The organism is Nonomuraea sp. NPDC023979 (assembly GCF_040639085.1).
GTDB lineage: Bacteria > Actinomycetota > Actinomycetes > Streptosporangiales > Streptosporangiaceae > Nonomuraea > Nonomuraea ceibae.
Map to the genome: position 1 here is coordinate 1 of NZ_JBEZZG010000033.1, position 56248 is coordinate 56248.

The following is a 56248-nucleotide window of genomic DNA, read 5'->3' on the forward strand; positions in this document are numbered from 1 at the left end:
GCGCTCGCCGCGCGCCCCGGCGGCCAGGAAGCCCGCCAGCATCGCGTCGCCCGCGCCGACCGCGCTGCGCGGCCCGGCGACCGCGGCCTCGCCGTACCAGATCCCGCCGTCCTCGACGAGGACCGCGCCGTCGGCGCCCAGGCTGGCCAGGACGGTACGGGCCCCGGCGGCGCGCAGCTCGCCCGCCGCCTCCACCACGTCGCCCAGGCAGCGCAGCGCCCGGCCGGTGGCGGCGGCCAGCTCCTCCAGGTTCGGCTTGACCAGCGCCGGGGCGGCGCCGAGCGCGCGGGCCAGCGCGGCGCCGCTGGTGTCGACCGCCACGTGGATCCCGGCCCCGGCGAAGCGGCGGCACAGCCGCGCGTAGACGTCGTCGGGCACCCGCGGCGGCAGGCTGCCGGAGGCGACCACCCAGTCCGCCTCGTGCGCGGCGGCCAGCACGGCGTCGGCGACGGTGTCGAGCTCGGCCGGCGACAGCGCGGTGCCCGGCTCGTTCACCTTGGTGACGGTGCCGTCGGGCTCGGCGAGCGTGACGTTGGACCGGGTCCGCCCGGCCACCGGCACCGTCACCATGTCCAGCCCCTCCTGGCCGAGCAGGCGCACGAGCTGCCGCCCCTCGTCGCCCCCGAACGGCACCACCGCCCGCGACGCCACGGCGTTGGCCAGCAGCGCCCGCGACACGTTCACCCCCTTGCCGCCGGGGTCGAGCCGCGCCGCCGCCGCCCGGATGACCGCGCCCCTGGCCAGGGCCCCGATCTCGATCGTGCGGTCCAGGCTCGGGTTCAGCGTCAGGGTGAGGATCACCGCCGCCCCCTCAGGCCCGGACGACCTCGGGCCCGGCGGCCGACAGCTCGGCGGCCAGCGCCGGGTCGAGGCCCGTGTCGGTGATCACCACGTCGATCTCGGCCAGCGTGGCGAACGACGCCAGGTACGTGTTGGTGAACTTGGTGTGGTCGGCCAGCAGCACGCTGCGCTGCGCTGCGCCGACCATCGCCCGCTTGATCGCCGCCTCCGCCGGGTCCGGCGTGGTCAGCCCGCGCGCCGCCGAGCAGCCGTTCGTGGCCATGAACGCGACGTCCACGTGGAGCTGCGACAGCGGCCGCAGCGCCCAGTCGTCCACCGTCGCCAGCGTGCGCCCGCGCACCCGGCCGCCGAGCATGATGACGTTCAGGTTGGCGCGGGCGGCCAGCGCCGTGGCCAGCGGCGGCGAGTTGACCACCACGGTGAGCTCGCGGTCGGCGGGCAGCACCCCCACCAGGCGGCCCGTGGTGGTGCCCGCGTCGATGATCACTGACCCGTCCTCGGGCAGCTCGGCGAGCGCGGCCTTGGCGATGCGCTCCTTCTCGGCCGTCATCACCTCGTCGCGGGCCGCCAGCGCGGGCTCGAACCCGAGCCGCTCCACCGGGATCGCGCCGCCGTGCACCCGGCGCAGCACGCCCGCCCGCTCCAGCGCGGTCAGGTCGCGGCGGATGGTCTCGGTCGTCACGTCGAGCTCGCCGGCCAGGGACACCACGTCGACGCGGCCCGCCGCGCGCGCCCTGCGGAGGATCTCCTGCTGCCGCTCCTCGGCGTACATGATGTGGGTTCACCGCCGTTTCGAGTTGGATTCCCCTTTGTTTAACTCCGTTTCTGTGGAGTCGTCAAGACTCTGATAGGTATGTCGGATGCGTATGAAGCCGTGGGCCGCCGTGGCGGCAGCCGTACCACTCGCAGCGGGATGCGTCGCCGGGCCTTCGGCCGGCCCCGCGTCGGCCACCGCCGCCCCCGAGACGCTGAGCGCCCCCGCGGCCACCCCGTCCGCATCCGCGAGCACGGCCCGTACGGCCCGGCCGCCCAAGGTCCCGGCGGGCACCACGGCCTCCTGGCTCGTCTTCGACCGGACGAAGGGCAAGCCGGTCGCCACCCGTCACGCGCACCGCAAGTTCCGCTCCGCCTCGGTGATCAAGATCCTGATGGCGATCGACTTTTTGGAACGGAACCGGCAGGTCTCCGCCGCCGACGCCCGGCTGCTCAAGATCATGCTGCGGGAGAGCGACGACGACGCCGCCTCCACGCTGTGGGACCGGGGCGGCAAGGGCGCCATCGTCACCCGGATGGCCCGCAAGCTGCGGCTGTCCGACACCACGCCGCCGCCCGCCACCCACCCCGGCTTCTGGGGGTACGTGTCGCTGAGCGTCCACGACATCGTGCGCACCTACCGCTACCTGCTCGACACCGCCGAGCCGCGCGTCCGTGACACCGTGCTCGGCCACCTGCGCGAGGCCACCCCGTGCGGCAGCGACGGCTTCGACCAGACCTTCGGCATCCCCAGCGCGGTGCCCCGGCCGTTCGCGGTCAAGCAGGGCTGGTCCGGGTTCGGCACCGTGCCGCCGGTCCGCTGCGACGCGCGGGCCCAGGGGGCGTCCATCTCCACGGTCGCGCTGCGCTCGCGCGGCTCGGGCATACCCGACCTCGGCCGTCCCGTGCTCCACACCACCGGCCTGGTGGGCAAGGGCGAGCGTTACGTCATGGCCGTGCTCACGGCGCACCCGGCGGGCGCGACCTGGAGCAGCTCGGTCCGCCGCATCACCGGCCTGACCAAGGACCTCTACCGAGAGCTCTCCTGAGCACGCGAGCCGCCCGGGAGGAAGGTGAACATCCGCTCGCCCCGCCGCAGCGGCGTGGGCGGACCGGCGTAGCGGTGCACGCCGACGCCGAACTCCGCCGTCTCCAGTGAGACCCGGTCGAACCCCGTCTCCTCGAACCCCGTCTCCTCGAACCACGCGCAGATCGACGGAACCAGGTCGGGCTCGCGGGTGTGCCGGGTCCACACCACCGTCGCCCCCGGCGCGCACAGCTGGGGCAGCGCGGAGACCGTACGGCGGACGTCGGCGTCGCTGAGGTTGCCGAACAGGCCGCAGACCAGCACCAGGTCGGCCGGTACGGCGCCCGCGTAGGCGTCGGTCAGGGCCGCGTCGCCGCGCACCACCTCCACCCCGGCCGGCGCCCGCTCTTCGGCCAGCCGCGCGTTGCGCTCGTCGAGCTCGACCAGCCGGGCGCGCACCCGGCCGCGCCGGGGGTGCGCGGCCAGCACCGGCAGGAGGTCGCGGCCCTGGCCCGCGCAGAGGCTCACCACCCGCTCCGCGCCCGCGTCGAGGGCGGCGCGGACGGCGCCCTGGACCACGGCCAGGCGCCGGCCCAGGCTCGATCCCGGCCGGTCGTAGTCGTCGTGCCAGCTCACCCAGTCGCGTGTCATGATCCCGATACTGATCAATACGCGCCCGGCAGGCAACGACATTCTTGAATTTGGGGCCGGCTGCAATCAACGCCGGGCTACGGACCTATTTCTGGCGTATCTCGGTTGGATAACTGAAATATGCGGAAAAGTGCCCGGAGTGGCGCGTGATGCTGGCAGCATGGGGCCGGTTCGCTGATCGGGGATTCATTCTGGAGGCCTCCTCGTGAACGGTTCACCGCACCGCACCCTGACGGCGGCCGCCGCCGCGCTCGTCGCGCTCGCGGCGCTCGCCGGCCCGGCCCCCGCGCTCCCCGCGGAGCGGCAGGCGGCCGTGTTCCCCGTGACGCCCCGGGCGGCGGCGCAGGAGGAGAGCTTCTGGTCGCCGACCAGCGTCGTCCCGGCCAAGCTGGGGCGTGACCGCAGGCCCGTCGAGCTGGGCATGCGCTTCACCGCGTCCCGCACCGGGTCCGTGGTCGCGGTCCGCTTCTACAAGCACCGCCGTGCCGCCGCAGGTCACTCCGCCAGCCTGTGGGACGGCGCCGGCAACCGGCTGGCACGGGTCGCGTTCGGCACGGAGACGGCCTCCGGCTGGCAGGAGGCGCGCCTGCCGGAGCCCGTCACGCTGCGGGCCGGCCGCTCATACGTGGTCTCCTACCACGCGCCCGACGGCCGTTACGCGGTCGCCCGGCACTACTTCCGCCGCTACCTGCCGGGGACCGACTCGCTCAGCGCCTCCCGCTGGAACGGCGCGTTCGCGTACGGCGCGAGCGCGTTCCCCCGCAGGACCAGCGCCGGCCACAACTACCTCGTCGACGTGGTCTTCCGCCCAGGGACCGGCACCCCGTCCCCGAGCCCGTCCCCCACCAGGACCCGCACCCAGACCCCCACCCCGACCCCAACGGTCACCACCACGGTCACCCCCACGGCCACGGTGAGCCCCACCCGCACCCCGACCAGCACCCCGGAGCCCACCAAGCCCGAGCCCACCAAGCCCCAGCCCACGAGCCCCCAACCGACGAGCCCGCAGCCCACCGGCCCCGAGCCGTCGACGCCCGGCAGGCCCGGCTGTGAGCTGCCCGCGCACCCGACTCCCGCCTGCACCGGCGTGCCCGACTCCCTGCGGCTGTCCACGATCAAGGGCGACTTCACCGCCGCCAAGCCCGGCCAGGTCCTCGACGGCGTGCACATCACCGGCGACCTGACCGTGGAGGCGTCCGGCGTCGTCATCAGGAACAGCCGGATCGACGGAATGATCACCAACTGGAAGACGGGCGGCTCGTTCACCATCACCGACTCCACGGTCGGCCCGGAGAAGGGCTGCCGCATCTACCCGGCGGTCGGCGAGAAGAACTTCACCGCCACCCGCATCGAGGTGCGCGGCTTCGACGACGGCTTCCGCATGTCGGGCAGGAACGTCACGATCAGGGACTCGTACGTGAACCTGTGCGGCCCGCCGACGAGCCACTCCGACGGCATCCAGGCGTACTGCCCCGGCGGCATCGTCTGCAGCGGCCTGGTCTTCGACCACAACACGATCGACCAGCGCGAGGCGCCCCAGCACTCCGACCCGGTCAACCTGGTCGACAAGAACCTGAGCGCGGTGACGGTGACCGACAACCTGCTGGCCGGCGGCAACTACACGCTGTTCCTGCAGTGGCGCTCCGGGCCGAAGTGGAAGGTGTCGGGCAACAAGCTCGTCCATGACGCCTGGGACTTCGGCCCGGTCAGCTCGGCCGACACGTGCGAGAACATCGACTGGGGCCCGGGCAACGCGGTCGTCACCATCGACAAGCACTACCGCATCACCCGGACGGTCCGGCACCTGCACGACTGCGTCGAATAGGGCGTCGAACAGGACGTCGAGCAGGGCGTCGAGCTGGGCTCAGAACTCCAGGCGCGGCGACGACGGGCCGAGCACCGCGGCGGCGGGCGTGACGCCCCACGCGGCGCTCAGCTCGCCGCTCAGCACCTCGGTGAGCTTGCGCACGTCCTCGGCGGCCGTGGGGTGCAGGGCCTCGGCGACGATCAGCACGGAGGCGGTCGTGTCGCGGACGGCCGACAGTCCGCTCTGCCGGTTGGTCCAGCGGCGGGCGTGCGCGTGGCCGCCGCCGTCGGCGAAGATCACCTCGCCGGGCTCGGGGTGCTCACGCTCGCCGGCGAGCGTGACGTACTCCTCCTGGCCCGTCGCGCGCCGCACCTCCAGGAAGCCGTCCACGCGGGACAGGTCGAACACCGCGACCGGGATCGCGAACGCCACCGACACCGCGTTGCACAGGTCGATCAGCGGATGGATGCGCGGCAGCGCCCCCTCCTTCTTGAACCGGCGCAGCAGGGACTCCGAGGCGCATCGGTACTGCGTCGGCTTGAGCCCCATGCGGGAGAAGGCCCGCCGCCATGCCTGGATCTCCGGCAGCCCGGACTCCGGCCCGGCCGCCAGCCGCTCGGCCGCGGCCGCGTGGTGGGCGCGCAGCGCCTCGTCGACGGAGGCGCCGGGCGTGATGCCCTCGGCCAGGATGGTGCCCGGGACCAGCTCCGGGAAGTCGCGCCAGACGGCGTCGTCGTGCTGGAAGTGCATGGGCCCATCGTCTCAGACTGTCTGGGACCGTCTCAGGCGATGTAGGCGGCGTAGACCTTCTTCGGCACGACCATCCGCCACGCCTCCACGACCAGCTCGCGCATCTCGGCCTCGTCGAGCGTGGCCATGCGCGCGCAGACCCAGTTGAAGCGCAGGTCGGACTCGGGCGGCAGGAGGAACTTGGCGGGCTCGGCGGCGACCAGCGCGGCCCGCTCCTCCTTCGGGAAGGCGAAGCCCATCACGGTCTCGTCGCGCGAGAACGCCAGGTAGACGATGGCGCCCACGCGGAACTTGACCCGGTCTCTGATCAGGTGCTCCGACGACCTCGGCAGGGTCGCCGCGAGCCGCCGCACGTCCTCGACTGTGACCACGGGGCCACGTTAGCGGTTGCCCTCCGCGGCCGAGATGTCGGCCAGCGCCGAGTTCGGGTCGCGTTCGACGGCCAGGTCGCCGATGCTGAGGATGCCGACGGCGCGGCCGTCCTCGACGACGGGCAGGCGGCGCACCGCGTGGGAGCGCATGAGCTGGACGGCCTGCTCGATGCTGGTGTCGGGGCCGATCGCCTCGACGTCCGACGAGCACGCCTCCTTGACGGGCGTCTGCGGGCCCTTGTCGTCGGCGACGAGCCTGACGGTGATGTCACGGTCGGTCACGATGCCGCGCATCCGGCCGTTGTCGTTGACGATGATCGCCCCGGTGTCGTTGTCGCGCATGAGGGCGGCGGCGGCGCTGGCCGGCTGGTCGCCCTCGATGGTGGCGGGGTGGGCGGTCATCACGTCTGCCACGGTCTTGGCCATGGTGAGCTCCTTGTTCATCGGTGGAGCCTCCCAGCTACCCGCTGTCGGGCCGCTAATCCTGACCGGATAGTGAGATGATTTCTCTTGAATGGCGAGACAGATGTTAGCCTGCCGGGGACGATCACGAGATGAGGAGTCCCGATGGACGCCGTCTACACCCACGGTCACCACGAGTCGGTGCTGCGCTCCCACCGCTGGCGCACGGCCGCCAACTCGGCCGCCTACCTGCTGCCCCACCTGGAGCCGGACATGACGCTGCTCGACGTGGGCTCCGGGCCCGGCACCATCGCCGCCGACCTGGCCGCGCGGGTGTCGCGGGTGACGGTGTCGGAGGTGACGCCCGAGGCGCTGGCACTGGCCGAGGCCGAGCTGGAGGCCAGGGGCGTGACCAACGCCGACTTCCGCGTGGCCGACGCCCACGCGCTCGGCTTCCCCGACGGCGCCTTCTCCGTCGTCCACGCCCACCAGGTGCTCCAGCACGTCGGCGACCCCGTCCTGGCCCTGCGCGAGATGGGCCGGGTGACCAGGCCGGGCGGGCTGGTGGCGGCGCGCGACAGCGACTACACCGCCTTCGCCTGGTATCCGCTGCTGCCCGCGCTGGCGGAGTGGATGGCCCTCTACCAGAAGCTGGCCCGCGCCAACGGCGGCGAGCCCGACGCCGGGCGGCGCCTGCTGTCGTGGGCCCGCGCCGCGGGCTTCACCGACGTCACCGCCACCGCCTCCGTCTGGTGCTTCGCCACGCCCGCCGACCGGGCCTGGTGGGGCGGCATGTGGGCCGAGCGGATCCTGCGCTCCGCCATGGCCGAGCAGGCCCTGGCCAGCGGCGCGGCCACCGAGGACGATCTGCGCCGGATGTCCGGCGGCTGGCTGGAGTGGGCCGCGGCCGACGACGCCTGGCTGTCGATCACCCACGGCGAGATCCTCTGCCGCGTGTGACGGGCGGCGCCCGCGACCGGTCGTTCAGAGGCCGAGCGTGCCCGCCCGCTGCCACTGCGGGTCGCGGTAGAGCACCACGTCGGTGCCCTCGATCAGCTCGTCCGGCGCCGACAGCATGGTGATCTCGCCGGCCGCCTGCAGCTCCAGCAGCAGGTCACGCACCCGCGGCCCCACCGGCAGCCGCCCGGCGGGCAGCCGCAGCCCGTCGCGGATCGTGTCGGCGATCTGCGACAGGCTGAACGGCCCGTCGAACCCCGACACCACGCCCCGCACCATCGTCATCGTGATGCGCTCCTCGGCCTCGGCGTGGGCGAGCTGCCAGGTCATCTGCTCGCGCCGGCCGCCCGTGCCGGCGCACGACGGGCAGCGGTGCGTCAGGCCCGGCGCCAGCACCTCCTCGGCCGAGCCGAGGCAGGCCGTGCACAGGTGGTTCTCGGCGGCGTGCAGCTCGGCCGCCATCCGCCCGGCGAACTGCGCGCCGCAGTCGCACGAGTAGGCGTCGCCGAGGATCGTGCCGGACGGTGCGGAGATCGTGTGTTTCGTCATCGCGGGTCACCCTACCCGCGCGCGGCCAGCCCGCGCAGACGGCGCAGCGCCTTGCGGGCCGAGGCCGACACGCGGGCGTCCGGGTGGTGGTCGATGAACACCCGCAGCACCGCCTCCGCGCCCGGATGGTCGGCCAGCGCCAGCAGCGCGACGGTGCCCGCCTGCTCCTCCGGGTCCAGCCCGAGCGCCACCGACTCGACCACCTCGTCCGCCTCGCCGCCGAACTCCAGCAGCGCCGCCGCCATGTCCACCAGCGCCCAGGCGAGCTCGCCCGACCCCGGCCGCCCGTCCCCGCCGCCGCCGGTGCCGTCGCCGCGGTGGTCGCGGCCCAGCCTGGCGGCGACCACCGCGCCCGTCCGGGGCTCCGCCAGCAGCCCGTCGAGCGCCCGGCGGCCGTCCTCGCCGAACCGGGTGGCCAGCAGCTCGATCCCGACCGCCCGGCCCAGCGGGCTCGCCCCGCCGACCGCGGCGGCGATCTCCGCCGCCGCGGCCGCCCGGTCGCGGCCCGCGAGCCAGCCGGCCAGCTCCTCGTCGCGTTCCGGCTCCGGGTACGAGCGCAACCCGTGCAGCAGCGCGGCGGCGTCCCCGCCGGCCAGCGACCCCATGACCGGCACCCGCTGCCCGGTCACCTCGGCGATCAGCTCCCTGCCGGTCCACAGGCCGAGCGGCGTCAGCTCGTACGGCGCGGAGTCCCGTACCAGGCCGAGCCGGGCGAGCGCGGCGGGCGGCTCGCCGGCGGCGGGGTCGCGCGCCAGGAACCGGCGGACCAGCTCCAGCAGCAGCCCCTCCTCGCCGCCGAGCACGTCCCGGCAGGTCAGCGCCCACGCGCGCAGCACCTGCGCGGGATCGCCATCTGAGGGGGCGCCGGGCACGGCGGCGGCCAGCTCGCCGTCAGGCGGTAAATGGATGGGCGGCTGGAGTGGCAGAGTGTCATCGTAGGGGGCCATTGCCCCATCCTGTCGGATATTTGTGGAGATCATCTATGCTGTTCCGTCCCGCGGCCGAGTCCGAACTCGACCGCCTGCTCGGCTGCGTCGTCGACGAGCCCGTGAGCTGGGCCGACCCCGACCGGCTGCGCGCCTTCCTCGCGGACGGGCACTACCGCTATGACCGCATCTGGGTGGCCGAGCGCGACGGCGAGATCCTGGCACGGGCCGTGTGGTGGGGGTTCCCCGACTCCGGGCCCCTGGCCCTCGACTGCCTCTACGTCGACCCGTCCGTCCCCGACCGGGTGGAGCTCGCCGCCGACCTGCTGCGGCACGCCCACGAGGCGTTCGGCGACAGGCCCGCCTACCACCTGTTCGTCCCCGCCGGCTGGCGCGACCAGCCCGCCGTCACCGCCGCCGTCGCCTGGCGGTGGGAGGCCGGCGGCCGGGCCGGGCTGACCGACGAGCTCGAACGCCTCCGCTACGCCTGGCAGCCCGGCGCGCCGGTGCCCGAGCCGACCGGCCGGCTGGAGTTCCGCGCCGAGCCCGACGACGAGGCGTTCGCCGAGGCGTTCCGGCAGGCCGCCGAGGGCAGCCTCGACCACCACACCCGCCAGGCCCTGCTCGTCAAGGACGCCGCCGCCGTCGCCCGCGAGGACCTCGACGACTACCTGCGCATGCCGGGGGAGCGGTCCTGGTGGCGGCTCGCCTACACGCCCGGCGGCGAGCTGGCCGGGTTCGCGCTGCCGTCCGCCAACCAGGCCGGGCCCGTCGTCGGCTACCTCGGCGTCCTGCCCGCCCACCGGGGCCGCGGCTACGCCGCCGAACTGCTCGCCGAGATCACCCGCTCGCACGCCGGGCGCGGCGCCACCCGGATCGCCGCCGACACCGACGCCGGCAACGTCCCCATGGCCAGGACCTTCGAACGGGCCGGCTACGAGCTGTTCGCCGTCCGGCTCGTCCTGTCCCCGGATCCCGCGAACCCGTGATGCGGCACCCCGTCCCGCTCCGTCACCCTTGAACGCATGAACTGGGACATCGACCACCTCGACCTCGAGGCGTACCTCACCAGGATCGGTCACGACGGGCCCCGCGACGCCACCCCCGGGACGCTGCGGGCCGTGCACCGCGCGCACGTGACCGCCATCCCGTTCGAGAACCTGGACGCCGTCCTGGGCCGCGGCGTCCCCATCGACCTCAAGTCCGTGCAGGACAAGCTGGTCGGGGGACGGCGCGGCGGCTACTGCCACGAGCACAACCTGCTGCTCGCCGCCGCGCTCGAACGGCTCGGCTTCCCCGTGACGCGCCACCTCGCCCGCATCCGGCTCGGCCGCCCGCACCTGCCCCGCTCCCACGCCGTCCTCACCGTCGAGGCCGGCGGCTCCCGCTGGCTCGCCGACGCCGGCTTCGGCGGCGACGGGCTCGTGGAGCCACTGCCGCTCGCCGACGGCGCCCACGCGGCGCTGGGGGAGTGGCGCTGGCGGCTCGGCCGCGACGGCGGCTTCTGGGTGCTGCACGCCGGGTCCGCCGAGCTGTACGCCTTCCGCGAGGACGAGCCGCAGTACCCGAGCGACTTCGAGATGGCCAACCACTACGTCGCCACCCACCCGCGATCGCCGTTCGTCCGGCACGTGCTCGCCCAGCGCACCGTGCTCTCCCCGGACGGTCACGCCGCCCGGGTGCGCGTCGGGGACCTCGGCGCCACCACCGCCCGCGAGCTCGCCGACGCGCTCCGGGACCGGATCGGCATCACGATCACCGAACAGGACGCGGCCCCGCTCCTGTCCCGCCTCACGGGGTGACCGCTCCTCTCCGCTCCAGGACGCCGGTGCGCATGAGGTGAAGCCCGGTGGCCAGCACGCGGAACGTGTAGAGCAGCGGCTTCAGCTCGCCGTTCTTCCCGTACAGCCGCCACTGGGTGCGGGCGAAGCCGAGGTAGTGGTGCGCGTCCGCCAGCCAGCCGGGCAGTTTCACAGGTGGTCCCTCCGTACGTCGATCAGGAACGCCTCCACGGCGGCCCGGTCGGGCCGGTCCGGCAGCACGGACCGCGCGCCGGCGAGGTCGGCGGCCAGTTCGGCGCGCCAGGCGTCCACCCGCTCCCAGGGCACCTCGCCGCGCCGGACGGCGAGCAGCCGGTCGCGGTGCGCGCCCACGTCGACCAGCGGCTCGCCGTGCCGCACCAGGTGCAGGCCGCTGATCAGCAGCCGGATCATGTGCATCGCCTGCTTCCACTTGGGCGCGGCCGGGTCCAGGCGGCGGAACTGGGCGTCGGCGTAGCCGGTGAACGTCTCGTGGGCGCGCCGCGACAGGAACGCGCCGCGCAGCTCGCGCAGCCGCCGCCCCTCGGCCGTCTCGATCTCGACGATCGGCGACCACAGGCACTCCAGCACGGTCGGGTTCGCGTCCAGCGCCAGCCGGCAGAACCGCTCGACCTCCCACGAGAACTGCTCGGGCAGCGGCCCGTCGCGATGCGTGACCGGCTTGTCCAGCCGCCAGAAGTCCGCCGTCGGCGCCACGAACACGCCCCGCCGGTCGGTGTCGGACGCGCCGGTCCGCAGCCCGTACGCCCGCGAGCCCGTCACGACGGAGAGGATCAGGTCATCGTCCACCCGGCCACCTTGCCAGGCCGCCCCCGCCGCATCGTGAGCAGGGTGGAAAGGATCTCCCCGACACCCGGGCCCGAAGGGCTTGCACAGCCCGGAGGGGCCTGGTCTGATCAGGAAGTGCGAGGTTATGAGGCTGCCTATCGGCAGAGCATCGAGGACCCCGAGACGTTCTGGGGCGAGGCTGCGCGCGGGATCGACTGGGACGTGCCGCCGGAGCGGGCGGCCACCGAGGGCGGCTGGTTCGCCGGGGGCAGGCTCAACACCTGTCACAACGCCGTCGACCGTCATGTGGCCGCGGGCCGGGGCGGGCAGGACGCGCTGATCCACGACAGCCCGGTCACCGGCACGGTGCGCCGCTACACCTACGCCGAGCTGCTGGAGCAGGTGTCCAGGACGGCGGGGATGCTGCGCGGGCTCGGTGTCGGCCGGGGCGACACCGTGGTGATCTACATGCCGATGGTGCCGGAGGCGGTGTTCGCGATGCTGGCCTGCGCCAGGATCGGGGCGGTGCACTCGGTGGTGTTCGGCGGGTTCGCGGCCGGTGAGCTCGCGGTGCGGATCGACCACGCCCGGCCCAAGGTCGTGCTGTCGGCGTCGTGCGGCATCGAGCCGTCCCGGACCGTCGCGTACAAGCCGCTGCTCGACGCGGCGCTGCGGCAGGCCGCGCACCGGCCGGAGCGTTGCGTGGTCCTGCAGCGGCCGCAGGGCCCGGCCGAGCTGAGCGAGGGCCGCGACCTCGACTGGGCGCGGGCGGTGCGGGAGGCCGAGCCCGCGGAGTGCGTGAGCGTGGCGGCGACCGACCCGCTGTACGTGCTCTACACCTCCGGCACGACCGGGGTGCCCAAGGGGGTGGTGCGCGACAACGGCGGGCACGCGGTCGCGCTGCACTGGAGCATGTCCCACGTGTACGGGGCCGCGCCGGGGGAGGTCTTCTGGGCCGCCTCCGACGTGGGCTGGGTGGTCGGGCACTCCTACATCGTGTACGGGCCGCTGCTGGCGGGGTGCACGACCGTGCTGTACGAGGGCAAACCGGTGGGGACGCCGGACCCGGGGGCGTTCTGGCGGGTGGCCTCGACGTACGGGGTGCGGACGCTGTTCACGGCCCCGACGGCGATCCGCGCCATCAGGAAAGAGGACCCATCGGGAAATTGCGCCAAAAAGTGGGACTTGTCGGCACTGCGCTACCTCTTCCTGGCCGGTGAGCGCCTCGACCCCGACACCTACCACTGGGCCGCCGGCCTGCTCGGCGTCCCGGTGATCGACCACTGGTGGCAGACCGAGACCGGCTGGCCGATGGCCGCCAACTGCGTCGGCATCGAGGAGCTGCCCGTCAAGCCGGGCTCGCCGACCAAGCCCGTCCCCGGCTACGACGTGCGCGTCCTCGACCAGGAGGGCCGCGAGTGCCCGCCCGGCGCCGAGGGCGCGGTCACCGTGCGCCTTCCGCTGCCGCCCGGCTGCCTGCCCACGCTCTACCGCGACGACGCCCGCTTCGCCGAGTCCTACCTGTCCCGCTACCCCGGCCACTACCTGACGGGCGACGGCGGCTACGTGGACGACGACGGCTACCTGTACGTGATGGGCCGCGTCGACGACGTGATCAACGTGGCCGGGCACCGGCTGTCCACCGGCGCGATGGAGGAGGTGGTCGCGGCGCACCCGGACGTCGCCGAGTGCGCGGTGATCGGCGTGGCCGACGAGCTGAAGGGCCAGCTCCCGATGGGGTTCGTGGTGCTCAAGGCGGGCGCCGGGCGCGATCCGGCCGAGGTGGAGCGCGAGCTGGCGGCGATGGTGCGCGAGAGGATCGGCCCGGTGGCGGCGTTCCGCACGGCCGTGGTGGTGCCGCGGCTGCCCAAGACCCGCTCGGGCAAGATCCTGCGCGGGACGATGCGCGACATCGTGGCGGGGCGCGCGTACCGGGCGCCGTCCACGATCGAGGACCCGGCCGCGCTGGCGGAGATCGCCGAGGCCGTCACGGACCGGTGAACTCCACGGTGAATCACCCAAAGAATCACCATAAAAAGCGTCATGATGGGATTTCTCACGCTCTTCGGAGACGCGCATGACGGACATCCTCAGCTACGCCGACGCCCTGAAGATTCTCGGCTGCGACCAGAGCCGCCTCGTCAAACTCGTCGACCTCGCCTCGACCGTGTCGCTGACCGGCTGGGCGCTGGCCGGCGGCGCGCGTCTGCCGATGGGCCTGCTCGACCTGCGCGCCGACGTGGTCCGTTACACCGAGGACGTGGTCCGCCGGATGACCGGCCGAGGCGGCCACCGCTTCGAGCGCACCCGGCGGCTGGCCGCGGCCCACGCGGTGATCGTCGTGTCGGCGTACTTCGAGGCGCTGGGCGAGGCGCGGCTGCCGGTCGGGCTGGAGTCGCTCGACCACACCGCCCACCCGGGCACCGGTCCCGCCGAACGGTTCGCCGCCCTGGTGGAGAGCCTGCTGCTGACCCCGCTGCCGATGCCCGAGCCGCACCGCCCGTACGAGGAGACCCGGCAGGCCGTCCAGCGCGTCCACCAGCGGATGTCCGAGGCGGTCACCGCCTACGCGCGCGGGCTGCCCCTGTGGGAGAAGCTGCGCGCGGGCGACCGCACCCGGCTGCCGATCCTGCTCGCCGACGGCACCGCCGCGCAGGCGCTGCGCGTCTACGACGAGGACTACCGGCTGCTCAGCCGCGACAACCCCGAGTTCGGCATGTGGAGCCTGGTCACCGAGACGCCGCCGCTCGGCGCCGGCCTGTCGCGGGTGGCGCGGTTGCTGGCGGAGCTGGCCCCGCCCCGCCTGGGCGACCGGCCGATGATCCACCTGGTGCGGCTCGCCGCCACCGCCCTGGACCAGCCGCTCATGTCGGGCGGCACCGCGCCCGAGGACGTCACGCTGCCGCTGCTCGGCGAGGGCTACATCAGCCCCCGCTGCCGGGTCGCGGAGATGACCCGCGAGGCCACGCCCGCTGCCCGGAGCTGGTGGAACGACCGCCGCCGGCTGCCCGACGCGGAGGCGTTCCTGGTCGGCCACCTCACCTCGCTCGGCGCCACGCAGGCGCCGCTCGTCGTGCTCGGCGAGCCCGGCGCGGGCAAGTCCAAGCTGGCCGAGGTGCTCGCCGCCCGGCTGGCCGGCTCGGAGTTCCTGCCGATCAGGGTCGAGCTGCGCCACGTCGTCGCCGAGTCCACCGTCATCTCCCAGATCGACCAGGGCCTGCGCAACGTGCTCGGCGAGGAGGTGCGCTTCGAGGAGCTGGTCGACGCGGGCGGCGGCGCGCTGCCGGTCGTCATGCTCGACGGCTTCGACGAGCTGATCTCCAGCCGCCACGACTACCTGGAGCAGATCCAGGAGTTCCAGGCCGGGCAGTACCGGGTGGGCAGGCCCGTCGCGGTGATCGTGACCGGCCGCACCGTGCTCGCCGACCAGGTCAGGTTCCCCGAGGGCGTGCTGGCGCTGCAGCTCCAGCCGTTCGAGGAGGACCAGGTGCGGCGCTGGCTGGACATCTGGGACCAGACCAACCGGGCGCTGCTGGCCCGCCACGACCGGGTGCCGCTGAGCGCCGACGCGGCGCTCGCCCACGGCGAGCTCGCCACCCAGCCGCTGCTTCTGCTGCTGCTCGCGCTGCACGACGCCACCGGCGACCCGGTGCGGCCCGACGGCACCGGCATCGGCCGCGCCGCCCTGTACGAGTCGCTGATCCGCGACTTCGCCCAGCGCGAGGTGGCCAAGGACGCCGCGGCGGGCGGGCTGCCCCCGGCCCGCCAGCGCGCCCTGGTCGACCGGGAGCTGGTGCAGCTCGGCGTGGTGGCGCTGTCGATGTTCGCCCGCGGCCGGCCGGTCGCGGCGGAGGCGGCGCTGGACGCCGACCTGGCCGCCGTGTGCGGGCAGGCCCGCCGCGACGCCGGCGGCACCGTCAACTGGGCCCGCCGCGCCACCCGCCGCTTCTTCTTCGTGCACCGCACCGAGCCCGGCGACCGGGTGCCGCGCTACGAGTTCCTGCACGCCACGTTCGGCGAGTTCCTCGTCGGCTGGCTGGCCGTCCACGCGGTGCGCGAGCTCGTGCGGCGGCACGACCTGCTCGACAGCGAGCTGGCCGCCGCCCCCGCCCAGGACCTCGACGACGACCTGCTCTACGCCGTCACCTCGTTCTCCTGCCTGGCCGAACGCGGCCCGGCGATCGGCTTCGCCGTCGAGCTGCTGTCGGCGCTGCCCGCCGACGTGCGCGCCCGCGCGGTCAGCCTGCTCGGCGCGCTGCTGCGCGAGTCGCTGCACGAGCGCCGCCGCCGCTCCTTCACCGCCTTCGAGCCCGTACGCCATCCCGTCACGCGGCGGCTGGCCGCCTACTCCGCCAACCTCACCCTGCTGTACGCGGCCGCCGCGGGGGAGCCGGTCCGCGTCTCGGAGCTGCTCGGCGACGGCGACCACCTGGCCCGCTGGGCGTCGTACGCGCATCTGTGGCGCAGCCAGCTCGGCGAGGACGGCTGGAACGGGCTGCTCGCGGCGCTGCCCGCGCAGCGCGTGTCGGAGGGCGGCGAGCGGGACGTGCTGCTGGGCGGCGCCCCCGAGCCGCCCGCGGCCGAGGGGCTGAGCTGGTGGTTCGACCACCGGATGCGGCAGCGGGCCACCGTGCTGCGCCACCGCACCCGGGCCTTCGCCGAGCGCCCCTACCTGCTCAGCCTCGACACCGACCTGCTGGCCGACCTGCTCGCCGACGACGCCGACCTGCCGCTCGTGCTGCGCCCGTCGGGGAACGTGGCCAGCGCCACCCACCTGGTGCAGGAGCTGCTGACCGGCGGCCCGGCGGGGCCCGAGGAACGCGTCGCCCTCTACCTGGACGCGATCGGCGCCGTCACCGCCGCGAACATCTCCGGCGGCGGCCGGCTGCTCGGCCTGATCGCGCACGCGGTCACGCTGGACGGCGGCGCGCTGCCGTTCGCCGAGCGCGGCCGCATCCTCAGCGAGCTGCTGCACGGCGGCGCCGAGCACGCGCTGCTGCGCCCGCTCGTCGAGTCGATGATCGCCGAGCGGTTCGAGAGCTGGGAGAGCCTCGTGCAGGCGGGCATCCCGGAGGACGTGCTCCGCAAGATCCACAGCCCCTAGGCGGCCGGGAGCTCGACCGTGATCGTCAGCCCGCCCTCCTCGCGGGGCCGGGCGACGACCGTGCCGCCGTGCGCCTCGGCGATCACCCGGACGATCGACAGCCCGAGCCCGCTGCCGCGCTCGGAGCGCAACCGGTCGCCGTGCAGCCGCCGGAACGGCTGGAAGATCGTCTCGATCTCGTACGGGGGCACCTGCAGCCCGGTGTTGGCCACGACGAGCTCGACCTGCTCGGCCCGCTGCCGCGTCGTCACCCACACCTCGCCCTTGGGGTGGTTGTGGCGGATCGCGTTCTCCACCAGGTTCTGCACCAGCCGCTCCACCAGCACCGCCTCGCCGGCGGTCGGCGCGGCGTCGAGCAGCCGGTGGATCGTCACCTCCCGGTCCTGCGCCTCGGCGGCGGCCAGGTCGAGCACGTGCTCGGCCACGTCCGTCAGGTCGAACGGCCGCCGGTCCAGCACCGCCTGCTCGCCCTCGGTCAGCGCCAGCAGGCCGTCGATGAGCCGCTCGTGCCGGGCGTTGACCAGCAGCAGCGACTCGCCGAGCCGTTTGACGTCCTCGGTCGCGTCCGGCCGCCGCACCGCCACGTCCACCAGCGTCCGGTTGATCGTCAGCGGCGTGCGCAGCTCGTGCGAGGCGTTGGCGACGAAGCGCCGCTGCCCGTCGAACGAGCGGGCCAGCCGGTCGAGCATGGTGTCGAAGATGTCGGTCAGTTCCTTGACCTCGTCGCGCGGCCCCCGCCAGCCGATCCGCTCGGTCAGGTCGTGGCTCTGCGCCACCCGCCGGGCGGTCTCGGTGGCGTGCCGGACCGGGCGCAGCGCCCAGCCGGCGGCCCGCCAGCCCAGCGCGAACGCCACGGCCGCGCCGCCCAGCACGACGAGCGCGCCGACGGTGCGCACGTTGGCGAGCGTGTCGCGCTCGTACACGGCGCGCACGTGCATGACGCGGTCGCGGGTGAACTCGTAGACGGTGCTGTAGCGGTGGGTGATCCAGCCGGCGTCGCGGACGTAGTCGGGGGTGATGAGCCCGGAGCGGTAACTGAGGCTCTGCTGCACCACGACGTGCACGCCCGCCAGCACCAGCACGCCCGCCACGAGGAACACCCCGGCGCAGGCCAGGCCGAAACGCAGTCGGACGCTCATGGGATGCGATACCCCGACCCCGGCACCGTCTCGATGACCTGCGGCTGGCCGAGCTTCTTGCGCAGCTTCATCATCGTGGTCCGCACGGTGTTGGTGAACGGGTCGATGTGCTCGTCCCACACCTTCTCCAGCAGCTCCTCCGCCGACACCACCGCGCCCCGCGCCCGCAGCAGCTCGGCCAGCACGCCGAACTCCTTGCGCGCCAGCGGCACGTACCGGCCCTCGCGGAACACCTGCCGGTGCGCCCAGTCCAGCCGCACCCCGGCTCGCTCCAGCATCGGCGGGTCGGCCCGCCTGGCCCGCCGCCCGAGGGCGTGCACCCGCGCCAGCAGCTCCTCGAACGCGAACGGCTTCGGCAGGTAGTCGTCGGCCCCCAGCGACAGCCCCGCCACCCTGGAGCGCAGGTCAGACGCGGCGGTCAGCATGAGCACCCGCACCAGCCAGCCGCGCTCCACCACGTGCGCGCACACCTCGTCCCCGTGCCTGCCCGGCAGGTCGCGGTCCAGGATCAGCACGTCGTAGTCGTGGACGCCCAGGCGTTCCAGCGCGGCCTCCCCGTCGTAGGCCACGTCCACGGCGAGCGCCTCGTTCCGCAGTCCCTCCGCGATCGAGTCGGCGAGCATCCGCTCGTCCTCGGCGATCAAGACACGCACCTTGGCCCCCAAAGATCCATAAATGAAGAACAGTGTGACCTTAAAGGCATAACGCCGACGTAACCACTTCAGGTGACGCCCGGGTTATGCGCCCGGCGCTGGACTTTCTCCCCTCCGGCCGGGATCCGCCCGGCCCGCCCGGGGGGAGTGCCGCATGGCCGCGCACCGCCTGTTCGCCGTCGTCCTCGCGCTCGCCGCCGCCCTGCGGGTGCTCGTCATGCTCGGCTACGACACCGCGATGGTGTACTGGTACGACTCGTTCACGTACCTGGACACGGCGGTCCACCTGCAGCCGCGCGGGGCCTTCCACCCCGCCGGCTACTCCGCGTTCCTGTGGCTGATGCGGCCGTTCGGCAGCGTCGAGCTGATCGCCGGGGTGCAGCACGCGATCGGCCTCGGCATCGCCGTCATGATCTACGCCCTGCTGCGGCGGCGCGGGCTGCCCGGCTGGGGGGCCACGCTCGCCGCCGTGCCCGTGCTGTTCGACCCCGCGTTCGTCAGGCTGGAGCACGCCATCCTGTCCGACCTCCAGGTCATCGCGCTCGTCGTGGCCGCACTGTGCGCGCTGATGTGGCGCGAGGAGGTCACCTGGCGGGCCGCCGCGCTCGCCGGGCTGCTGCTCGCGCTCGCCGGGGTCACTCGCACCGCCGCCGCGCCGCTGATCGGCCTGGCCGTCCTGTGGCTGCTGCTGCGCCGCGTCCCCTGGCGGGGCGTCGTCGCGCTCGCCCTGGCGGGCGCGCTGCCGCTGATCGGCTACGCCGGCTGGTACGCCCAGCACAACGGCCGCTTCGCGCTCAGCGGCTCCGACGGCGTCGCGCTCTGGGCGCGCACCATGACGTTCGCCGACTGCTCGATCATCAAGCCGCCGCCCGAGGAGGCCCCGCTCTGCCCCAACGGCACCGTCCTGGACGCCGCCTCCGAGTACGTGTGGGCGCCCGGCGCGTCGCTCAACCGGCTGCCCGGCGGCCGGTTCGCGCACAACGACCTGGCCCGCTCCTTCGCCGTGCGCGCCATCGCCGCCCAGCCGCTCGACTACCTGCGCGAGGTGGCCGCCAACACCGCGCTCGCCTTCACCTGGGAGCCCGTGCCGCACCCCGACCGCATGACGCCCACCTCCCGCTTCCCGTACGGCACCTGGACCCTGCCGGGCAACCCGCTGGTGGACAAGGTGCGCGCCGAGTACGACCCGGACATCCGCGGCATGCGCTCGGTGGAGCCGTTCGGGTCGATCCTGGCCGCCTACCCGTACCCGTGGTTCCTGCACGGGACGCTGTTCGGGGTGATGCTGCTGGCCGGGGCGGCGGGCTCGATCGGCCGCCGCCGGGCCGCGCTGCTGCCCTGGACGTTCGCGATGTTCCTGCTCGTCGCGCCGGTCGCCGCGCTGGACTTCGACCACCGGTACGTGCTGCCCGCCATCCCCCTGGCCGCCGTGGCTGCCGCGCTGGCCGTAGCCGCGATACCGCGTCCGCGGCATCGCGCGCCCGTACGGGAACGCGTTACCGTGCCCGTATGAAGACCTTCGCCCTGGTCTGCGGCATGGGCGTGGTCGTGGTGTACTCGACCCTCCTGGCCACCGGCAACCAGCCGGACGCCCGGCCGCTCGACCTGGCCGGCTACGTGCTGCTGGCCGTCGCCGCGCTCGGGCTGGCCTGGCTGCCGCGCGACCCCGTGGCGGCGCTCGTCGCCTGCGCCGGGGCGGCCGCGCTCTGCTTCGTCCAGGGCTACGCCTACGCGTTCTGGTGCGCGCCCGCGCTGATCGCCGTGTTCGCCGCCATCGACGCCGGGCGCCGCGCCGCCGGGTGGGCCGGGGCGGCGTTCCTGGTCGCCGTGCCGCTGACCGGCGCGATCGCCCACCCCTCGGCGGACCGGCTCGTCGGCGTCGTCATCTGGGCGCTGCTCGTCCTCGTCGTCGCCCAGCCCGCCGAGGTGTCGCGGGCCCGCCGCGACCACACCGCCGAGGCCGAACGGCGCGCCGCCGACGCCGAGCGCACCCGCGAGGAGGAGGCGCTGCGGCGCGCCCAGGAGGAACGGCTGCGGGTCGCCAGGGAGCTGCACGACGTCACCTCCCACACGATCTCGGTCATCGCCCTGCACGCCGCCGTCGCCGCCGAGGCGGTGACCCGCGCGGGCGGGCCGCCCGAGGCCGCCGCCGCCCTCCAGGTCATCCGCGCCTCCAGCCGCCAGGCGATGACCGAGATGAAGACCATCCTCGGGATTCTCCGCCCCACCGCGGCCGGGGCGGGGGAACGGCAGCCGCAGCCCGGGGCGGCACAGCTCCCCGCGCTGGCCGGGAGCGCCGGGCTGCCCGTCACGCTGGAGGTCGCCGGGGCGCGCCGGGACCTGCCGCCCGTCGTCGACCTGGCCGTCTACCGGATCGTCCAGGAGGCGCTGACCAACACGCTCCGGCACGCCGCCGCGACCCGCGCCGCCGTGACGCTCACGTACGAGCCGGACGCCGTCCGCGTGCGCGTCGAGGACGACGGCGCCGGAGCCGGAGCCGCCCCGGCCTCGCCCGGACCGGAGCCCGAGCAAGCCCATGCTCGCGGGCAGGCTCAGGGGCACGGCCTCACCGGGATGGCGGAGCGCGTCGCGGCCGCCGGCGGGCGGCTGAGCACCGGTGACGGGCCCGCGGGCGGGTTCCGCGTCGACGCCTGGCTGCCCGCGTGATCACCGTACTGCTCGCCGACGACCAGCCGCTCGTCCGGGCCGGCCTGCGCGCGCTGATCGACCCCGAGGACGACCTGTCCGTCGTCGGTGAGGCCGCCGACGGCCGCGACGCGGTCCGGCAGGCCGCCCGCCTCGACCCCGACGTGGTGCTCATGGACATCCGCATGCCCGGCCTCGACGGCCTGGCCGCCACCCGTGAGATCGCCGCGACCCGCACCCGCGTCGTCGTGGTCACCACCTTCGACCTCGACGAGTACGTCTACGAGGCGCTGCGTTCCGGCGCGAGCGGCTTCCTCGTCAAGGACGCCGACCCCGCCGAGATCCGGCACGCCGTCCGGGTGGCCGCCCGGGGCGACGCGCTGCTGTCGCCGGGGGTCACGCGGCGGCTCATCGAGGAGTTCACCGCCCGCCCGCCGGACCTCAGCCCCGCCCGGCTCGCCCCGCTCACCGCCCGCGAACGCGAGGTCCTGACCGGCGTGGCGCGCGGGCTGACGAACGGGCAGATCGCGGGGGAGCTGTTCATGAGCCCGGCCACGGTCAAGACGCACGTGAACCGGATGATGGCCAAGCTCGGCGTGCACGACCGGGCGCAGCTCGTCGTCCTCGGCTACGAGACCGGCCTGGTCCGTCCCGGCCGCCCCTGAGCCGGGCCGGAACCCGCCCATCGGCCAGGCCGTCACCAGAGCCCCGGACGGCTCGGGGACGGCCCGGCTGCTGGGCGGCCGGTGAGGTCGGGCTGGTTCGAGGCTGCCGTTTCGGCGGATTGTTACGTAAAATTCGGGCATCGCGAGTGTTGGGGGCGCCAGGGTGCCGAGACAGGGCGTGGGTGTGGTGGTCGATCCCACCGTGCCGCCGGAGGTCGCCGGGATGCTGCGGGGCAGCGGGGCGCTCCTGTCGAGGTTCAGGGCCGGCTGGGTGCCGCCCCCCGTGGAGCCGATCGAGCGGCCGCGCGGCCCGTCGAGCCTCGCGCTGCTGGCCGCCACCCCGGTGGTCGTCGCGGTGGTGGCGGTGCTGCGGGACACGCCGCTGTCCGTGCTGGGGTTCATGGTGCTGGCGATGTTCGTGCTCGTCGTCCTGTTCAGGATCGCTGGCATCAGCGAGGTGCCCGAGGACGACCGGCCGCGCGAGCGGGCCGTCTACGAGCAGGCCCGCTGGTACGAGGGCCGCTACCTGTTACCCGGGGACTTCGACGAGGACGCGGCCCGGATGCTGGCCCGGGCGCAACGGGCCATCGGCACCGTCCTGCGCTCCCACGTCAACGCCGAGGGCCTGCTGGACGACGCGCGCAACGCGGTGATCCTGCCCGAGCAGGAGTGGGAGCTGGCCAGGCTGCTGGCCAAGCTGTCGGCGCTGCGCGCCGAGCACCGCGAGCTGACGGAACGCGGCATCGCCCCCGAGGTCGCCGCCGTCGTGCGCCCCCTGGACAACGCCCTGGCCGGCAGCGAGGCGGCCATCCTGGCCCGGGTCGAGGCGCTGGAACGTTACGCCCGCCACGTCGCCGACGCCGAGCGCGCCTACCACGCGCGCGCCCAGATCGAGGAGCTGCGCGCCCGGCTGCCGCGCTACGAGGAGCTGCTGGCCGAGTCGGGCGCCGACGCGCTGGCCGTGCCCGAGCTCGACCGGCTCAGCGAGGACGCCGAGGACGTCGAGCGGGCGCTGCGGCGCAGCGTCACCTCCGCGCACGAGGCTTTTCGCTATCTGGAGAGCTGACCCGCGCCGGACGGCGTGAGCTGACCGCAGGGCCTGCCGCCGGGACATAGCGCCACATAGGATCAAAATGTGCCCGGTCGTCCTGCGAAGGTGATAGTCGAGCCCACTGTTCCAGCCGCGACCGCCGACCTGCTCCGCGGCAACCGCAAACTGCTGCTGCGCGTCCGTTCCGGCTGGGTCCCCGCGCACCGCCACCCGCCCGCCGTCGGCCTGGTGACCCGGACAGTGGCGACCGTCGGGGCGCTGATGGCGATGTCCGCCGGGCTCGGGTTCTTCCTGGCCGGCCGCTACACGCCGTTCGTCGCCGTGATGACGCTGGCCGCGCTGCTGGCCGTCGCCGTGCTGGCCAGGCCCCGCCCGGACGCCGAGGTGGAGCGGCGGCACGAGATCGAGCGCCAGGTCTACGACAGCGCCCGCCGCTACGCCGGCCGGTTCGTGCTGCGCGAGGACCTGGACGAGGCGGCCCGCGCCCTGATGACCCGGGCCCAGACGGCCGTCGACGCCGTCCTGGACTCGAACGTGCACGCCGAAGGGCTGCTCGACGACATCCGCAACGCGGTGATGCTGCCCGCCCAGGAGTGGGAGATCGCCCGGCTGCTGGCCAAGCTGTCGGAGCTGCGCGCCGAGCATCGCGGGGTGGTGGCCGAGGGCATCACCCCGGAGGTGGCGGCCGTCGCCGAGCCGCTGGCCCAGGCCCTCGACAGCAGCGAGGCCGCCGTGCTGGCCCGCGTCGAGGCGCTGGAACGTTACGCGGGCCACGTCGCCGACGCCGAACGCGCCTACCGCGCCCGCGACCAGATCGAGCGGCTCGGCGCCCGCCTGTCCAGTTACGAGGAACTGCTGGCCGAATCGGGCGCCGACGATTCGGCCGTGCCCGAGCTGAGCCGCCTGGCCGAGGACGCCGGCCGGCTGGAACAGGCCCTGCGGGACAGCGTCACTTCAGCCCAAGAGGCATTCCGCCATTTACGCGAATGAAATGCGCAATTACCGATAACCAGCAGGAGAATGAAGCCGGCAAAGAGAAATTCCCCTAGGATCCCGATTTGTGGAAGTGGTGGTGGATCCGGGGGTGCCGCCGGAGGACGCGCAACTGATCCGGGACAGCGGCAAGGTCCTGACCCGGATGCGGCGAGGCTGGGTCCCCCCGCCGCCGCCCCCCGCCAAGCGCCGCGGCGTCGGCATGATCATCGCCGTGGTGGCCGCCGGAGCCGCCCTCATGGCGCTCGGCGCGATGCGCGGAGGCGTCGGGCTGCTCCTCATCTTCATCGGCATCCCCGTCCTGGTCGCCGCCTTCATCCGCACCGACCTCTCCGACGATGACGACGAGGCCGTCGTCGACCGGCAGATCTACGAGCAGCTCCGCTGGTACGAGGGCCGCTACGTGCTGGCCGACGACCTCGACGAGTCGTCCCGCAGGCTGCTGGCCCGCGCCCAGAAGGCGATCAAGGCGGTGACCGAGTCGGCCGTCAACATGGAGGGCCTGCTCGACGACGTACGCAACTCGGTGATGCTGCCCGCCCAGGAATGGGAGATCGCCCGGCTGCTGGCCAAGCTGTCGTCGCTGCGCAGCAAGCACCGCCGGACCGTGACCGGCGCCGTCACCCCCGAGGTCGCGGCCGTGGCCGAGCCGCTGGCCCGGGCGCTCGACAGCAGCGAGGACGCCGTCGTTGCCCGGGTCGAGGCGCTGGAACGTTACGCCGCCAACGTCGCCGAGGCCGAGCGCGCCTTCCGGGCCCACCACCAGATCGAGGAGCTGCGCGGGCGGCTGCACCAGTACGAGGAACTGGTGGCCGAGTCGGGCGCCGACGGCTTCGCCGTGCCGGAGATCGAGCGGCTCAGCCGCGACGCCGACCAGCTGGAGCAGGCCCTGCGGCGCAGCCTCAACTCCGCCCACGAGGCCTTCCGCTATCTGGAGCCCTGACCCGCGATCCCCTGGGCGTCCTGGCAGGTGCGTACGAGCAGGTCGGCCAGCACGTCGGCGGCGTCGACGCGGCCCAGCTTGCGCGCGGCCTCGCCCATCGCCGCCCGCAGCTCCGGATCGGTCAGCAGCGGCATCAGCTCGGCCAGCAGGTCGTCGGCCGTCGGGTGCGGCTCCAGCAGCGCCCGCCCCGCCCCCGAGGACATCAGGTAGGCGGCGTTCTTGCGCTGCTCGTCACCGCCCGTCGGGATGAGCGGGATCAGCACCGACGGCTTGCCGATCGCGGTCAGCTCCGACACGGTGCCGGCGCCGCTGCGCGCGATCACCACGTCGGCCGCCGCGTACAGGTCGGGCAGCTCCGAGCCCACGTACGGCACCGGATGGTAGCGGTCGGCCAGCCCCGGCGGCAGCTCCACCGCCCGCATCTGCTCGATCCAGGCCGGCCCGCACTGGTGCACCACCTGGGCGTGCGGCAGCAGCCGGGGCAGCAGCTCGGCGATCAGCGTGTTGATCTGCTTGCTGCCCTGCGCGCCGCCCGTCACGTAGATCAGCGGCACCTCGAACGTCAGCCCGAACAGGTCGTAGGCGGCGGCCCGGTTGCCCTGCAGCAGCTCCGGCCGGACCGGGTTGCCCGTCACGACCGCCTTGGAGCGCGCCGAGGCCGGCAGGTAGTCCAGCGACGACTCGTGCGACAGCGCGATCCGGGTCGCCAGCCGCGACAGGATGCGGTTGGCCAGCCCCACCACCGTGGTCTGCTCGTGCATGACCAGCGGCCGGCGGATCAGCTTGGCCGCCACCCCGATCGGCACCGCCACGTAACCCCCGGTCGACAGCACCACGTCGGGCAGGTAGCGGGCGGCGTGCCCGATCGCCTGGAACACGCCCACCGGGATGCGGAACACGTCGGCGACGTTGGTGCCGAGCTCGCGCAGGTTGGGCCGGCGGCGCAGCTTGCCCGTGGTGATCGCCTTGAACGGGATGCCGTGCTCGGCGGTGAGACGGGCCTCCAGCCCGCCGGCCGTGCCCACCCAGAGCACGTCGTGCGGCACCTGGTGACGCCGCAGCGCCGCCATGGTCGTCAGAGCCGGGTAGGTGTGACCGCCGGTGCCGCCGCCGGTGATCAGCAGTCGCAGGGTTCGTGACATGCGCTCAGACTATGGCCGCACAGCGGAAACCCGTGTGCCCGGTGGCGGAGTCGGGGGTGTTGGAGGTGCGCGCCGCCACCCGGTAGCGGTTGCAGTAGGAGTCGTGGCACATGTACGAGCCGCCGCGGATCACCTTGGCCTCGCCCTCGGCCGGGCCGGTCGGGTTGTCGGCGTACGGCTCCCACTCGACGCCCCACCAGTCGGCGGTCCACTCCCACACGTTGCCGGAGACGTTGTAGAGGCCGTAGCCGTTGGGCTGGAACGACTTGACCGGCATCGTGCCCTTGCTCGGCGCCGACGGGAAGTGGCCCTGCCAGATGTTGCACCGCTGCCGCCCCTTCGGCGCCAGCTCGTCGCCCCACGGATAGCGGGCCCGCTCCAGGCCGCCGCGCGCGGCCATCTCCCACTCGGCCTCGGTCGGCAGCCGCTTGCCCGCCCACGCCGCGTAGGCGCTCGCGTCGTGCCACGACACGTGCACGACCGGGTGGTTCTGCCGGTGGCCCACCGAGGAGCCCGGCCCCTCGGGCGTGCGCCAGGTGGCGCCCTCCACCCCGGCCCACCACGGCGCCCCGGGCACGCTCGCCTCCAGGACGCCCCGGCCGGCGAACTGCCGGAACACGAACGACCAGCCGATGCGCTCGGCCTCGGTCACGTACCCGGTCTCCTTCACGAACGTGGCGAACTGCGCGTTCGTCACGCACGCCGGGTCGATGAGGAACGGCTCCACCCGCACCCGGCGCACCGGGCCCTCGCCGTCCTCCGGGCGGCCGTCGGGGTCGTCGCCGCCCATCCAGAACTCGCCGCCGGGGATCCGCACCATCCCGCGCGGCGGCTCCCGCCGCACCGCCACGGGCCCGGGTGCGGGCGTCGGCATGGGCATCGGGGTCGGCGTCGGCGTCGGCGTCGGCACGGTGAGCACCTCGTGCGCCGCCGTGACCGCACCCGCCCCGCTGCCCGCCCCGCCGCCCGCGCCGGACCCGCCGGGCTCCCCGGCCGCCTCACGGCTCGGACCGCAGCACGCGCCCATCCCGGCCCCCCTCTCACGTGTGTCGTGGCCTCTAGGAAGGGTAGTCGCCCTGCCATGCGCACGATCACGCGGCCGCCGCGCGCGAACGCCGCCGAGACACTGCGGCTGGGCCTCACCCTGGTCCTGCCGGCCCTCGCGCAGGGCGTCATCGTGCGCCGCCCGCTCATGGTCCGGCTCGCCGCGCTCACCCGCGCCGACGACCGGGCCGTCCGGCTGCTCGCCCGGCTGCGCGCCCGCCACGGCGACGGCCCGCTGCTGGTCCGGGTGCCGCTGCGGGGCTGGGCGGTGCTCGTGCTGTCGGCCGCCGACGTGCGGCGGGTGCTCGACGACCGCTCGCTCACCCCGGCCAACCGGGAGAAACGCGGCGCCCTCGGCCACTTCCAGCCGGACGGCGTGCTCATCACCCCCGAGCCGGAGCTGCGGGAGCGGCGTCACGACTACAACGAACGGGTGCTGCTCCCCGACTTCGGGCCGGTCGCGCGGGCCGCCGCCGAGGAGGCGGCCACGCTGCCGTACCGGGGCGTGCTCACCTGGACGGACTTCCACGCCGCGTTCTGGCGGCTGGCCCGGCGCGTCGTGCTCGGCGACGGCGCCCGCGACGACGTGACCCTCACCCGGATGCTCGACCGGCTGCGCGGCGACGCCAACTGGTTCTACCTGCGCGGGCGCCGCACCGACGTGTACCGCGCCTTCCGGCGGCGGCTGGACGGCCACCTGGCGCGCGCCGAGCCCGGCAGCCTGGCCGCCGCCCTGGCCGCCACCCCGGCCCCCGCCGACGTGTGCCCGGAAGGCCAGGTGCCGCACTGGCTGTTCGCCTTCGACGCCGCCGCCATCGCCGCCTACCGCGCCCTCGCCCTCCTGGCCACCCACCCACCCCCCAGAACCGCCCACCACCCGGGCCCACCCAGCACACCCGCCCACCCAGCCCCACCCGGGACTCCCGGAGAAGGGACCGCCGCCAGGGACGGGGCCGCCGCGGACGGGGCCGCCACCCACCCGGGCCCGTCCGGGGTCGACGGGGCGGGGGTGCGGGCGGCGGTGTTGGAGTCGGTGCGGTTGTGGCCCACCACGCTGGCGATCCTGCGCGACACGACCGGCCCCACCGAGTGGGGCGTCCCCGAAGGCAGCCTCGTGGCGATCTACAGCCCGTACGTGAACCGCGCCGAGGCAGGCGACCACTACCGCCCCGGCCTGTGGACCGGCGACGACGCCTGGGACGACGGCGAGCCGCTGGACGGCGGCGGCGCGTGGGCGGGCGGCGACGCGCGCACCGGGGTGCCGTTCAGCGCCGGGTTCGCCCGGTGCGCGGGCCGCGACCTGGTGCTGTTCACGGCGTCGAGCCTGCTGGGCGCGTTCCTGCGCGAGCGGGAGGTGTTCGCCTCGGTGCGCCTGGAGGGCGCGCTGCCCGCCTCGTTCGACCACACCGGGCTCCGCTTCGCCGTGCGACAAGGGGACCTGTAGCGTTCGTGCCATGCGACTCGGCGTGCTGGACATCGGCTCGAACACCGTCCATCTTCTCGTCGTGGACGCCCACCGGGGCGCCCGGCCGATTCCCGCCTTCTCCCACAAGGAGGAGCTGCGCCTGACCGAGCACCTCGACGAGCGCAACCACCTGTCGGGGGAGGGCGTCGAGCGGCTGGGCGCGTTCGTGGCGGAGGCCGTCCGGCTGGCCGAGGACAAGGGCGTGGAGGACCTGGTGGCCTTCGCCACCTCCGCCGTGCGCGAGGCGGCCAACGGCGATCAGGTGCTGGCCGAGATCGACGCGCGCTGCGGCGTGCACATCGAGGTGCTGTCGGGCCGCGACGAGGCGAGGCTGACGTTCCTGGCGGTGCGGCGCTGGTTCGGCTGGTCGTCGGGCCGGCTGCTGGCCTTCGACATCGGCGGCGGCTCGCTGGAGATCGCCTGCGGCGTCGACGAGGAGCCGGACGTGGCCGTGTCGCTGCCGCTCGGCGCGGGGCGGCTGACGCGCGACCGGCTGAGCGCCGACCCGCCCGGCGCCGACGAGGTGCGCGCGCTGCGCCGCCACGTACGGGCCGAGATCGCCCGCACGGTCGGCGACGTGGTCCGCTTCGGCGAGCCCAACCGGGCGGTGGCCACCTCCAAGACGTTCAAGCAGCTCGCCAGGATCGCCGGCGCGGCTCCCAGCAGCGAGGGCGTGTACGTGTCGCGTTCGCTGTCCCGGCAGGACATGGCCGACTGGGCGGTCAAGCTGACCACGATGGGCTCGGCGGAGCGCGCGGAGCTGTCGGGGGTGTCGGAGGGGCGGGCCATGCAGCTCGCGGCGGGCGCGATCGTCGCCGACGCGGTGATGGACCTGTTCGAGGTGGAGCGGCTGGAGGTGTGCCCGTGGGCGTTGCGCGAGGGGGTCATACTGCGCCGGCTCGACCTGCTGCCCGGCCGCCTCGACACTACCGAGTAAGGGCGAAATATCGTCATATAACGACCAACTGGCCGCGCTGAACTGCATCAAATGGTGTTATGCGGGCAATCGTTGCCAGATGTGGTCACTGCTCAGCGCGGTCGCGTCCCTGGCGATCGCCCTCTCCCTGTCGTTCCTGGCCGTGATCCTCATCTCGGTGGTCGTGCTCGTCTGGCTGGCGCTGCTGGCGAGCCTGACCGCCAGGGAGTCATGACGCCAGGAACTGCCCCGCCGCCCCCGGGCTGTAGCGCAGCCTCTTCTCCAGGCACACCACGGCGCCGTCCTCCGGCTTGTTGACGAACCGCACGTCGTCGGCCAGCGCCCGCATGATCTGCAGCCCCCGGCCGTGCTCCGCGCCCGGTTTCGGGGGCCGTACCGCCTCGGGGTCGAAGCCGTCGCCGGTGTCGATCACCCGGATCACGCACAGGTCGTCGCGCACGCCCGCGGTGACCGTGTACTCCTCGCTCGGCTCCGCGTGCCTGATCACGTTGGAGCACGCCTCGGAGAGCATGAGCTCGATGTCGTCGCGGATCTGCGGCTCGACGCCCAGCGACCGTAGCGTGCCGTCGAACAGCCGCCTGATCAGCGGAACGCTGGCCGCGTCCCTCGGCAGCCGGAGCGCTATCGTCGCCTCCACGGCGTCTCCTCCCGTCTCGACCGTGGAAGCCCTCTGCCCGTGATCCGGCGGCCCAATCCGCGCCCCCTGCCGGGTCAGGCGGCGACTCCCTGCTCGGGGCCGGAAAACCCGTTCGTCAGTCGGCCGGTTCCAGCAGTCGCAGCGCCACCTCCAGCGAGGCCGCGGCGGCCTCCTCCTCGCTCAGCGTGTCGTCGTGCCGGATCCACTTGGGCGCGTGCAGCGTGAACAGCGCCATCGACCGGCTGACCCGGGTGACCGCCGGGGTGCCCGGCTCGCTCATCGCCGCGACCATCTCCAGCAGCACCTCGCGCAGCCGCAGGATCTTCGGATGGTCGCGCAGCGCGGTCTGGTTGCGCTCCAGGAACCGGGCGACCTCCAGGTAGCGCGGGTGGCGCAGCCGGTCGGCGTAGCGCAGCACCAGCTCGCGCCGCATCTGCGGGGTCTTCGGCTGCGCCCTGGCCCACTCCAGCAGCTCCTCCAGCTCGGCCACGCGCAGTTCGGCCAGGCTGGCGACGATGTCGTCCTTGGTCTTGAAGTGGTAGTAGAGGGCGGCCTTGGTGACGCCGAGCCGTTCGGCGATCTCCCGCAGCGAGGTCGCCTCGTAGCCCTGCTCGATGAAGAGGCCGAGCGCGATCTCCTGGATCCGGGACCGGGTGTCTTCCCGCAAAACGCACCTGTCTTGACTGTACGGGGGTGTTGGGGTCCCAGTTTAGGAGCCCAACTAGCCGGTCGGCAAGTAAGGAAGATCGGTCAGCCGGGCGGCAGGCCGAACAGCCGGTCCAGCGCCGTCATCTTGAGCAGCCCGCGCAGGTAGGGCGTCACCGCGACCAGGCGCAGCTCGGCGCCGCTGGCGCCGGCCCGCTGCCACAGCCGCACCAGCGCGGCCAGCCCGGAGGAGTCGACGAACGTCAGCCCCGACAGGTCCAGATCGAGGCGCTGCCAGCCGTCGGGCAGCTCGGCCAGCTCGCCGGCGGTGTCGTGGTCGAGCTCGCCGCTGAGCGCCACCCGCGTCGCCGTCGCGTCGAGCGCGACGACGTCCACGGTCAGCGGTGTCTTCTCGGACATCCTTCCAGATTAGACCCGCGACAAAATTGGGAGGCGGGCGGCACGCGACTTGTGCAGAATCACCGCATGCACACCCTCAGCCGGCCGCGTCCCGAGGACGCCGCCGCCATCCACGAGCTCGTCGCCGCGCGCGACGTGGCGGTGCTCGGCGTCCCCGACGTGACGCTCGACGACGTCCGGGGCGAGCTCGCCGAGCCCGCCTTCGACCTGGAGGCGGACGGCTGGCTGGCCCGCGGCGCCGACGGGGGCCTGGACGGCTGGGCGTGGGCGTGCGCGCCCGGCGACGGCGACGTGGTCGACGTCGAGGTGGTCGTCCGCCCCGGCGTGACCGGGCTCGCCGAGCGGCTGTGGCCGCTGGTGCTCGGCCGCGCCGCCGAGCTGGGCCGCGCCCGCGGCCACGCGACGGCCTCCGCCTCCGTCGGCGTCTACCGCACCGACCAGCCCCAGCGGGCGCTCGTCCAGGGCTACGGCTTCGAGCCCGGCACCAGCTTCTACCGCATGCGCGCCGACTTCGACGGCCCGGTCGAGCCGCCGCCCGTGCCCGCCGGCGTCAGCCTGGAGACGGGGGAGAGCGACGACGTCCGCCGCCGGGCCCACCGCGTCCACCAGGACGGCTTCGCCGGCCACTACGGCTTCACCCCCACCGGCTACGACCAGTGGTACGAGCGCCGCCAGGCGCACGCCACCACCGACTGGAGCCAGCTCACGCTCGCCAGCGTCGGCGGCGAGCCCGCCGCCGTCTGCCTCGGCAACGACCAGTTCGCCGCCGACGAGGGCTGCGGCTACGTCGCCCTGCTCGCGGTGCTGCCCGCCTTCCGGGGCCGCGGCCTGGGCCGGTTCCTGCTGCGGCACGCCTTCGCCGCCGACGCCGCCCGCGGGCGCAAGGGCACGATCCTGCACGTCGACTCCAACAACACCACGCCCGCCCTGGGCCTGTACGAGTCGGCCGGCATGCGCCCCGTCCTGATCATCGACATGTGGCGGCGCACCGTCTGAACGTCGCGTGAAGGCGGTCAGACCCGGTGCCGCGCCAGGTGGTCCAGCACCGCCTGGTTGGCCTCCCAGCCGTCGGGGAACTTCACCGGCGCCCCCAGCCGCACCGGCTCGGCCGACGGATGGGCGTCGAGCAGCTCGGCGATGCCCGCCCTGGCCACGACCACGCAGGCGTGCCGGTGCCGCGACGCCAGCACGCACAGCCGCCCCGACTCCAGGTGGAACGCGGTGGCGTCGCGCCGCCCCGACAGCGGGTGCAGCACGATCGTCACGTCGTACTCGCGGCCCTGCAGCCGGTTGGCGGTGTCGACGGTGATCTCCGGTGGCAGCCCGGCCGCGCGGATCGCCGCCACCTGGTCGCGGTGCGCCGCGCCGACCGCGATCCGGTCGGCGGTCACCGGCCGCTCGCCCTGCTCCGAGCCCGCCACCGCGCCGCGCTGCAGCAGCCGGGCCGCCAGCAACGCCACCGCCTCGACGGCCTCGCCGTCGGTGCGCACGGTGTGCCGGTTCGGCAGCTCCAGCAGCGCCCACCCGGAGCGGGCGGCCTCCTCCAGCGCCCGGTCGTGCACGGTGCCCATGCCGCCGGTGGTCAGCTCCAGCCGCCGCTCGCCCGGCCCGGTGCCGGAGCGGAACCCGGTGAACGGGTAGAACGCCCGCGACACCACCGGCGCCGCCGACGCGGGCAGCCGCCACGACACCGGCAGCCGGTGCACCGGCAGGTCGGGGTTGTGCCGCAGCAGCACCGACACCGCGCTCTGCAGCGGGTCCCACGACAGCCCCGACCACCGGTCGCCGTCGACGACGGAGAACGGGTCGAGCTGCCCCGGGTCGCCCACGAACAGCGCCCGGTCGAACAGGGCGGCGATGCGCAGCAGCTTGTCCGAGCGCATCTGGTACGCCTCGTCGACGATCGCCCACGGCCAGGTCCGGCCCGCGATCCACGCCCACTTGTCGGCGGTGGCGATGACGATGTCCGGGTCGCCCAGGTCCTGCACGCGGGTGCCGACGGTGACGCCGGGCAGGTCGAGCAGCCGCGCCGGGGTCACGTAGCCGCCCGCCGACAGCCGGCCGACGGTCAGGTGCGGGTGCTTGTCGCACAGCCGGGTCACCAGGTCGTCGACCTGCTCGTTGGTCTGCGCGACGATCATCAGCGGCTCGCCGGTCGCGGCGATGTGCGCGGCGGCCCGTACGACGAGGGTGGACTTGCCCGCGCCCGGCGGCGAGTCGACCACCACGCCCCGGTGGCGCGGCAGGTCGGCGAGCACGGCCGTGATGACCTGCTCGGGCGTGAGCTCGGGAGCGGCCTGCGTCATGACCATTCCTCCACGGCGTCCTCGTCGGCGGGCACGTAGGCGGGCGGCGGGCCGCCGTGGGTCCACGGCGTGGCCTCGGCCTCCGGCAGCGCGGGCGCGCCCTGGAAGTCGTCGGTGAGCGAGGTGTAGCAGACCCGCTCGCCGGGCTCGGGCACCGCGCCGGGCGTCGGCGTCCGGCCCCGCCCCATGCCCTTGGTGATCTTGAGGGTGACCAGGCCGCCGTCCGCCGACACCAGCTCCGCGCCCTGCCCGCGCCGCTGCGGCGTGCCCAGCGACGTGCCGGGCGGGATCCGTACCGGATCGTCGGTCTTGACCACCACGAGCGGGCGCAGCTTGCGCGAGCGGCCCTCGCCCTCGGTGTTGTCCGGGACGGTCTCGACGACCTCGCCCGCGAACGCCTCACCGGTCAGCCGGTATTCGGCCATGACGAGCGGGTCGTCGTAGGCGCGCTGCACGTCGTAGGCCGCCTGGGCGCGTTCCATGCGCGCCAGGCGGGCGGCGGCGGCCACCGCGCCGTCGCGCCGCGCCTGCGGCGGCGCGCCCTCCTCGATCTGCGCCGCCATGCCGCTGAACGAGGCCCGGTCCTGCTCCCACCGCTGGGCGACGCCCGCGCCGGGCTCCAGCGCGCGCAGCAGGTCGACCGCCTGCCACATGAGCCGCCAGGTGGGGGCGAGCTGCGTGCGCAGCGCCTCGGTGACGCGCTCGGCGGACTCGCTCTCCATCGCCGGCGCCAGCACCTCGGCGTCGAACCCGGGGTCGGTCGCCGGGCCGGCCGGCGGCCAGACCAGCGGGTCCTCCGCCTCGTCCGACGGCCCGGTGGTGATCCAGGCGACCAGCGCCGCCAGGTTGGCGTCCTCCAGCGCGCTCTGCCCGCTCGCCCAGTGGCGGGCCAGCTCCTCCGTCGCGGCCATCGCCAGCGACGAGCCCGGGTACGCGGCCCGCTCGGCGAAGTACGTCAGCCACCGGCCCAGCAGCGGCACCCCCTGCGGCACCGGGTAGGGTCCGTCGGTGCGGCGGAAGCGGGTGGAGCGGCCCAGCAGCCGGGTGAACGCCACGCCCGCCCGGTTCGGCAGCAGCAGCTGCGGCGCGTCCAGCGCCCGCTCGTACGGGTCGGCGTTGCGGCGCTCGACCGTCTCCGTGCTGCCGAGGAAGCTCTCCACGTACGGCACCAGCACCCCGGCCAGCTCGGCGGCCCAGGCGAAACGCAGGTCGCGGTTGCGCGGCTGGGTCACCACCAGCAGCCGCGGCGCGTCCCGGTCGGTGCCGAGCATGGCGGCCAGCGGCGCGGCGGCCTCCCCGGCGAGCTTCAGCGGGATGAACACCATCGGCCGCTCGGACAGGTGGCAGTGGCGCACGGTCGCGATCGGCTGCGCCCGGCCCGCTTCCACGGCCCGCAGCCGGGCCAGCGAGGTGAGCAGGCTCACGTCAGGCACTCCCTGCGCAGCCGCTCGGCGCCGCGCAGCAGGCGGGCGATCTCCTCCTGGCCCTCGGCCGGGGCGCGCGCCCCGTCGGCCAGCGCCAGCGCCTCGCCCACCGAGGCGACGCCGCCGAGCTCGTCGCGGACGTGCCGGCCCAGCAGGTCGGAGGCGCCCTCCTGACGGGCCTCGTCCCGGCAGAAGAAGCACAGGTCGCAGGTGGACAGGCAGTCGGGCGCGTAGCGGGCCGCCGCCCCGCGCACCGCGTCGGCCAGCTCGGCCACCGGCCGCGACGGCAGCCCGTCCTCGTCCGGCATCAGGTCGAACGTGAGCCCGTCGGGCAGCGCGTCGATCAGCCGGTCCAGGTCCGTCATGCGGGCGAGCTGGCGGCGCAGCACCGCGAGCTGGCGGCGCACGTCCACCAGCGTCGCCACCGGCCGGTTGGCGAAGTTCTCCGGGCAGACCAGCACCACCTCGTGCGAGACCCGCAGCGGGTCGTGCCCCAGCTCCTCCAGCAGCCCGCGCAGCGCCAGCACGTAGACGGCCGCCTGCCGGGCCGCCGCCGCGGCCGCCGCCGGGTCGGCCTGCCCGTCGATCACCGCGAACGACTTGATCTCCACGATGTGGAAGCGCCCGCCGAGCTGGAAGGCCACCACGTCCGGCTCCAGGTAGGCGGTGTGCCCGGCGATCTCCAGTGTGAACAGCGGATGGTCGTAGACGGTGCCCGCGTCCTCCTCGCGCACCGCGCGGTCGATCAGCGCGCGCGTGTGGGTGTGGCGCAGGTGCGCGCCGACGTTCTCCACGTCGTGGTAGGCCACCTCGGCGATCGGCAGGCCGAGCAGCTCGCGCAGCATCCGCAGCAGCTCGGCGCACCCGTCGGCCTTCACCAGCGCCTCGAACGCGTTGCCGCGCGTGATCGCGAACGGCGACTGCCCGAACGGCGCGGGGAAGCCCAGGTGGCGGGCGGCGGCGCCCTTGTCGATCCCGGCGCCGTCCATCAGCGCCCGGCGGGTGCAGCCGGGGTTGGCCGCCAGCGCGGCGATCGCCCGCGCGTCATGCGGCTTCGGCGGCGTGGTGCCGCGCAACGCGTCAAGCCGGTTCATCGTTCTCCTGATCTTGCGACGGTGTTCAGCGTAGCGGCGCCGAACAGCCTTGCCACGTCACCGAGCTGGGATGTCGCGCGACCGGCCAGCTCCGCCCGGTCCAGCGCGTCGCGTTCGGCGTGCACGGCCAGCTCCCGCCGGGCCGCGTCGGCCACCCGCGCCGGGTCGGGCGGGCCGAGCCCGTCGCCGCCCGCGCCCGGGATGTTGCGCGCCATCCTGGCCAGCAGCCGCTCGCCCTCCGGCGGCGCCTGGCCGAGCCCGGCCAGGTGGGCGGCGATCCGGGCGGCGCCGGTCAGGAAGTCGACCCTCGGGCTGAGCGGCCCGACCACCCGGCGCTCCACCGGCCAGGTGCTGAGCGTGAGCAGGGCGCGCGCGGGGGAGAGGCGGTCGGTCAGGGCCGCGCACAGGTAGTACGGCCTGCCGTACGGCGAGGAGCGGAACGAGCGCTCCTCGTCGCGGCGCAGGCTGGTGAGCTGGGCGCTGCGGATCGTGCCGGCGAAGAACGCCTGGCTCACGGTGACGATGAGCCGCGGCTGCGCGGGCGCGTCGAGCAGCGCCAGCGCCTGGTGGACCTGCTCGCGCACGGTGACCAGCCGCAGCCCGTCGCCGCGCCCCTTCGCCGGGCCGCTCCGCGCGGGCTCGCCGGGGGCGCTGACCAGGGCGTCCCAGGCGCGCTCGGCGGCACGCAGCTCGGCGCGGAGCCCGCGCGCCGTGGCCGTGTCCCGGACGCGCATCGCCGTACGGACACCGGCCCGGAGCTCGTCGATCCGCCTTTCGAGATCGTCCAGCCGGTCACTCATGGCGCGACTGTAGCAAGAGTTCCAGTAATCTCCAGCAATTTCAGGACATCAGAGGCCGTACGCCTCCAGCAGCCGCAACCACACCTCGCTCACCGTCGGGAACGACGGCACCGCGTGCCACAGCCGCTCCAGCGGCACCTCGGCGGTCACCGCGACCGTCGCCGCGTGCAGCAGCTCGGCCGTGCCCGGCCCGGCGAACGTGACGCCGAGCAGCACCCGCCGGTCCTCGTCCACGACCGCCTTGGCCCGCCCCCGGTAGCCGTCGCCCAGCAGGTAGGCGCCCGCGACCGAGGCCAGGTCGTACTCCACCGCCCGCACCCGGAACCCGTCACGCCGGGCGGCGGCCTCGGTCCGGCCGACGGAGCACACCTGCGGATCGGTGAACACTACCTGCGGCGCCCCGAAGCCGTCGGCGCTCGCCCGCAGCGAAGGCAGGTCGTCCGGCTCGCCCTTGGCGCGGGCGGCGATCACGTCACCGCACACCCGGCCCTGGTACTTGCCCATGTGGGTGAGCAGGTTGCGCCCGTTGACGTCGCCGACCGCGTACAGCCAGTCCAGGCCGGGCACCCGCAGGCTGTCGTCCACCTCGACCGGCCCGTCGGCCAGCCCGACGCTGTCCAGCCCGAGCCCCGCGGTCGCCGCCCGGCGGCCGGTGGCCACCAGCAGCTCGTCGGCCTCCAGCGGCGGGCCTTCCGCCAGATGCACGGTCACCGGGCCGCCCGGCACCGGCCGCTCGACCCGGGCCGCCTCGGCGCCGGTGCGCACGTCGATGCCGGACGCGGCGAACGACGCGGCCACCAGCTCGCCGGCGAACGGCTCCATCCGCTCCAGCAGCGAGCCGCCGCGCACCAGCACGGTCGTCCGGCGGGCGCCGAGCCCGTGCATGGCCTGGGCCATCTCGCACGCCACCACGCCGCCGCCGATGACCACCAGCCGCTCGGGCACGGACGTGGCCGCGGTCACCTCGTGGCTGGTCCACGGCTTCGCCTCGCGCAGGCCGGGCACCGGCGGCACCGACGCCGTCGTGCCCGTGGCCAGCACCACGGCGTGCCGCGCGGTCAGCATCCGCTCCCCGCCGCCGGGCGTGGCGACCCGCACCCGCTTGGGGCCGTCGAGCCGGCCGCGCCCGCGCACGTACGCGGCCGGCAGGCCCTCGATCCAGCCGACCTGGCCGGAGTCGTCGTAGCGGGACACCGCCTCGTCACGGCGCGCCAGCACGGCGGCGGCGTCGATCGGGCCCAGCGTCAGGCCGGGCACCCGCCCGGCCTCGCCGGCCAGCTCCACCGGCCGCAGCAGCGCCTTGCTGGGGATGCACGCCCAGTAGGAGCACTCACCGCCCGCCAGCCGGTCCTCCACGATCGCCGCCGACAGCCCGCCGCGCACCGCCCGGTCCGCCACGTTCTCGCCGGCCGGACCGGCGCCGATCACGATGACGTCGTACTCCTCGGACATGACCACCTCCAGAGCACCCAGTCTTTCAGGCGTCCGGCACCGCCTTCAGCCAGGCCCGGTCCTCGGTGAGGAACCGGTCCAGCCGCAGCCCCGCCTCCGCCAGCGCCTCGGCCAGCCGCTCGTCCGTCAGCATGCGGGAGGTGAACGACTGCGTCCACACGCGCCCCTCGTGCGAGTAGCGCATGGTGGCGTTGACGACGCCGGGCGCGACCTCCTCCTGGGCCGCCAGCTCCAGCCGCAGGCCGCCGTCCGTGGTGCGGCCCTGGCCGACGGCCGCCTTGCCGTGCCGCTCCGGCGGCGTCCACTGGATCAGCACCGACCCGCCGGGCGCCACGTGCCGCGCGCACGTCTCCAGCAGCCCCCGCCGGTCCTGGTCGTCGGCGGTGTGCACGAGCTGCGAGGCCAGCAGCACGCCGTCGAAGCGCCGCCCGAGATCCAGGTCCTGGATGCGCGAGCGCACGGTCCGCGCGCCGCGCACGTGCTCCAGCATCTCGGCCGACTCGTCCACCGCGACGACCTCGTAGCCGAGCTCGATCAGCGGGTGCGCGATCCGGCCGACGCCCGCGCCCAGGTCCAGGACCGACCCGCCGGAGGGGACCACCGCGGAGATGATCTCCGGTTCGCCGTTGGCGCCCATCAGCAGGTAGAAGGAGACGGGCGAGCCGTCGGGGGTGATCGAGCCGGTTCCGGTGCCGCTGTTCGGGATGATCGCCATGATCCGACGCTAACCGAGCGCCTCACCGCTGTCAGTCCAGCATCCGCAGAAGGTCCCACTCGTTCTCGCACACGCGCCGCCCGATCGCCGCCAGCTCCACCGACCGATCGCCGCCGCGCAGGTGCCGCATCGCCTGCATCACGCAGATGACACCCCACTTCAGCACCCCGAACGTCTCCCACCAGCGCAGCGCGTCCCGGTCGACGGGCCGCCCGCCCGCCCGCTCGTACGCGCCGATCAGCTCGTCGTAGTGGCCGAACCCGCCCACCGGCGGCGCCGCCCCGAACCGCCACGCCCGGACGCACAGCCAGCCCAGGTCCTCCAGGGGGTCGCCGGCGTGGGCGAGCTCCCAGTCGAGCACAGCCCGCAGCCCCTCGGGGCCGACGACCAGGTTGCCGTTGCGGAAGTCGCCGTGCACCAGCACGCGCCCGGCGGGGGCGGGACGGGTGCCCGCCAGCCGCCGGAAGGCCAGCTCGAACACCGGGTGCGGCTGCCCGGTGAGGTCGAGCAGGTCCCGCCACCGGCGCAGCGGGTCGGCCGCCTCGCCGCCGGGCACCGGCATCCGGTGGATCGCGGCCAGCGCCTGCCCGCACTGCGCCGCCAGCCGGGGCCGGGCGTCGCGGTAGAGGTCGTCGCGCAGGATGCGGCGCGGGATCGTCTCGCCCTCGACGCGCGTCATCACCAGGTACGCGTCCGTGGCGGCGACGACGCCGGGCACCGGCACCCCGGCCCGGCCGGCCTGCCGCATCAGCTCCGCCTCCCCGCGCAGCCCGCCCTCCAGCTCGCCGCCCAGGCCGCCCTCCGGTCCGGGACCGGAGGCCAGCCGCAGCAACCAGCGCGTGCCGCCGCCCGGCGGCGTCGGCCACGTCCACGGACCACGTCTCCCGCGACGCCCCGCCGGACAGCCTCGCCCGCGCCACCACCCGCGCCGCGCCGCCGAACACCTCACGGACGACGCCGCCGGGACCGGTCGTCTCCCGGCCGTCCGTCACCGGAGCCCGAACTCCCACGTGCCGCCCGCCGCGTACACGCCGAGCACCCGCCGCCCCACCGAGTCGATGTGCACCTCGTCCGGCCCGTCGTAGATCCGCCCGGCCCGCGCGTGCCGGTACATCCGGTCCAGCGGCGTGTCCGGCGTGAGCCCCGCCGCCCCGTGCACCTGGATGGCCCGGTCGATCACGTTGTGCAGCATCCGGGCGCCCACCACCTTGATCGCGCCGATCTCCACCCGCGCGTCGCCCCCCGAGTCGACCACCTCGGCCGCGTGCAGGGTGAGCAGCCGGGCCGCCTGGATCTCGGCGTAGGAGTCGAAGACGTGCTCGCGCATGAGCTGCTTCTTGGCCAGCGGCTCGCTGAACGCGGTCCGCTCGTGCAGCCGGCGGCACATCAGGTCGAAGGCCCGCTGCGCCTGCCCGAGCCACCGCATGCAGTGGAAGATCCGCCCCGGCCCGAGCCGCCGCTGCGCGATCACGAACCCCTGCCCCCTGGCCCCGAGCAGGTTGCCCGCCGGCACCCGCACGTCCTCGTAGCGCACCTCGCAGTGCGCCCCGCCGAGCCCCAGCACCGGCGTCTCGCGCACGATGTTGTAGCCGGGCGTCGCGGTCGGCACCAGGATCATGGAGAAGGCCAGGTGCGGCGGCGCCTGGTCGTCCTCGGTCCGGCACATCACGGTCGTGTACGCGGCCTGCGAGGCGCCGGTGGTGAACCACTTGTGCCCGTTGATCACCCATTCGCCGCCGTCGAGCACCGCCGTGGTCATGATCTGCGTGGGGTCGCTGCTGGACACGTCGGGCTCGGTCATCGCGAAGCTGGGCGAGATGTCGCCGCGCACCAGCGGCATCAGGTAGCGCTCCCGCTGCTCGGCCGAGGCGTGCTCGTGCAGCATCAGCGAGTCCTGCAAGGTGTACGAGCCCAGCACGAGCTGCCCGAACTCGCTGCGCCCCTGCACCTCGTTCACGTACACGTAGTCGAGGAACGGCAGCCCGCCGCCGCCCAGCTCGCGCGGGTGGCCGAGCGCCCACAGGCCCTCCTTCTTGGCCTCCTCGCGCAGCTCGCGCAGGGTCGCCGCGGCCGCCTCCCCGCCCTCGTGCAGCACCCGCTCCGACGGCTCGACCCGCTCGGTCATGAACGCGTGGACGGCGTCGCGGACCGGCCGGACGCTGTCGGGTACGGCGAAGCTCATGGCCCGATCCCAGCCGAAAACGGTTGCGGGGTCAACGGCCCGGTCCGGGAGAATGCGGGTCATGACAGGTGATGGGCGCGGCCCGCACGACGCCCCCTCGACCGCCGAGCTGGTCGCCGCCGTGCGCGAGTTCCTGACCGCCGACGTGCTGCCCGCCGTCGAGGGCCGTACGCGCTTCCACGCGCGGGTCGCGGTCAACGTGCTCGCCATGGTCGAGCGTGAGCTGCTGCTGGGCCCGGCGCAGGCGGACGAGCACGCCGCCCGCCTGGCGGAGCTCGGCGTGGGCGACGACGCCGAGCTGGCGCGGGCCGTGCGGGAGGGCCGCTTCGACGGCGACGACCGGCGGGCGGAGCTGACCGAGCTCCTGACCCGCGCGGTGCGCGCCAAGCTGGACGTCGCCAACCCCGGCTACCCGGCCGGCTGAGCGACGCCGGTCACCCCTGCCCCGGCGGCGGCTGCCGCAGCAGCGCGACGGCGGCGACCGCCAGCACCGTCACGACGGCGGCCGCGATCCCGGCCGCCAGGTTCAGCCCGTCGGTGAACGCCTCCCGGGCCCGCTCCAGCACCTGGGCGGCCACCGGGCCCGGCAGGTCCGCGGCCACCGCGCCGGCGAGCGTGTCGCGCACGGTCTCCGCCACCGGCCCCGGGAGGCTCCCCGGCAGCGTGCCGCCGAGCTCGCCCCGGTAGACGGCGGTGACGGCGCTGCCCAGCCCGGCGACGCCCAGCGCGATGCCGAACTCCATGCCCGTCTCCGACATCGCCGCGGCCGACCCGGCCCGGTCCGGCGGCGCCGAGCCGACCACCAGGTCCGTGCCGAGCGCCATCAGCGGCCCGATGCCGGTGTAGACGAGCACGAACCCGGTCACCAGCAGCGGCAGGTCGCCGGTCCCGACCTGGCTGATCATCACGTACCCCGGCGCCGAGAGCAGCAGCGCGCCGCCGAGGACGTACCCGGGACGCAGCCGCCGGGTGAGTGCGGGCGTCAGCGAGGAAGCTGCGGTCACCGCCACGGCCGCGGGCAGCAGCCACAGGCCCGCGACGATCGGCGAGAGCCCTGCCACGAGCTGGAGATACTGCGTGACGAACAGGTACAGCCCGCCCATCAGGCCGAGGCCGAGCAGCAGCACCAGCAGCGCGGCGCTGAACGCCCGGTTCGCGAACAGCCGCAGGTCCAGCAGCGGATCGGCCAGCCGGCGCTGGCGCAGCACGAACAGCGCGCCGAAGACCACCCCGGCCAGGACCGTCCCGGCCGCCAGCGGGCCGGGCCCGTGCTCGGCCAGATGCTTGACCCCGTAGATCACCGGCAGCACCGTGAGCAGGGACAGCACCACGCTGGCCAGGTCGATCCGGCCCGCCTCCGGGTCCCGGTACTCGGGCAGCAGCAGCGGCGCCGCCACCAGGAGCAGTGCCATCACCGGCAGCGCGAGCAGGAACGCCGAACCCCACCAGAACCACTCCAGCAGCGCCCCGCCCAGGACCGGGCCGACGGCGACGCCGACGGAGAAGCAGGTCACCCACACGCTGATGGCGACCCCGCGCTGCCGGGGGTCCTTGAACATGGTGCTGATCAGCGCCAGCGTCGAGGGCATCAGCGTCGCGCCGGCGATGCCGAGCAGCGCGCGGGCCGCGATCAGCATCTCCGGGCTGGTGGACACGGCGGCCAGGGCCGAGGCGAGACCGAAGCCGAGCGCCCCGGCCATCAGGAGCCTGCGGCGGCCGATCCGGTCGCCGAGCCTGCCCATGGTCACCAGGAAACCGGCGATCATGAAGCCGTAGACGTCGACGGCCCACAGCAGTTCGGCGCCGGTGGGCTCCAGGTCCGCGCCGAGGTGGGGGACCGCCAGGTTCAGCACGGTCGCGTCCAGGGCCAGCAGGACGGTGGGCAGCGTGAGCACGAAGAGCCCCAGCCACTCCCGGGGCCCTGCCCTGAGGTCCGCCGGGGCGGGGGACACGGGGGACACGCTCGTCATGGAAGATCCTTCGTGGTCGTGAATCGCGGGTACGCGCCCAGCCTGCGACGGGGCGCTCTCGACCGGCTCACGTCCCGCTCTCGGCCGGCTCCCGGCACGTCCCGGCGCTGCACTACCGTGGATCTCATGCGATTCGGGGTGCTGGGGCCGCTCGGCGTGTGGCGGGCGGACGGCAGCCCGGTCACCGTGCCCGGCCCCAAGACCCGCCTGCTGCTGGCCGTCCTGCTGGCGTACGAGGGCCGTCCCGTGTCGGCGGACCGGCTCGCCGACGAGGTGTGGGCGGACGGCGAGGCCCCCGGCGACCCGTCCGCCGCGCTGCAGACGCGGATCTGGCAGCTGCGCAAGGCGCTGGAGAGCGCCGGGGAGGGCGGCCGCGACCTCCTGGCGCGGCGCGACGACGGCTATCTGCTGCGCACCGCCCCCGAGGACGTCGACATGGGCCGCTTCGCGATGCTCACCGCCCGCGCCCGCGCCACCGACGACCCCGGTGCCCGGGCGGGCCTGCTGTCCGACGCGCTCGCACTGTGGCGGGGCGCCGCGTTCTCCGGCTACGCGGACGCCGCGTTCGCCCGCCCGGTCGTCACCCGGCTCGAGGAGGCCCGCCTGGCCGCCCTGGAGGCCCGCGCCGACGCCCTGATCAGGCTGGGCCGTCACCTCGAGGTTGCCGAGGAACTGCACGAGCTCGCCGTCCGCCACCCGCTGCGCGAGCGGGTGCACGTCCTCCACCTGCGCGCGCTGCACGCCGCCGGGCGCACGGGCGAGGCGCTGGCCGCCTACGGGGAGCTGCGCACCCGGCTCGCCGCCGAGCTGGGCCTGGACCCCGGGCCCGAGCTCGCCGCCCTGCACCGGACCCTGCTGGAACGCGACCCGTCGCCCGCCCCCGCCCGCCGCCCCGCCACGAACCTGCCCGCTCCGCTGACCGAGCTCGTCGGCCGCGAGGGCGCGGTGCGCGAGGCGGCGTCCGTGCTGGCCGCCGCGCGGCTCCTGACGCTGACCGGGTCCGGCGGCGTCGGCAAGACCAGGCTCGCGCTGGAGACGGCGGCCCGGCTCGGCGGCGGCTTCCCCGACGGCTCCTGGCTGGTCGAGCTGGCCCCGCTGACCCCTGACGGCGGCCCGGACGCCGTGGCCCGGGTCGCCGAGGCCGTCATGACCGCGCTGGGCGTCCGCGAGGGCGCGGGCACGGCCGAGCTCGCCCCGCCCGCGCTCGGCCTGGCCGGAACACTGGCCGGCAAGCGGCTGCTGCTGCTCCTCGACAACTGCGAGCACCTCGTCGGCGCGGTCGCCGAGCTGACCGCGCTGCTGCTCCGGCGCGCCCCCGGCCTGCGCGTCCTGGTCACCAGCCAGGAGCCGCTGGGCATCCCCGGCGAGGTCGTCCTGGCCGTGCCGCCGCTGGAGCTGCCCGCACCCGCCGCCGAGCCCGATCCCGGCACGCTGGCGCGCTCCAGCGCCGTCGAGCTGTTCGTCGCCCGGGCCGCCGCTGCGGCGCCCGGGTTCAGGCTCGACGCCGGCAACGCCCGCGACGTGGCGGAGATCTGCCGCCGGCTCGACGGCATCCCGCTCGCCCTCGAACTGGCCGCCACCCGGGTCCGGGCCCTCGGCGTGCGCGGGCTGATCAGCCGCCTCGACGACCGCTTCCGGCTGCTCGCCACCGGCTACCGGGGCGCGCCGCCCCGCCAGCAGACGCTCCGGGCCACGATCGACTGGAGCTGGGACCTGCTGACCGGCCCCGAGCGCGCCGTGCTGCGCCGGCTCGCCGTGCACGCCGACGGCAGCACGCTGGAGGCGGCCGAGGCCGTCTGCGCCGGTCCCGGCGTGCCCGCGCAGGACGTGCTCGACCTGCTCGCCCGCCTCGTGGACCGCTCGCTGGTCATCATGACCGAGCACGCCGACGGGCCCCGCTACCGCCTGCTCGAATCGGTCGCCGACTACGGCCTGGCCCGGCTGCGGGAGGCGGGCGAGGAGGACGACGTACGCGGGCGCCACCGCGCCCACCACATCGGCCTGGCCCGCCTGACCGCGCCGCTGCTGCACGGCCCCGAGCAGGGGCGCGGGCTGCGCCTGCTGGACGCGGAGGCCGCCAACTTCGGGCGCGTCCTCGACGACGCCGTCCGCCGGGGCGCGGCCGGGGACGCGCTCGCCCTGGTCAACGCGCTGAGCTGGTACTGGTTCCTGCGCGGCAGGCTCCGGGCGGCCGGCCGGTCCCTGGACGCGGCGCTCGCCCTGCCCGTCCGCGACCCGGCCGCCGAGGCGTCCCCCCGTGCACAGGCCCGGGCGTGGCGGGCGGGTTTCGCCGCCCTCGTCGGCGACGGCGCCGGGCGGATGCCGTACGGCGACGTCGCGGAGCTCCTGCGCGGCGTGACCGGCCCGGGCGAGCGGGCCAGAGCCCGGTGGTTCCTCGGCTTCGCCCTGTTCGGGGTCGGCGACCAGGCCGCCAGCGAGGAGCTCGTCGACCGGGCGCTGGAGGAGTTCGGCGCCCTGGGCGACACCTGGGGGACCGCGGCGGCGCTGAGCGTGCGGGCCAACCAGGCGCACGTGCGCGGCGACCTCGACCGGCTGGCCCGCGACGGGCGGCGCAGCGCGGAGCTGTTCACCGGGCTCGCCGACGCCTGGGGGCGGCTGCAGACCGCCGAACCGCTCGCCGCGCTGGCCGAGATGGCGGGCGACTACGAGCACGCGGCCCGCCTGCACCGGGAAGGGCTGCGCCTGGCCGAGGACCTCGGGCTGTGGCCGGAGGCCGCGGACCGGCTGACCAGCCTGGGCAACGTCGCCATGCTCACCGGGGACCACGCCAGGGCGCGGGAGCTCCACCGGCGGGCGATGCGCCTGGCCGCCGAGCACAGCTTCAAGCCCGGGGAGATCCACGCCGAGGTCGGGCTCGGCCTCGGCGCCCGCCGCGAGGGACGGCTCGACGCCGCCGAGACCCACATGCGCCACGTGCTGACCTGGCAGGCCGCGATGGCCTTCGAGCCGGGCCGCGCCCTCGCGCTGGCCGAGCTCGGCTTCGTCGCCGAGCTGCGCGGCGACGCCGAGCGGGCCCTGCGCCTGCACCTGGACGGGTGGGCCGCCGCCCGCGCCACGGGCGACCCCAGGGCCCTGGCGCTGGCCCTGGAGGGCCTGGCCGGGGCCCAGGCCCTCGCCGGACGCCACACGGGCGCGGCCGTGCTGCTCGGCGCCGCGCACGCCGCCAGGGACTCCGTGGGGATGCCGCTGCCGCCCGCCGAGCGGGGCGACGTCGACCGGATCACCGCGTCGATCCGCCGGCACCTGACCGAGGACGCCTACCGGGCCGCCCACCGGCGCGGCGGCGAGCTGACCCCCGGAGAGGCGCTCGCCGCCGGCGTCCCCGAGCGCGGGGCCGGCCGCCGGGTCAGTGCGTCCCGGTCAGGTCCATCGGCTTGACCTTCGGGTCGCCCTCGTCGGCGAAGTAGTCGCTCCGCGCCGTCGCGTCCTTGCCGTCGGCCACCTTCAGCGCCCGGAACAGGTACGTCCCCAGCACCGCCACGACCAGGTTCACGGCCAGCGCCAGGAAGCCCGCGTAGATCGTCATCTTGGTGTCGAACCCGAGGTTGCCCAGCGAGAACGCCGATCCGCCGAAGTGCGCCTTGCCGCTGGCCGGGTTCGGGATCAGGTAGAGCATCCACAGGCCGGCGCCGAGCCCGGCCGCCCACCCGGCGATCAGCCCGCCCTTGTGGAACCAGCGCGTGTAGAGGCCCAGCCCGACCGACGGCAGCGTCTGCAGGATGATGACGCCGCCGATGAGCTGCAGGTCGATGGAGAACTGCGGGTCGAGCATCAGGATGCACAGCACCGCGCCCACCTTGACGACCAGCGACACCAGCTTGGAGACCTTGGCCTCCTGGGCGTCGGTGGCGTTCTTGTTCAGGTACTCGCGGTAGACGTTGCGGGTGAACAGGTTCGCCGCGGCGATCGACATGATCGCGGCGGGCACGAGCGCGCCGATGCCGATCGCGGCGTAGGCGACGCCCGCGAACCAGTCGGGGAACATCTGGTCGAACAGCGCGGGCACGATCGTGTTCGTGTCCGCCTTGCCGTTGGCGCCCACGACCGGCTTGGTCCCGGCGGCGATGGCCATGAAGCCGAGCAACGCGATCAGGCCGAGCAGGAAGCTGTAGGCGGGCAGCGCCGACATGTTGCGCTTGATCACGGCCCGGTTCCTTGACGCCAGGGCGCCGGTCAGGCTGTGCGGGTACAGGAACAGCGCCAGCGCCGACCCGAAGGCCAGCGTGATGTACTGGAGCTGGTTGGAGGCGTTCAGCGTGATCCCGTCCGCCGGGTTGGGCGTGGCGGCGAACTTCGCCGCGGCGGCGTCGAAGATCGACCCCCAGCCGCCCAGCTTGGCCGGGATGTAGATGACGGCCGCCAGGATCACCACGTAGATCAGCGTGTCCTTGACGAACGCGATCAGCGCCGGGGCGCGCAGCCCCGACTGGTAGGTGTAGGCCGCCAGGATGGCGAACGCGATGATGATCGGCAGGTGCCCGGTGATGCCCATCGTCTTGAGCACCGCCTCGATGCCGACGAGCTGCAGCGCGATGTACGGCATCGTCGCCACCAGGCCGGTGATCGCGATGAGCAGCGCCAGCGTCGGCGAGCCGAACCGGGCCCGGACGAAGTCGGCCGGCGTGACGAACCCGTGCACGTGCGACACCGACCACATCCGCGCCAGCACGAGGAACACCAGCGGGTAGATCACCACGGTGTACGGCAGCGCGTAGAAGCCGAGCGCCCCGGCGCTGAACATGAGCGCGGGCACGGCCACGAACGTGTAGGCGGTGTAGAGGTCGCCGCCCACCAGGAACCAGGTGATCCAGGTGCCGAAGTTGCGCCCGCCCAGCCCCCACTCGTTGAGGCTCTCGATGCTCTCGGGCCGCCGCCATCGGGCGGCGACGAAGCCCATGCCGCTCACGAGCAGGAACAGCAGCGTGAAGACGACCAGTTCGGTCGTGTGCGCGCTCACTTGGTCATCCGGTAGACGAGCGTGGTGCAGCCGACGCCGACGGCGATGAAGGCGATCTGCAGCCAGTAGAACAGGGGGAAGCCGAGCAGGCGGGGCTCGTCCGCGTTGAACAGGAACGTCAGCAGCGGCAGCACGATCGGCACGAACAGCAGCCAGTTCCACGGGCTGCGGTCGGTCCGCGGCTCGGCGTCTCGGGGGGTGGTCATCGGTGTCTCCCGTGTCCACGTCAGGAGCCAGGGGCGCGGTGACCGGGCCCGTGACTCGCGGTCAGTGGTGGGAGAGTAACGCTGCGGGGATATTAACCCCAACGTCACCTTTATCACGATTTAGCGTAGAAAGTCCGGGTCTAGGCCGGCCGCCGCCACCGGGCCGCGACGAAGCCCGTGCCGCGGCTCTGCCCGGCACATTAACCACGCCCGGAAATCGGGTCAGGTCACCGATCGGCGAATGGTCGGCTCCCCGCGACGAACGGGGAAAACATGACAGGGGATGTCCTCTTACCGGAACAGGGTGGCCGCATGATTGCTTTGGTGGCGGGCGCGACCCGCGGCACAGGACGGGGCATCGCGGTCGAACTGGGCGCCGCAGGCGCGACCGTCTACTGCACCGGCAGGTCCACGCGCGAGGGACGCTCGGAGATGAACCGGCCGGAGACCATCGAGGAGACCGCCGAGCGGGTGAGCGCCGCCGGCGGCACCGGCATCCCGGTCCGCGTCGACCATCTGGACCCGGCCCAGGTCAGGGCGCTGGCCGAGCGGATCGACCGCGAGCAGGGCAGGCTGGACGTGCTCGTCAACGACGTCTGGGGCGCCGACGCGCTGTGGCAGTGGCACACCCCCGTCTGGGAGCACGACCTGGACAAGGGCCTGCGCCTGCTCCGGCTGGCCGTCGACACCCACCTCATCACCAGCCACCACCTGCTGCCGCTGCTCATCCGCAACGAGGGCGGCCTGGTCGTGGAGGTGACCGACGGCACCAGCGACTTCAACGCCACCCGCTACCGCGAGTCGATCTTCTACGACCTGGCGAAGACGGCCGTCAACCGGCTGGCGTACGCGCAGGCCGAGGAGCTGCGCCCGCACGGCGGCACGGCGGTGGCGCTCACGCCCGGCTTCCTGCGCTCGGAGGCCATGCTGGAGAACTTCGGCGTCACCGAGGAGACCTGGCGCGACGCCGTCGCCGGGAATCCCACGTTCGGGGTGTCGGAGACTCCGGCGTACGCGGGCCGCGCGGTCGCCGCGCTGGCCGCCGACCCCGGCCGGGGCCGCTGGTCGGGCCGGTCGGTCTCCAGCGAGGAGCTGGCGCTGGCGTACGGGTTCACCGACGTCGACGGCAGCAGGCCGCAGGTGTGGCGCTACATCGCCGAGGTGCGCGAGGGCGGCAAGGACGCGGCCCCCGAGGACTACCGGTAGCGGTCCTGCCCGGCCCTACCGGCCGGGGTCCGCGCGGTAGAGCTCCGCCGTGCGGGCCGCCGCGGCGGCGACCAGGGCCCGCAGCTCCGGCGGGCCCAGCACCTCGGCCTCCGGCCCGAACCGCAGCACCTGCGAGAACGCCACCTCGACCGACTCGACGGCCAGCCGCACGGTGCCGTCGGGCCGCAGCGAGGCGAGCGCGCCGGGCAGCGCCGCCGGGTCGGCGACGTGCCGCAGCATCCGCACCCCGAGCGGGCTCAGCCGCAGCGTGATCTCCTCGCGCAGCAGCGACCGGGTGAACTCGGCGGACCGCGCGGCCCAGAACGCGGCCAGGTCGAAGCCGGGGTCGCGGTCGAACCGGCCGCCGTCCTGCTCGACGCCGCCGAACCGGTCCACCCGGTAGACGAGGAACCGGCCGCGCGAGCGCGCGGCCAGGTACCAGGAGCCCGCCTTCAGCACCAGCCCGTACGGCTCCAGCGCGCGCACCCGTTCCTGGTACGACGCGCTCACCGTGCGGTCGTTCCACACGGCCCTGGCCAGCGGCGCGAGCGCGCCGGGCGGCGGGTCGGCGGAGGCGAACCAGCCCGGCGCGTCCAGGTGGAAGCGCTGCGCGGCGGTCGCGGGGGCGTCGCGCAGGCCGGGGGCGAGCGCGGCGGCGGCCTTGAGCCGGGCCGTCGCGGCCACCTCCTGCAGCCCCATCTCGCGCAGCGCCGCCGGCACCCCCGACAGGAACAGCGCCTCGGCCTCGGCCCGGTCCAGCCCCGTCAGCCGGGTGCGGTAGCCCTCCAGCAGCCGGTAGCCGCCGCCGCGCCCCCGGTCGGCGTAGACCGGGACGCCCGCCTCCGACAGCGCCAGCACGTCGCGGTGCACGGTCCGCTCCGACACCTCCAGCTCGCGCGCCAGCTCCGCCGCCGTCATCCCGCCCCGGCCCTGCAGCAGCAGGACCAGCGACATCAGCCGAGCGGCGCGCACAGCGGGAGGATCACGGCGGACGGGTGCGCGGGGGAGCGGAACACCTCGACGTCGGCGGCCACCATCGGCCCGCCCTCGCCGAGCGGCCGCCCGGTGCCCGGGTTGCGGGCGATCGTCGGGTACGCGCCGGCGGCCACGTGGACCCGGATGCGGTGGCCGCGCCGGAACCGGTGGCCCACCGGCCACAGATCCACCAGCACTCTCCGCACATCGCCCACTTTATCGGGCATTTCCGAATTATCAGGCAGCTCCGGCCGCAGCCTCCGCACGCCCTCGCACACGTTCATGGACTTCCCGCCCGGACGCACGTCGCACACCCGCACCACCACGTCCACGTACGGCGTGCTGGACCGGACGAACAGCTCGGCCGAGACCGGCCCGATCGCCTCCACGTCCGACTCCAGCTCCGCCGAGGAGTAGACGAGCACGTCGCGCCGCGCCTCCAGGCGCCGCTGGTCGCGCGGCCGGGAGTCGGCCAGCAGCACCGGCCCGCCGATCACCGGCGTGGGATGGTCCGGGTGGTAGCGGAAGCGGTCCGCCCCGCCCGCGCGCGGCGGCTCCCGCTCCAGCCCGCCGTCCTCGCGCAGGTGCCAGCGCACCTGCCGCGAGCCCGGCACCGGCCAGTCGGGATAGTCGCGCCACTCCCCGGCCCCCGTCACGTACAGCCGCACCGGCTGCTCGCGCAGCCCCGACGGGTCGCCGAGCAGGTGCGCCCGGAACCAGGCCAGCGACTCGGCCAGCGCCACCCGCCCGTGCCGTGCGTCCACGTGCCACCACGGCCCGATCGTCAGCTGCGGCCGCCGCCCCGCCGCCCGCAGCGCCAGGTAGTCCTTGAGCTGCCACGGCAGGAACACGTCGTACCACCCGCCGAGCATGGTGACCGCCGCCTCCACCTCACCCACCCGAGGGGAGAAGTCACGCTTGTCCCAGTACGGCACGGCCGGGTCGGCGTGATGGGCCAGCAGGTCCCGGTAGAAGCGCAGCGGGCGGCCCGCCGAGGCCAGGTCCAGCTCGGACACCGGCCGCCCCGACAGCCCCGACAGCACGGCCCGGCGCGTCAGCCGGGGAGCCGTCAGCGGCGCCGCCGCCCCGCCGAACCGGCGCGACATCGCGTCCGTCAGCGTCGTCCAGCTCAGCGCCGACTCCAGCGCGAACGCCCCGCCCACATAGGCGGCGTCGCGGAACTGGGAGGCGGTGATCTGCGTGGCCATCGCCTTCAGCTCGGGCCCGGCCTCGGCCGCCACCGCCCACTGCGTGTAGCCCAGGTAGGAGGGGCCGAACATGGCCAGCGACCCGCCGTACCACGGCTGCCCGCGCAGCCAGTCAAGCGTGGCCAGGCCGTCGTCCCGCTCGTCGCCCAGCGGGTCGAGCTGCCCGCCGGAGCCGAACCCGCCCCGGCAGCTCTGGATCACCACGTGGAAGCCGTTGCGGGCGAAGCCGCGCCCGTACACGAACCCGAACACGCCCCGCCTGCCGTACGGCGAGCGGATCAGCACCACCGGAGCCGGGCCGCCGCCGGGCGCCTCGTAGCGGTCGGCGAGCAGCACCACGCCGTCGGGCATCTCCACGGGAAGATCGCGATGGATCCGCACACGTCGCATGACCCACCAGTAACAGATGCCGCCCGGGCGGTGGTAGCCCGGGCGGCATCAGCTGTAAACGGCGCTGATTACGGCGCGGTCTTGTCCGGCCGCTCGGAGACGCGGATCGCGTTCACGATCGTCGCCCCCTGCCGGGTGGCGAAGCGCACGTTGAGCTGGCCGTCGCTGACGCGGACCGTGTACTGCCTGCTGACCGCCGTGTACGTGCCCGCCTCCAGGGCCAGGTCGAGCGCCGGGATGGCGAGCTGGCCCTCGACTAGCACGTCGAACACCCGCCGGCCCATGTCCATGCCGCGGATCTCGGCGAAGTCCAGCTCGACCGTGTAGACGCCGGCCGGCACCCCGTCGAAGCGGTACTCCAGCATGCCCTCGCGGGCCGTGCGGAACAGCGTCTGCTCCTCGGTGCCCTCGATGGTCCTGCGGGTGTCGCGCTCGCGGGTGCCGCTGCCCACGTACCCGTGACCGCCCTCCCGGTAGCGGGCGTCGGGCGTCCAGGCGTCACCGGCGGCGTCGGTGGACGCGCGGCGCGCCCCCACGTCGACGGCCACCTGGTGCTTGGGCACCACGACCGTCACCGTCACCTCGATGACCGGCTGCCGGCCGCTGGCGGACTTGATGACGAGCTTCCCGGCGCGGGCCGTGCCGGCCGCCACGCCGTCGCTCGACACCGTGACCTCCAGCGTCGCCTTCTGCCCCTTGGCCAGCTCGCCGGAGGCCGGCGTGACGCCGAGCCAGCCGCCCGCCGGGTCGGCGGTGACCGTGTACGGCGTCGGCGAGCCGAGGTTCGTCAGCTCCAGCGTCCGCTTCCTGCTCGCGTCCGCCGGCATCACCACCGTGACCTCGGCCGTCGAGGCGGCCACCCGGCCCGTCACCAGCGCCGTGTCCACCTGGGTCACCGTGGCCGGGGCGACGGTGACCGCCTGGGTGAAGGTGCCGTAGTGCTCCTTGGACACGACCACCTCGTAGTCGCCCGCCAGGAGCTGGCCGTAGAAGCCGCCGTCGGCGCCCGTGGTGAACGTCGCCACGTCGCCCACCTTGACGGTCGCGCCCGGCAGCGGGTCGCCGTCGTTGGCGTCGGTGACCACGCCCGTCACCAGGCCGTGGCGGGAGGCGCTGAACGTCAGGCCCTGACCGGTGGCCAGCGCCGGCTCCTCGTAGAGGTACTGCAGCGCGTCGTCGCCGGCCGCGTTCTCGATGCCGACGGTCCCCGCCGCGCCCTGGTCGCGCTCGCTCTCGACGTCCTTGTACCGGTAGCTCACCGTGCCGTCCTCGCCGAGCAGCGCCGCGAACGACACCCGCTGCGTGGCGTCGGCGTAGAAGCGGACGTTGCGCCACTCGACCACGAACTGCCGGTGCGGCGCCGTCCCGGTGACGCCCGTGTAGACGCCGGCCTGCGCGTCCACCACGAAGTCGTCCCAGAACGGGAAGACGGCGTTGTTCGGCGTGGCCGTCGCGGGCAGCCTGCTGTTGCCCGCCGCCACCACCCGGTCGGCCGCGAACGTGACGAACCCGTTGGTCGCCACCCACGCCCGGCTCTGGCCGGCGCCGTAGAACGGGACCGCGAACGGCAGCGTCACCTGGAGCGCCTCGTCGTCGCCGGTGAGCGCCAGCTTGTCGGTGCCCGCCACATAGGGCGCCGGGGCGCTGCGGCAGGTGTAGCCGAAGTCGTCGCCGCGCAACGGCAGCTCGACGTCCTCGGTCACGTCCCCGGACACCGTGACGGCCGCCGTCGCGGGGCTCGCGCAGCGCGAGGACGGCGTGACCTCCAGCACGTGCTCGCCGTGCGGCAGCGTCAGCTCGTAGCGGCCCGAGGAGTCGGACACCGCGCTCAGCGGGGTCCCCCTGGCCGCCACGCGGGCGCCGGGCTCGGGCGTGCCGGCGGTGCTCACGACGCCCGACACCACGCCGGTGGCCTGCTGGACCAGCGTCACGTCCGCCGTGACCGTCGCGCCGGCGGTCACGGCCGCCGTCGCCGTGGCGGCGTCGTAGCCGAACTTCTCCGCCTTCACCCGGTAGTCGCCCGGCAGCAGCCGGACGAACGCGTACGTGCCGTCCGCGCCGGTCACGACGCTGCGCGAGGTCGGGCCGTCCGTCGTCACCGTGACCCCGGCCAGCGGCGCGCCGCCCGAGGTGACCGTGCCCGACAGCCCGCCGAGGCCGTCCTGCGGCGCGGCCTGGACGGCGGCGTAGGTGTCCAGCCTGCCCTCGCCCCAGATGTTGTTGTCGGCCGCGGTGCCGCCGCAGGCGGTGTCGGCCACGTCGATCGCGGTGCTGTCGAGCAGCGGCCGGGTGGCGTCCACGTCACCCTGGAGGCTCGGCGCCGCCGACCAGATGAGCGCCACCGTGGCCGCCACGTGCGGCGAGGCCATCGAGGTGCCCGTGTAGGAGGCGTAGGAGCCGCCCGGCACCGAGGAGCGCACGTTGACCGCCGGGGCCGCGATGTTCGGCTTGATCTCGCCGTCCTCGCCCTCGCCCTTGCTGGAGTTCGTGTACAGCGCGTTGTTCACGTCGAAGCCGCCCGCGCTGTAGCTGACCCGGTACTGGCCGGGCGAGCCGCTGGTGTCGCAGGCCGGGCCCTCGTTGCCGTTGGCGAACATGGGGAAGATGCCGGCCGCCACCCACGCCTCGACCGTCGCCTTGTACCAGGGGTCGAAGCCGTCGCCGCCCCAGGAGTTGTTGACGATGTCCGGCGCCAGGTCCGGGCGCGGGTTCTCGCCGTTCAGGTCCGTCGGCGCGAGGACCCACTGGCCCGCTGCCAGCAGCGAGGCGTCGGTGCAGGAGTTGGTCTCGCAGCCCTTGGCCGCGATCCACCGGGCGCCCGGGGCCACGCCGATGCCGCCGGCGCCGACCATCGTGCCCATCACGTGCGTGCCGTGCCCGTTGTTGTCGCACGGGGCCGCGCTCGGGCAGACCCGGCCCGGGTCGAACCAGTTGTAGTCGTGCCGCAGCGAGCCGTCCGGGGCTCGGCCGCGGTAGGCCGCCGCCAGGTCCGGGTGGTCGAACTGCACGCCGCTGTCGATGTTGGCGACCACGATGCCCTCGCCGCGGTTGCCGAGCTCGCTCCACACGCGGGGGGCGCCGACCCGGTCGACGTTCCACTCGGCCGCGTTCACCTTGACCTCGGCCTTGCCGGGGACCGGCTTGGGCAGCGATACGGTGCGGATCGGGTCGATCCTGTCCACCTCGGGCAGCTTGGCGATCTCGGCGGCCAGCTTCGGACCGGCCGTCACCTTGACCGCGTTGACGATCCAGAACGGGGTGTGGTCGGCGCCGTTGGACTCCAGCAGCTTGCGCAGGGCGGCCTGGGACGTCCTGGCCCGCGCGGTCTTGGCCTCGTAGACGCGCTCGGCCTTGACCTCCTTGGAGGTGGCCCGGCGCGCGGCGCCGAGGTCGGCCTCGCCCTTCATGCGCACCCAGAACGTCGCCTTGCCGTCACCGTCGAGCTGGGCCTGGACGGAGTCGCTGATCTTGCCGGGATCCGGGGCGGCCTGGGCCACGCCGGGCGGGATGACGAGACTTAACGATGCGATCGCTCCCACCAGGAGCGCACGCCAGCGGGGGGTGCTCGGCACAAGTTCTCCTTCACCGCGATGGTGCAGAGGTGATCTTTACGCCTCTGTGGAGAAGAGTGAAGAGATGATGTTGAGAATGCAAGGGGCATTCTCCAACAAAAATTGACAAGTTCTGAAATGTAATCTGGTCAGCTGAAATGTCGCCAATTGTGCCAGGTAGCGCTCCAGGGCCGCTCCAGGCCGCGGCACAACCACACCCGCATGCCCGCCTCCTCGTTCTCGATCCCGGCCCGGTTGCCGACCCGCCCCTTCTCCTCGCAGGTGGCGAACTGCCCGTCGCGCAGCCGCCTGCCGATGTTCATCAGGACCGCCACGTCCCCGCTCTCGGGCGGCGGCCCGTACTGCCAGAGCTGGTTGTGGCCCGCGTACACGCGCGGGACGCCCGCCCGGGCGAGCGAGCCGTGCTCGCCGTAGTTGCCGGCGATCACCACGGCGCGGGCGCGCTCCTGCGGCGTGAGCGTGGACAGGACGTCGGTCACGGTGGCGTTCAGCTCTGGCCAGCCGACGGACTCGCGGGCCACCTCGTTGACCGCCGGCACCGGCGTCGAGGCCAGCACCGTCAGCGGGATCAGCGGCAGCGCGAACAGCGCGCACCCGGCGGTGTTGACGCCCAGCGACACCAGCGCGTCACGCCGCCGCCCGGCCGCCTCGGCGGCCACGCAGCCCGCCGCGAACAGCATCAGGACCAGCCCCGCCGCGTAGTC

52 protein-coding genes (1 of these 52 cut by a window edge) are annotated in these 56248 nt (G+C 74.5%); 20 read left to right on the plus strand and 32 right to left on the minus strand.

Features of this window, described 5'->3' with window-relative positions; all coding sequences use genetic code 11:
• Both AB0G11_RS38655 and AB0G11_RS38660 read right to left on the minus strand, forming a co-directional pair.
• The coding region (locus AB0G11_RS38655; RefSeq protein ID WP_357591614.1) for a 1-phosphofructokinase family hexose kinase at positions 1–801 on the minus strand (801 nt) is incomplete at its 3' end.
• Positions 802–811: 10 nt separating this feature from the next.
• A complete protein-coding gene (locus tag AB0G11_RS38660) occupies positions 812–1573 on the minus strand; it encodes a DeoR/GlpR family DNA-binding transcription regulator (protein ID WP_219514976.1) in 762 nt (253 codons plus the stop codon).
• Between the two features lie 88 nt (positions 1574–1661).
• Between AB0G11_RS38660 and AB0G11_RS38665 the strand changes: the two genes are divergently transcribed.
• Positions 1662–2603: a hypothetical protein gene (locus tag AB0G11_RS38665; RefSeq protein WP_357591616.1), complete on the plus strand. Its 942-nt coding sequence runs from the start codon at positions 1662–1664 to the stop codon at positions 2601–2603.
• On the opposite strand, the gene AB0G11_RS38670 is transcribed toward AB0G11_RS38665, so the two are convergent.
• Positions 2585–3232 (minus strand): SAM-dependent methyltransferase, encoded by a 648-nt coding sequence (locus tag AB0G11_RS38670; protein WP_357591618.1) that lies wholly within the window; start codon positions 3230–3232, stop codon positions 2585–2587. The two genes, AB0G11_RS38665 and AB0G11_RS38670, sit on opposite strands and share 19 nt — an antisense overlap.
• A gap of 205 nt (positions 3233–3437) precedes the next feature.
• Between AB0G11_RS38670 and AB0G11_RS38675 the strand changes: the two genes are divergently transcribed.
• Entirely contained in the window at positions 3438–5057 is a 1620-nt protein-coding gene (locus tag AB0G11_RS38675; protein WP_357591620.1) for a DUF4082 domain-containing protein, read from the plus strand.
• Positions 5058–5096: 39 nt separating this feature from the next.
• Here AB0G11_RS38675 and AB0G11_RS38680 read toward each other — a convergent pair whose 3' ends face one another.
• From AB0G11_RS38680 to AB0G11_RS38690, 3 genes are read right to left on the minus strand one after another with little or no spacing between them, the layout of a single operon-like run.
• Positions 5097–5789 (minus strand): phenylalanine--tRNA ligase beta subunit-related protein, encoded by a 693-nt coding sequence (locus tag AB0G11_RS38680; protein ID WP_357591622.1) that lies wholly within the window; start codon positions 5787–5789, stop codon positions 5097–5099.
• A 32-nt stretch (positions 5790–5821) separates the two neighbouring features.
• Entirely contained in the window at positions 5822–6160 is a 339-nt protein-coding gene (locus AB0G11_RS38685; RefSeq protein WP_357591624.1) for an MmcQ/YjbR family DNA-binding protein, read from the minus strand.
• Positions 6161–6169: 9 nt separating this feature from the next.
• Positions 6170–6604, minus strand: a complete 435-nt coding sequence (locus AB0G11_RS38690) for a CBS domain-containing protein (protein ID WP_246646543.1) — start codon at positions 6602–6604, stop codon at positions 6170–6172.
• A 123-nt stretch (positions 6605–6727) separates the two neighbouring features.
• On the opposite strand from AB0G11_RS38690, the gene AB0G11_RS38695 reads away from it, so the two are divergent.
• On the plus strand, positions 6728–7522 hold the full coding sequence (locus AB0G11_RS38695; protein ID WP_357591626.1) for a methyltransferase domain-containing protein: 795 nt from the start codon (positions 6728–6730) through the stop codon (positions 7520–7522).
• A gap of 24 nt (positions 7523–7546) precedes the next feature.
• On the opposite strand, the gene AB0G11_RS38700 is transcribed toward AB0G11_RS38695, so the two are convergent.
• Together AB0G11_RS38700 and AB0G11_RS38705 are read right to left on the minus strand one after the other, a co-directional pair.
• Positions 7547–8068 carry a hypothetical protein gene (locus AB0G11_RS38700; protein WP_219514965.1) on the minus strand — a complete coding sequence of 174 codons (522 nt, stop codon included), beginning with the start codon at positions 8066–8068 and terminating at the stop codon, positions 7547–7549.
• 11 nt (positions 8069–8079) lie between these two features.
• Positions 8080–9015 carry a hypothetical protein gene (locus AB0G11_RS38705; RefSeq protein WP_357591628.1) on the minus strand — a complete coding sequence of 312 codons (936 nt, stop codon included), beginning with the start codon at positions 9013–9015 and terminating at the stop codon, positions 8080–8082.
• Positions 9016–9050: 35 nt separating this feature from the next.
• Between AB0G11_RS38705 and AB0G11_RS38710 the strand changes: the two genes are divergently transcribed.
• Positions 9051–9983 carry a GNAT family N-acetyltransferase gene (locus AB0G11_RS38710; protein ID WP_357591630.1) on the plus strand — a complete coding sequence of 311 codons (933 nt, stop codon included), beginning with the start codon at positions 9051–9053 and terminating at the stop codon, positions 9981–9983.
• 36 nt (positions 9984–10019) lie between these two features.
• Complete coding sequence (locus AB0G11_RS38715; protein ID WP_219514959.1) at positions 10020–10796, plus strand: arylamine N-acetyltransferase; 777 nt, start codon at positions 10020–10022, stop codon at positions 10794–10796.
• On the opposite strand, the gene AB0G11_RS38720 is transcribed toward AB0G11_RS38715, so the two are convergent.
• A complete protein-coding gene (locus AB0G11_RS38720; protein ID WP_308126128.1) occupies positions 10786–10968 on the minus strand; it encodes a nucleotidyltransferase domain-containing protein in 183 nt (60 codons plus the stop codon). The two genes, AB0G11_RS38715 and AB0G11_RS38720, sit on opposite strands and share 11 nt — an antisense overlap.
• A complete protein-coding gene (locus AB0G11_RS38725; RefSeq protein ID WP_219514951.1) occupies positions 10965–11603 on the minus strand; it encodes a nucleotidyltransferase domain-containing protein in 639 nt (212 codons plus the stop codon). Before AB0G11_RS38725 ends, AB0G11_RS38720 begins: the two co-directional genes overlap by 4 nt.
• Positions 11604–11717: 114 nt before the next feature.
• On the opposite strand from AB0G11_RS38725, the gene AB0G11_RS38730 reads away from it, so the two are divergent.
• Both AB0G11_RS38730 and AB0G11_RS38735 read left to right on the plus strand, forming a co-directional pair.
• The gene (locus AB0G11_RS38730; protein WP_357591632.1) at positions 11718–13583 is read left to right on the plus strand and encodes a propionyl-CoA synthetase; all 1866 of its coding nucleotides are present in this window, start codon (positions 11718–11720) and stop codon (positions 13581–13583) included.
• A gap of 76 nt (positions 13584–13659) precedes the next feature.
• Positions 13660–16686 carry a hypothetical protein gene (locus AB0G11_RS38735; RefSeq protein WP_219514947.1) on the plus strand — a complete coding sequence of 1009 codons (3027 nt, stop codon included), beginning with the start codon at positions 13660–13662 and terminating at the stop codon, positions 16684–16686.
• On the opposite strand, the gene AB0G11_RS38740 is transcribed toward AB0G11_RS38735, so the two are convergent.
• Together AB0G11_RS38740 and AB0G11_RS38745 are read right to left on the minus strand one after the other, a co-directional pair.
• Positions 16683–17825, minus strand: a complete 1143-nt coding sequence (locus AB0G11_RS38740) for a HAMP domain-containing sensor histidine kinase (protein WP_219514945.1) — start codon at positions 17823–17825, stop codon at positions 16683–16685. The genes AB0G11_RS38735 and AB0G11_RS38740 overlap by 4 nt on opposite strands.
• Positions 17822–18478 (minus strand): response regulator transcription factor, encoded by a 657-nt coding sequence (locus AB0G11_RS38745; protein WP_357591634.1) that lies wholly within the window; start codon positions 18476–18478, stop codon positions 17822–17824. The genes AB0G11_RS38740 and AB0G11_RS38745 overlap by 4 nt, the downstream gene beginning before the upstream one ends.
• A gap of 154 nt (positions 18479–18632) precedes the next feature.
• On the opposite strand from AB0G11_RS38745, the gene AB0G11_RS38750 reads away from it, so the two are divergent.
• The 6 genes from AB0G11_RS38750 (at position 18633) to AB0G11_RS38775 (ending at position 24776) form a co-directional block, all read left to right on the plus strand.
• Positions 18633–19991, plus strand: a complete 1359-nt coding sequence (locus AB0G11_RS38750) for a hypothetical protein (protein ID WP_357591636.1) — start codon at positions 18633–18635, stop codon at positions 19989–19991.
• Positions 19988–21145 (plus strand): histidine kinase, encoded by a 1158-nt coding sequence (locus AB0G11_RS38755; RefSeq protein ID WP_357591638.1) that lies wholly within the window; start codon positions 19988–19990, stop codon positions 21143–21145. Before AB0G11_RS38750 ends, AB0G11_RS38755 begins: the two co-directional genes overlap by 4 nt.
• Positions 21142–21789: a response regulator transcription factor gene (locus tag AB0G11_RS38760; RefSeq protein ID WP_219514938.1), complete on the plus strand. Its 648-nt coding sequence runs from the start codon at positions 21142–21144 to the stop codon at positions 21787–21789. Before AB0G11_RS38755 ends, AB0G11_RS38760 begins: the two co-directional genes overlap by 4 nt.
• A 184-nt stretch (positions 21790–21973) precedes the next feature.
• Positions 21974–22855 carry a hypothetical protein gene (locus AB0G11_RS38765; RefSeq protein WP_219514936.1) on the plus strand — a complete coding sequence of 294 codons (882 nt, stop codon included), beginning with the start codon at positions 21974–21976 and terminating at the stop codon, positions 22853–22855.
• A gap of 69 nt (positions 22856–22924) precedes the next feature.
• Positions 22925–23830 carry a hypothetical protein gene (locus tag AB0G11_RS38770; RefSeq protein ID WP_308126127.1) on the plus strand — a complete coding sequence of 302 codons (906 nt, stop codon included), beginning with the start codon at positions 22925–22927 and terminating at the stop codon, positions 23828–23830.
• A 70-nt stretch (positions 23831–23900) separates the two neighbouring features.
• Positions 23901–24776 carry a hypothetical protein gene (locus AB0G11_RS38775; protein WP_357591640.1) on the plus strand — a complete coding sequence of 292 codons (876 nt, stop codon included), beginning with the start codon at positions 23901–23903 and terminating at the stop codon, positions 24774–24776.
• Here AB0G11_RS38775 and AB0G11_RS38780 read toward each other — a convergent pair.
• Positions 24761–25918, minus strand: a complete 1158-nt coding sequence (locus AB0G11_RS38780; RefSeq protein WP_357591641.1) for a UDP-N-acetylglucosamine--N-acetylmuramyl-(pentapeptide) pyrophosphoryl-undecaprenol N-acetylglucosamine transferase — start codon at positions 25916–25918, stop codon at positions 24761–24763. The genes AB0G11_RS38775 and AB0G11_RS38780 overlap by 16 nt on opposite strands.
• A gap of 4 nt (positions 25919–25922) precedes the next feature.
• Positions 25923–26945, minus strand: a complete 1023-nt coding sequence (locus AB0G11_RS38785; RefSeq protein ID WP_357591643.1) for a formylglycine-generating enzyme family protein — start codon at positions 26943–26945, stop codon at positions 25923–25925.
• 54 nt (positions 26946–26999) lie between these two features.
• Here AB0G11_RS38785 and AB0G11_RS38790 point away from each other — a divergent pair, with 54 nt between their 5' ends.
• The 3 genes from AB0G11_RS38790 to AB0G11_RS38800 all read left to right on the plus strand — a co-directional run bounded on the left by AB0G11_RS38790 (position 27000) and on the right by AB0G11_RS38800 (position 29578).
• Complete coding sequence (locus AB0G11_RS38790) at positions 27000–28406, plus strand: cytochrome P450 (RefSeq protein ID WP_357591645.1); 1407 nt, start codon at positions 27000–27002, stop codon at positions 28404–28406.
• Positions 28407–28416: 10 nt separating this feature from the next.
• Positions 28417–29364 (plus strand): Ppx/GppA phosphatase family protein, encoded by a 948-nt coding sequence (locus AB0G11_RS38795; protein WP_357591647.1) that lies wholly within the window; start codon positions 28417–28419, stop codon positions 29362–29364.
• Between the two features lie 79 nt (positions 29365–29443).
• The gene (locus AB0G11_RS38800; RefSeq protein WP_281427400.1) at positions 29444–29578 is read left to right on the plus strand and encodes a hypothetical protein; all 135 of its coding nucleotides are present in this window, start codon (positions 29444–29446) and stop codon (positions 29576–29578) included.
• Here AB0G11_RS38800 and AB0G11_RS38805 read toward each other — a convergent pair.
• The 3 genes from AB0G11_RS38805 to AB0G11_RS38815 all read right to left on the minus strand — a co-directional run bounded on the left by AB0G11_RS38805 (position 29573) and on the right by AB0G11_RS38815 (position 31066).
• Positions 29573–30001 (minus strand): ATP-binding protein, encoded by a 429-nt coding sequence (locus tag AB0G11_RS38805; RefSeq protein ID WP_219513846.1) that lies wholly within the window; start codon positions 29999–30001, stop codon positions 29573–29575. The two genes, AB0G11_RS38800 and AB0G11_RS38805, sit on opposite strands and share 6 nt — an antisense overlap.
• A 115-nt stretch (positions 30002–30116) precedes the next feature.
• Positions 30117–30668, minus strand: coding sequence for a TetR/AcrR family transcriptional regulator (locus tag AB0G11_RS38810; RefSeq protein ID WP_219513840.1), 552 nt, complete (start codon positions 30666–30668; stop codon positions 30117–30119).
• A gap of 83 nt (positions 30669–30751) precedes the next feature.
• The gene (locus AB0G11_RS38815; protein ID WP_219513838.1) at positions 30752–31066 is read right to left on the minus strand and encodes an STAS domain-containing protein; all 315 of its coding nucleotides are present in this window, start codon (positions 31064–31066) and stop codon (positions 30752–30754) included.
• A 66-nt stretch (positions 31067–31132) separates the two neighbouring features.
• Here AB0G11_RS38815 and AB0G11_RS38820 point away from each other — a divergent pair, with 66 nt between their 5' ends.
• Positions 31133–32062, plus strand: coding sequence for a GNAT family N-acetyltransferase (locus tag AB0G11_RS38820; RefSeq protein ID WP_357591649.1), 930 nt, complete (start codon positions 31133–31135; stop codon positions 32060–32062).
• A 17-nt stretch (positions 32063–32079) separates the two neighbouring features.
• On the opposite strand, the gene AB0G11_RS38825 is transcribed toward AB0G11_RS38820, so the two are convergent.
• The 8 genes from AB0G11_RS38825 to AB0G11_RS38860 form a co-directional block, all read right to left on the minus strand.
• On the minus strand, positions 32080–33372 hold the full coding sequence (locus AB0G11_RS38825; RefSeq protein ID WP_246646458.1) for an AAA family ATPase: 1293 nt from the start codon (positions 33370–33372) through the stop codon (positions 32080–32082).
• Positions 33369–34796, minus strand: a complete 1428-nt coding sequence (locus AB0G11_RS38830) for a hypothetical protein (RefSeq protein WP_219513832.1) — start codon at positions 34794–34796, stop codon at positions 33369–33371. The genes AB0G11_RS38825 and AB0G11_RS38830 overlap by 4 nt, the downstream gene beginning before the upstream one ends.
• Positions 34793–35890, minus strand: a complete 1098-nt coding sequence (locus AB0G11_RS38835; RefSeq protein ID WP_219513830.1) for a hypothetical protein — start codon at positions 35888–35890, stop codon at positions 34793–34795. The genes AB0G11_RS38830 and AB0G11_RS38835 overlap by 4 nt, the downstream gene beginning before the upstream one ends.
• Positions 35887–36690 carry a hypothetical protein gene (locus AB0G11_RS38840; RefSeq protein ID WP_357591651.1) on the minus strand — a complete coding sequence of 268 codons (804 nt, stop codon included), beginning with the start codon at positions 36688–36690 and terminating at the stop codon, positions 35887–35889. The genes AB0G11_RS38835 and AB0G11_RS38840 overlap by 4 nt, the downstream gene beginning before the upstream one ends.
• A 48-nt stretch (positions 36691–36738) precedes the next feature.
• On the minus strand, positions 36739–38142 hold the full coding sequence (locus AB0G11_RS38845; protein ID WP_357591653.1) for an NAD(P)/FAD-dependent oxidoreductase: 1404 nt from the start codon (positions 38140–38142) through the stop codon (positions 36739–36741).
• Between the two features lie 25 nt (positions 38143–38167).
• Positions 38168–38857, minus strand: a complete 690-nt coding sequence (locus tag AB0G11_RS38850; protein ID WP_357591655.1) for a class I SAM-dependent methyltransferase — start codon at positions 38855–38857, stop codon at positions 38168–38170.
• A gap of 31 nt (positions 38858–38888) precedes the next feature.
• On the minus strand, positions 38889–39689 hold the full coding sequence (locus AB0G11_RS38855; protein ID WP_357591657.1) for a phosphotransferase family protein: 801 nt from the start codon (positions 39687–39689) through the stop codon (positions 38889–38891).
• A gap of 156 nt (positions 39690–39845) precedes the next feature.
• Positions 39846–41039, minus strand: a complete 1194-nt coding sequence (locus tag AB0G11_RS38860; RefSeq protein ID WP_219513814.1) for an acyl-CoA dehydrogenase family protein — start codon at positions 41037–41039, stop codon at positions 39846–39848.
• A 61-nt stretch (positions 41040–41100) separates the two neighbouring features.
• Here AB0G11_RS38860 and AB0G11_RS38865 point away from each other — a divergent pair, with 61 nt between their 5' ends.
• On the plus strand, positions 41101–41463 hold the full coding sequence (locus AB0G11_RS38865) for a DUF6285 domain-containing protein (protein WP_219513812.1): 363 nt from the start codon (positions 41101–41103) through the stop codon (positions 41461–41463).
• Between the two features lie 10 nt (positions 41464–41473).
• Here the strand turns inward: AB0G11_RS38865 and AB0G11_RS38870 are convergent, their stop codons facing one another.
• Complete coding sequence (locus AB0G11_RS38870; protein ID WP_357591659.1) at positions 41474–43009, minus strand: MFS transporter; 1536 nt, start codon at positions 43007–43009, stop codon at positions 41474–41476.
• Between the two features lie 126 nt (positions 43010–43135).
• On the opposite strand from AB0G11_RS38870, the gene AB0G11_RS38875 reads away from it, so the two are divergent.
• The gene (locus AB0G11_RS38875; RefSeq protein ID WP_357591661.1) at positions 43136–46408 is read left to right on the plus strand and encodes a BTAD domain-containing putative transcriptional regulator; all 3273 of its coding nucleotides are present in this window, start codon (positions 43136–43138) and stop codon (positions 46406–46408) included.
• Here the strand turns inward: AB0G11_RS38875 and mctP are convergent.
• On the minus strand, positions 46377–47987 hold the full coding sequence (gene mctP / locus AB0G11_RS38880; RefSeq protein ID WP_357591662.1) for a monocarboxylate uptake permease MctP: 1611 nt from the start codon (positions 47985–47987) through the stop codon (positions 46377–46379). The genes AB0G11_RS38875 and mctP overlap by 32 nt on opposite strands.
• Positions 47984–48193, minus strand: a complete 210-nt coding sequence (locus AB0G11_RS38885) for a DUF3311 domain-containing protein (RefSeq protein WP_219513799.1) — start codon at positions 48191–48193, stop codon at positions 47984–47986. The genes mctP and AB0G11_RS38885 overlap by 4 nt, the downstream gene beginning before the upstream one ends.
• 312 nt (positions 48194–48505) lie before the next feature.
• Here AB0G11_RS38885 and AB0G11_RS38890 point away from each other — a divergent pair, with 312 nt between their 5' ends.
• Positions 48506–49399, plus strand: coding sequence for an SDR family oxidoreductase (locus AB0G11_RS38890; protein ID WP_219513797.1), 894 nt, complete (start codon positions 48506–48508; stop codon positions 49397–49399).
• 15 nt (positions 49400–49414) lie between these two features.
• Here AB0G11_RS38890 and AB0G11_RS38895 read toward each other — a convergent pair whose 3' ends face one another.
• From AB0G11_RS38895 to AB0G11_RS38910, 4 genes are all read right to left on the minus strand, one after another.
• Entirely contained in the window at positions 49415–50371 is a 957-nt protein-coding gene (locus AB0G11_RS38895; protein ID WP_219513790.1) for a WYL domain-containing protein, read from the minus strand.
• The gene (locus tag AB0G11_RS38900) at positions 50353–51972 is read right to left on the minus strand and encodes a CocE/NonD family hydrolase (protein ID WP_219513788.1); all 1620 of its coding nucleotides are present in this window, start codon (positions 51970–51972) and stop codon (positions 50353–50355) included. The genes AB0G11_RS38895 and AB0G11_RS38900 overlap by 19 nt, the downstream gene beginning before the upstream one ends.
• Positions 51973–52040: 68 nt before the next feature.
• Positions 52041–55544, minus strand: a complete 3504-nt coding sequence (locus AB0G11_RS38905; RefSeq protein WP_357591664.1) for a S8 family serine peptidase — start codon at positions 55542–55544, stop codon at positions 52041–52043.
• A gap of 128 nt (positions 55545–55672) precedes the next feature.
• Positions 55673–56248: the end of a glycosyltransferase family 39 protein gene (locus AB0G11_RS38910; protein WP_357591666.1), read on the minus strand. It continues 861 nt past the right edge of the window; the window shows 576 of its 1437 coding nt (coding positions 862–1437); its start codon lies beyond the right edge, outside the window — the gene reads right to left on this strand; it ends in the stop codon at positions 55673–55675.

Bases quoted from the DNA above. Each gene is read 5' to 3' on its own strand.
- AB0G11_RS38690 (WP_246646543.1), bottom strand. From the start codon at position 6,604: ATGAACAAGGAGCTCACCATGGCCAAGACCGTGGCAGACGTGATGACC.
- AB0G11_RS38840 (WP_357591651.1), bottom strand. From the start codon at position 36,690: ATGAGTGACCGGCTGGACGATCTCGAAAGGCGGATCGACGAGCTCCGG.
- AB0G11_RS38870 (WP_357591659.1), bottom strand. From the start codon at position 43,009: ATGACGAGCGTGTCCCCCGTGTCCCCCGCCCCGGCGGACCTCAGGGCA.
- AB0G11_RS38820 (WP_357591649.1), top strand. From the start codon at position 31,133: ATGCACACCCTCAGCCGGCCGCGTCCCGAGGACGCCGCCGCCATCCAC.
- AB0G11_RS38750 (WP_357591636.1), top strand. From the start codon at position 18,633: ATGGCCGCGCACCGCCTGTTCGCCGTCGTCCTCGCGCTCGCCGCCGCC.
- AB0G11_RS38695 (WP_357591626.1), top strand. From the start codon at position 6,728: ATGGACGCCGTCTACACCCACGGTCACCACGAGTCGGTGCTGCGCTCC.
- AB0G11_RS38815 (WP_219513838.1), bottom strand. From the start codon at position 31,066: ATGTCCGAGAAGACACCGCTGACCGTGGACGTCGTCGCGCTCGACGCG.
- AB0G11_RS38890 (WP_219513797.1), top strand. From the start codon at position 48,506: ATGATTGCTTTGGTGGCGGGCGCGACCCGCGGCACAGGACGGGGCATC.
- AB0G11_RS38835 (WP_219513830.1), bottom strand. From the start codon at position 35,890: ATGAACCGGCTTGACGCGTTGCGCGGCACCACGCCGCCGAAGCCGCAT.
- AB0G11_RS38755 (WP_357591638.1), top strand. From the start codon at position 19,988: ATGAAGACCTTCGCCCTGGTCTGCGGCATGGGCGTGGTCGTGGTGTAC.
- AB0G11_RS38670 (WP_357591618.1), bottom strand. From the start codon at position 3,232: ATGACACGCGACTGGGTGAGCTGGCACGACGACTACGACCGGCCGGGA.
- AB0G11_RS38850 (WP_357591655.1), bottom strand. From the start codon at position 38,857: ATGGCGATCATCCCGAACAGCGGCACCGGAACCGGCTCGATCACCCCC.
- AB0G11_RS38705 (WP_357591628.1), bottom strand. From the start codon at position 9,015: ATGGCCCCCTACGATGACACTCTGCCACTCCAGCCGCCCATCCATTTA.
- AB0G11_RS38885 (WP_219513799.1), bottom strand. From the start codon at position 48,193: ATGACCACCCCCCGAGACGCCGAGCCGCGGACCGACCGCAGCCCGTGG.
- AB0G11_RS38825 (WP_246646458.1), bottom strand. From the start codon at position 33,372: ATGACGCAGGCCGCTCCCGAGCTCACGCCCGAGCAGGTCATCACGGCC.
- AB0G11_RS38710 (WP_357591630.1), top strand. From the start codon at position 9,051: ATGCTGTTCCGTCCCGCGGCCGAGTCCGAACTCGACCGCCTGCTCGGC.
- AB0G11_RS38665 (WP_357591616.1), top strand. From the start codon at position 1,662: ATGCGTATGAAGCCGTGGGCCGCCGTGGCGGCAGCCGTACCACTCGCA.
- AB0G11_RS38795 (WP_357591647.1), top strand. From the start codon at position 28,417: ATGCGACTCGGCGTGCTGGACATCGGCTCGAACACCGTCCATCTTCTC.
- AB0G11_RS38740 (WP_219514945.1), bottom strand. From the start codon at position 17,825: ATGAGCGTCCGACTGCGTTTCGGCCTGGCCTGCGCCGGGGTGTTCCTC.
- AB0G11_RS38700 (WP_219514965.1), bottom strand. From the start codon at position 8,068: ATGACGAAACACACGATCTCCGCACCGTCCGGCACGATCCTCGGCGAC.
- AB0G11_RS38735 (WP_219514947.1), top strand. From the start codon at position 13,660: ATGACGGACATCCTCAGCTACGCCGACGCCCTGAAGATTCTCGGCTGC.
- AB0G11_RS38660 (WP_219514976.1), bottom strand. From the start codon at position 1,573: ATGTACGCCGAGGAGCGGCAGCAGGAGATCCTCCGCAGGGCGCGCGCG.
- AB0G11_RS38780 (WP_357591641.1), bottom strand. From the start codon at position 25,918: ATGTCACGAACCCTGCGACTGCTGATCACCGGCGGCGGCACCGGCGGT.
- AB0G11_RS38865 (WP_219513812.1), top strand. From the start codon at position 41,101: ATGACAGGTGATGGGCGCGGCCCGCACGACGCCCCCTCGACCGCCGAG.
- AB0G11_RS38875 (WP_357591661.1), top strand. From the start codon at position 43,136: ATGCGATTCGGGGTGCTGGGGCCGCTCGGCGTGTGGCGGGCGGACGGC.
- AB0G11_RS38845 (WP_357591653.1), bottom strand. From the start codon at position 38,142: ATGTCCGAGGAGTACGACGTCATCGTGATCGGCGCCGGTCCGGCCGGC.
- AB0G11_RS38715 (WP_219514959.1), top strand. From the start codon at position 10,020: ATGAACTGGGACATCGACCACCTCGACCTCGAGGCGTACCTCACCAGG.
- AB0G11_RS38790 (WP_357591645.1), top strand. From the start codon at position 27,000: ATGCGCACGATCACGCGGCCGCCGCGCGCGAACGCCGCCGAGACACTG.
- AB0G11_RS38800 (WP_281427400.1), top strand. From the start codon at position 29,444: ATGTGGTCACTGCTCAGCGCGGTCGCGTCCCTGGCGATCGCCCTCTCC.
- AB0G11_RS38680 (WP_357591622.1), bottom strand. From the start codon at position 5,789: ATGCACTTCCAGCACGACGACGCCGTCTGGCGCGACTTCCCGGAGCTG.
- AB0G11_RS38860 (WP_219513814.1), bottom strand. From the start codon at position 41,039: ATGAGCTTCGCCGTACCCGACAGCGTCCGGCCGGTCCGCGACGCCGTC.
- AB0G11_RS38900 (WP_219513788.1), bottom strand. From the start codon at position 51,972: ATGCGACGTGTGCGGATCCATCGCGATCTTCCCGTGGAGATGCCCGAC.
- AB0G11_RS38785 (WP_357591643.1), bottom strand. From the start codon at position 26,945: ATGGGCGCGTGCTGCGGTCCGAGCCGTGAGGCGGCCGGGGAGCCCGGC.